This window comes from Mycobacterium arosiense ATCC BAA-1401 = DSM 45069 (assembly GCF_002086125.1).
Taxonomy (GTDB): Bacteria; Actinomycetota; Actinomycetes; order Mycobacteriales; family Mycobacteriaceae; genus Mycobacterium; species Mycobacterium arosiense.
On record NZ_MVHG01000036.1, the window covers coordinates 1 to 43,939 of the forward strand.

44 protein-coding genes and 4 pseudogenes are annotated in these 43,939 nt (G+C 66.7%); 23 read left to right on the forward strand and 25 right to left on the reverse strand.

The window, feature by feature from the left end:
- Nucleotides 1-194 precede the first annotated feature (194 nt).
- Nucleotides 195-1,127 carry an SAM-dependent methyltransferase gene (locus BST14_RS15245; RefSeq protein ID WP_083065187.1) on the forward strand — a complete coding sequence of 311 codons (933 nt, stop codon included), beginning with the start codon at nt 195-197 and terminating at the stop codon, nt 1,125-1,127.
- Complete coding sequence (locus BST14_RS15250) at nt 1,124-1,762, forward strand: class I SAM-dependent methyltransferase (RefSeq protein WP_083065188.1); 639 nt, start codon at nt 1,124-1,126, stop codon at nt 1,760-1,762. The genes BST14_RS15245 and BST14_RS15250 overlap by 4 nt, the downstream gene beginning before the upstream one ends.
- 88 nt (nt 1,763-1,850) lie before the next feature.
- Here BST14_RS15250 and BST14_RS30375 read toward each other — a convergent pair whose 3' ends face one another.
- Nucleotides 1,851-2,567 carry a chitin-binding protein gene (locus BST14_RS30375; RefSeq protein WP_083065189.1) on the reverse strand — a complete coding sequence of 239 codons (717 nt, stop codon included), beginning with the start codon at nt 2,565-2,567 and terminating at the stop codon, nt 1,851-1,853.
- A gap of 311 nt (nt 2,568-2,878) precedes the next feature.
- Between BST14_RS30375 and BST14_RS15260 the strand changes: the two genes are divergently transcribed.
- The 3 genes from BST14_RS15260 to BST14_RS15270 all read left to right on the forward strand — a co-directional run bounded on the left by BST14_RS15260 (nt 2,879) and on the right by BST14_RS15270 (nt 6,097).
- Nucleotides 2,879-3,592: a VIT1/CCC1 transporter family protein gene (locus tag BST14_RS15260; RefSeq protein ID WP_083065224.1), complete on the forward strand. Its 714-nt coding sequence runs from the start codon at nt 2,879-2,881 to the stop codon at nt 3,590-3,592.
- A gap of 111 nt (nt 3,593-3,703) precedes the next feature.
- Entirely contained in the window at nt 3,704-4,546 is an 843-nt protein-coding gene (locus BST14_RS15265; RefSeq protein ID WP_083065190.1) for a thioesterase family protein, read from the forward strand.
- A gap of 18 nt (nt 4,547-4,564) precedes the next feature.
- Complete coding sequence (locus tag BST14_RS15270; RefSeq protein ID WP_083065191.1) at nt 4,565-6,097, forward strand: class I adenylate-forming enzyme family protein; 1,533 nt, start codon at nt 4,565-4,567, stop codon at nt 6,095-6,097.
- 9 nt (nt 6,098-6,106) lie between these two features.
- Here BST14_RS15270 and BST14_RS15275 read toward each other — a convergent pair whose 3' ends face one another.
- Nucleotides 6,107-6,727, reverse strand: coding sequence for a TIGR03085 family metal-binding protein (locus BST14_RS15275; RefSeq protein ID WP_083065192.1), 621 nt, complete (start codon nt 6,725-6,727; stop codon nt 6,107-6,109).
- A 116-nt stretch (nt 6,728-6,843) separates the two neighbouring features.
- Here BST14_RS15275 and htpG point away from each other — a divergent pair, with 116 nt between their 5' ends.
- Together htpG and BST14_RS15285 are read left to right on the forward strand one after the other, a co-directional pair.
- Complete coding sequence (htpG, locus tag BST14_RS15280) at nt 6,844-8,769, forward strand: molecular chaperone HtpG (protein ID WP_083065193.1); 1,926 nt, start codon at nt 6,844-6,846, stop codon at nt 8,767-8,769.
- Nucleotides 8,770-8,850: 81 nt separating this feature from the next.
- The gene (locus tag BST14_RS15285; protein WP_083065194.1) at nt 8,851-9,066 is read left to right on the forward strand and encodes a hypothetical protein; all 216 of its coding nucleotides are present in this window, start codon (nt 8,851-8,853) and stop codon (nt 9,064-9,066) included.
- An 8-nt stretch (nt 9,067-9,074) separates the two neighbouring features.
- Here BST14_RS15285 and BST14_RS15290 read toward each other — a convergent pair whose 3' ends face one another.
- Nucleotides 9,075-10,145, reverse strand: coding sequence for a phosphonate dehydrogenase (locus tag BST14_RS15290; RefSeq protein WP_083065195.1), 1,071 nt, complete (start codon nt 10,143-10,145; stop codon nt 9,075-9,077).
- A 383-nt stretch (nt 10,146-10,528) separates the two neighbouring features.
- Between BST14_RS15290 and BST14_RS15295 the strand changes: the two genes are divergently transcribed.
- Nucleotides 10,529-11,551, forward strand: a complete 1,023-nt coding sequence (locus BST14_RS15295) for a TIGR03617 family F420-dependent LLM class oxidoreductase (RefSeq protein WP_083065196.1) — start codon at nt 10,529-10,531, stop codon at nt 11,549-11,551.
- Nucleotides 11,552-11,684: 133 nt separating this feature from the next.
- Here BST14_RS15295 and BST14_RS15300 read toward each other — a convergent pair whose 3' ends face one another.
- Nucleotides 11,685-12,437, reverse strand: coding sequence for a sensor domain-containing protein (locus BST14_RS15300; RefSeq protein WP_083065225.1), 753 nt, complete (start codon nt 12,435-12,437; stop codon nt 11,685-11,687).
- 50 nt (nt 12,438-12,487) lie between these two features.
- Between BST14_RS15300 and BST14_RS15305 the strand changes: the two are divergent.
- Nucleotides 12,488-12,847: pseudogene (locus tag BST14_RS15305) on the forward strand (DUF8817 family protein); the annotation flags it as partial.
- 203 nt (nt 12,848-13,050) lie between these two features.
- Here BST14_RS15305 and BST14_RS15310 read toward each other — a convergent pair.
- Complete coding sequence (locus BST14_RS15310; RefSeq protein ID WP_083065197.1) at nt 13,051-13,443, reverse strand: DoxX family protein; 393 nt, start codon at nt 13,441-13,443, stop codon at nt 13,051-13,053.
- 248 nt (nt 13,444-13,691) lie between these two features.
- Here BST14_RS15310 and BST14_RS15315 point away from each other — a divergent pair, with 248 nt between their 5' ends.
- Nucleotides 13,692-14,867 (forward strand): thiolase family protein, encoded by a 1,176-nt coding sequence (locus tag BST14_RS15315; protein WP_083065198.1) that lies wholly within the window; start codon nt 13,692-13,694, stop codon nt 14,865-14,867.
- A gap of 18 nt (nt 14,868-14,885) precedes the next feature.
- Here the strand turns inward: BST14_RS15315 and BST14_RS15320 are convergent, their stop codons facing one another.
- Nucleotides 14,886-15,452 (reverse strand): hypothetical protein, encoded by a 567-nt coding sequence (locus tag BST14_RS15320; protein WP_083065226.1) that lies wholly within the window; start codon nt 15,450-15,452, stop codon nt 14,886-14,888.
- Nucleotides 15,453-15,624: 172 nt separating this feature from the next.
- On the opposite strand from BST14_RS15320, the gene BST14_RS15325 reads away from it, so the two are divergent.
- Nucleotides 15,625-16,353, forward strand: a complete 729-nt coding sequence (locus tag BST14_RS15325; RefSeq protein WP_083065227.1) for a 3'(2'),5'-bisphosphate nucleotidase CysQ — start codon at nt 15,625-15,627, stop codon at nt 16,351-16,353.
- 33 nt (nt 16,354-16,386) lie between these two features.
- Here the strand turns inward: BST14_RS15325 and BST14_RS15330 are convergent, their stop codons facing one another.
- A complete protein-coding gene (locus BST14_RS15330; protein ID WP_083065199.1) occupies nt 16,387-17,358 on the reverse strand; it encodes a GlxA family transcriptional regulator in 972 nt (323 codons plus the stop codon).
- A 98-nt stretch (nt 17,359-17,456) separates the two neighbouring features.
- Between BST14_RS15330 and BST14_RS15335 the strand changes: the two genes are divergently transcribed.
- Nucleotides 17,457-18,389 carry an NAD-dependent epimerase/dehydratase family protein gene (locus tag BST14_RS15335; RefSeq protein ID WP_245845412.1) on the forward strand — a complete coding sequence of 311 codons (933 nt, stop codon included), beginning with the start codon at nt 17,457-17,459 and terminating at the stop codon, nt 18,387-18,389.
- A 40-nt stretch (nt 18,390-18,429) separates the two neighbouring features.
- Here the strand turns inward: BST14_RS15335 and BST14_RS30995 are convergent, their stop codons facing one another.
- The 5 genes and pseudogenes from BST14_RS30995 to BST14_RS15355 all read right to left on the reverse strand — a co-directional run bounded on the left by BST14_RS30995 (nt 18,430) and on the right by BST14_RS15355 (nt 21,477).
- The gene (locus BST14_RS30995) at nt 18,430-18,636 is read right to left on the reverse strand and encodes a cupredoxin domain-containing protein (protein WP_245845413.1); all 207 of its coding nucleotides are present in this window, start codon (nt 18,634-18,636) and stop codon (nt 18,430-18,432) included.
- Nucleotides 18,633-19,100, reverse strand: a pseudogene (locus BST14_RS31000) (multicopper oxidase domain-containing protein); the annotation flags it as partial. The pseudogene BST14_RS31000 and the gene BST14_RS30995, both read right to left, overlap by 4 nt.
- A gap of 45 nt (nt 19,101-19,145) precedes the next feature.
- The gene (locus tag BST14_RS15345; protein WP_083065201.1) at nt 19,146-19,514 is read right to left on the reverse strand and encodes a DoxX family protein; all 369 of its coding nucleotides are present in this window, start codon (nt 19,512-19,514) and stop codon (nt 19,146-19,148) included.
- Between the two features lie 337 nt (nt 19,515-19,851).
- A complete protein-coding gene (locus BST14_RS15350) occupies nt 19,852-20,325 on the reverse strand; it encodes a MarR family winged helix-turn-helix transcriptional regulator (protein ID WP_083065202.1) in 474 nt (157 codons plus the stop codon).
- Nucleotides 20,326-20,571: 246 nt separating this feature from the next.
- Nucleotides 20,572-21,477 carry a haloalkane dehalogenase gene (locus BST14_RS15355; RefSeq protein WP_083065203.1) on the reverse strand — a complete coding sequence of 302 codons (906 nt, stop codon included), beginning with the start codon at nt 21,475-21,477 and terminating at the stop codon, nt 20,572-20,574.
- Between the two features lie 112 nt (nt 21,478-21,589).
- Here BST14_RS15355 and BST14_RS15360 point away from each other — a divergent pair, with 112 nt between their 5' ends.
- Entirely contained in the window at nt 21,590-22,306 is a 717-nt protein-coding gene (locus tag BST14_RS15360; RefSeq protein ID WP_083065204.1) for a DUF2652 domain-containing protein, read from the forward strand.
- Between the two features lie 30 nt (nt 22,307-22,336).
- Here the strand turns inward: BST14_RS15360 and BST14_RS15365 are convergent, their stop codons facing one another.
- Together BST14_RS15365 and BST14_RS15370 are read right to left on the reverse strand one after the other, a co-directional pair.
- A complete protein-coding gene (locus tag BST14_RS15365; RefSeq protein ID WP_083065228.1) occupies nt 22,337-23,485 on the reverse strand; it encodes a MalY/PatB family protein in 1,149 nt (382 codons plus the stop codon).
- A gap of 77 nt (nt 23,486-23,562) precedes the next feature.
- Nucleotides 23,563-24,203 (reverse strand): annotated as a pseudogene (locus BST14_RS15370) (dihydrodipicolinate reductase); the annotation flags it as partial.
- A 429-nt stretch (nt 24,204-24,632) separates the two neighbouring features.
- Here BST14_RS15370 and BST14_RS15375 point away from each other — a divergent pair.
- Nucleotides 24,633-25,607, forward strand: a complete 975-nt coding sequence (locus BST14_RS15375; RefSeq protein ID WP_083065205.1) for an LLM class flavin-dependent oxidoreductase — start codon at nt 24,633-24,635, stop codon at nt 25,605-25,607.
- Between the two features lie 10 nt (nt 25,608-25,617).
- Here BST14_RS15375 and BST14_RS15380 read toward each other — a convergent pair whose 3' ends face one another.
- Nucleotides 25,618-26,403: a spirocyclase AveC family protein gene (locus tag BST14_RS15380; protein WP_083065206.1), complete on the reverse strand. Its 786-nt coding sequence runs from the start codon at nt 26,401-26,403 to the stop codon at nt 25,618-25,620.
- 190 nt (nt 26,404-26,593) lie between these two features.
- Here BST14_RS15380 and BST14_RS15385 point away from each other — a divergent pair, with 190 nt between their 5' ends.
- A complete protein-coding gene (locus tag BST14_RS15385) occupies nt 26,594-27,244 on the forward strand; it encodes a TetR/AcrR family transcriptional regulator (protein WP_083065207.1) in 651 nt (216 codons plus the stop codon).
- Nucleotides 27,245-27,259: 15 nt separating this feature from the next.
- Nucleotides 27,260-28,462: a cytochrome P450 gene (locus BST14_RS15390; RefSeq protein ID WP_083065208.1), complete on the forward strand. Its 1,203-nt coding sequence runs from the start codon at nt 27,260-27,262 to the stop codon at nt 28,460-28,462.
- Nucleotides 28,463-28,549: 87 nt separating this feature from the next.
- On the opposite strand, the gene BST14_RS15395 is transcribed toward BST14_RS15390, so the two are convergent.
- On the reverse strand, nt 28,550-29,539 hold the full coding sequence (locus BST14_RS15395) for an alpha/beta fold hydrolase (protein ID WP_083065209.1): 990 nt from the start codon (nt 29,537-29,539) through the stop codon (nt 28,550-28,552).
- Nucleotides 29,540-29,582: 43 nt separating this feature from the next.
- A complete protein-coding gene (locus tag BST14_RS15400; RefSeq protein WP_083065210.1) occupies nt 29,583-30,125 on the reverse strand; it encodes a lipoprotein LpqH in 543 nt (180 codons plus the stop codon).
- Nucleotides 30,126-30,252: 127 nt separating this feature from the next.
- Between BST14_RS15400 and BST14_RS15405 the strand changes: the two genes are divergently transcribed.
- From BST14_RS15405 to BST14_RS15415, 3 genes and pseudogenes are all read left to right on the forward strand, one after another.
- Nucleotides 30,253-30,612, forward strand: a complete 360-nt coding sequence (locus BST14_RS15405; protein ID WP_083065211.1) for an ArsR/SmtB family transcription factor — start codon at nt 30,253-30,255, stop codon at nt 30,610-30,612.
- A pseudogene (gene arsB, locus BST14_RS15410) lies at nt 30,600-31,664 on the forward strand (ACR3 family arsenite efflux transporter); the annotation flags it as partial. The gene BST14_RS15405 and the pseudogene arsB, both read left to right, overlap by 13 nt.
- 40 nt (nt 31,665-31,704) lie before the next feature.
- Nucleotides 31,705-32,118: an ArsI/CadI family heavy metal resistance metalloenzyme gene (locus tag BST14_RS15415; RefSeq protein ID WP_083065213.1), complete on the forward strand. Its 414-nt coding sequence runs from the start codon at nt 31,705-31,707 to the stop codon at nt 32,116-32,118.
- 208 nt (nt 32,119-32,326) lie between these two features.
- On the opposite strand, the gene BST14_RS15420 is transcribed toward BST14_RS15415, so the two are convergent.
- The 4 genes from BST14_RS15420 to BST14_RS15435 form a co-directional block, all read right to left on the reverse strand.
- Nucleotides 32,327-33,055, reverse strand: coding sequence for a sulfite exporter TauE/SafE family protein (locus tag BST14_RS15420; RefSeq protein WP_083065214.1), 729 nt, complete (start codon nt 33,053-33,055; stop codon nt 32,327-32,329).
- Between the two features lie 213 nt (nt 33,056-33,268).
- Nucleotides 33,269-34,123 (reverse strand): sulfurtransferase, encoded by an 855-nt coding sequence (locus BST14_RS15425; RefSeq protein ID WP_083065229.1) that lies wholly within the window; start codon nt 34,121-34,123, stop codon nt 33,269-33,271.
- 84 nt (nt 34,124-34,207) lie between these two features.
- The gene (locus tag BST14_RS15430) at nt 34,208-35,353 is read right to left on the reverse strand and encodes a glycosyltransferase (protein WP_083065215.1); all 1,146 of its coding nucleotides are present in this window, start codon (nt 35,351-35,353) and stop codon (nt 34,208-34,210) included.
- A 238-nt stretch (nt 35,354-35,591) separates the two neighbouring features.
- A complete protein-coding gene (locus BST14_RS15435; protein WP_083065216.1) occupies nt 35,592-37,199 on the reverse strand; it encodes a Na+/H+ antiporter in 1,608 nt (535 codons plus the stop codon).
- A 99-nt stretch (nt 37,200-37,298) separates the two neighbouring features.
- Between BST14_RS15435 and BST14_RS15440 the strand changes: the two genes are divergently transcribed.
- Both BST14_RS15440 and BST14_RS15445 read left to right on the forward strand, forming a co-directional pair.
- On the forward strand, nt 37,299-37,733 hold the full coding sequence (locus BST14_RS15440) for a protease inhibitor I42 family protein (RefSeq protein WP_083065217.1): 435 nt from the start codon (nt 37,299-37,301) through the stop codon (nt 37,731-37,733).
- Between the two features lie 38 nt (nt 37,734-37,771).
- Nucleotides 37,772-38,251 carry a hypothetical protein gene (locus BST14_RS15445; protein ID WP_083065218.1) on the forward strand — a complete coding sequence of 160 codons (480 nt, stop codon included), beginning with the start codon at nt 37,772-37,774 and terminating at the stop codon, nt 38,249-38,251.
- 3 nt (nt 38,252-38,254) lie between these two features.
- On the opposite strand, the gene BST14_RS15450 is transcribed toward BST14_RS15445, so the two are convergent.
- Both BST14_RS15450 and fdxA read right to left on the reverse strand, forming a co-directional pair.
- Complete coding sequence (locus tag BST14_RS15450) at nt 38,255-39,547, reverse strand: alpha/beta hydrolase (RefSeq protein WP_083065219.1); 1,293 nt, start codon at nt 39,545-39,547, stop codon at nt 38,255-38,257.
- Between the two features lie 79 nt (nt 39,548-39,626).
- Nucleotides 39,627-39,953 (reverse strand): ferredoxin, encoded by a 327-nt coding sequence (fdxA, locus tag BST14_RS15455; protein ID WP_083065220.1) that lies wholly within the window; start codon nt 39,951-39,953, stop codon nt 39,627-39,629.
- 279 nt (nt 39,954-40,232) lie between these two features.
- Here fdxA and BST14_RS15460 point away from each other — a divergent pair, with 279 nt between their 5' ends.
- Nucleotides 40,233-41,216 carry a LysR family transcriptional regulator gene (locus BST14_RS15460; protein ID WP_083065221.1) on the forward strand — a complete coding sequence of 328 codons (984 nt, stop codon included), beginning with the start codon at nt 40,233-40,235 and terminating at the stop codon, nt 41,214-41,216.
- Here the strand turns inward: BST14_RS15460 and BST14_RS15465 are convergent.
- Nucleotides 41,180-41,896, reverse strand: a complete 717-nt coding sequence (locus tag BST14_RS15465) for a sirohydrochlorin chelatase (RefSeq protein WP_083065222.1) — start codon at nt 41,894-41,896, stop codon at nt 41,180-41,182. The genes BST14_RS15460 and BST14_RS15465 overlap by 37 nt on opposite strands.
- On the reverse strand, nt 41,893-43,560 hold the full coding sequence (locus tag BST14_RS15470; RefSeq protein ID WP_083065223.1) for a nitrite/sulfite reductase: 1,668 nt from the start codon (nt 43,558-43,560) through the stop codon (nt 41,893-41,895). The genes BST14_RS15465 and BST14_RS15470 overlap by 4 nt, the downstream gene beginning before the upstream one ends.
- Nucleotides 43,561-43,847: 287 nt before the next feature.
- On the opposite strand from BST14_RS15470, the gene BST14_RS30380 reads away from it, so the two are divergent.
- Nucleotides 43,848-43,939 (forward strand): FAD-dependent oxidoreductase (locus tag BST14_RS30380; protein ID WP_142279417.1); only part of this gene is annotated, 92 nt, incomplete at its 3' end.

Sequence of the window (43,939 nt, forward strand, 5' to 3'; positions counted from 1 at the left end):
CGGGGGGCCCGGGCGGGCCTGGGGGACCCGGCGGACCGGGGCGCCCCGGACCACACTAGAGATCCCGCTACCTGCGGCGACGCGACGCTCGGTCGGGAAGAATTCGCCGGGGGCGGCGGGCGTGGGAACTCCCTGCCACCCTCGGTCGTTATACCGGCTAAGTAACCTGTGATTCCGAGGGGGACAGTAGCCGCATGCCACGCACAGACAACGACACCTGGGATTTGGCGACCAGTGTTGGCGCGACCGCCACGATGGTCGCGGCCGCGCGAGCGATCGCGACCAATGCCGACAACCCGTTGATCGAGGACCGCTTCGCCGAGCCGCTGGTTCGTGCCGTCGGAGTCGACTTCTTCACGCGATGGATCTCCAGCGACCTGGTGGCCGCCGACGTCGACGACCAAGAATCCGGCTGGAAGCTCGAACACATGCCCGCCGCGATGGCCGCCCGCACCCGATTCTTCGACTCCTTCTTCCGCGACGCGACGCAGGCCGGGATTCGGCAAGCCGTCATTTTGGCTTCCGGCCTCGACGCCCGCGCCTACCGGTTGCCATGGCCGGCTGATATGACCGTGTTCGAGATCGACCAACCGCAGGTGATCGAATTCAAGGCTGCCACACTGGCCACGCTAGGTGCCGCCCCGACGGCCCAGTTGCGTACGGTCGCCGTCGACCTGCGCAACGACTGGCCAAAGGCGTTGGTAGACGCTGGTTTTGACAAGAGCCGACCCACCGCGTGGATCGCGGAGGGACTCCTCGGGTACCTGCCGCCGGAGGCGCAAGACCGCCTGCTGGACAACATCACCGCGCTCAGCGCTGACGGCAGCCGGCTGGCGTGCGAAGCTATTCCGGACATATCGGAGGAGGACACCGAGAAAGCCCAGGAGATGATGCAAAAGGCCGCCGCGAAATGGCGCGAGCACGGCTTCGAGCTGGATTTCGGCGAGCTCGGCTACCACGGTGAGCGCAATGACGTCGCCGTCTACCTGGACGATCTCGGATGGCGTTCGGAGGGCGTCCGGATGACTCAGCTGCTGGCCGACTCCGGTCTGGATGCAATTCCGCAGACCAACGATTCCGTCTCGGTGGCCGACACCATCTACTACAGCTCGGAGCTTTGTAAATGACCGCACCGCAGCGACGAGGGCTCAACGACGCCGTCACGCGGCTATGGAGCTTCCTCGCGCCGGTCTACGATCTGCCGTTCTTGCAGCAATGGGTGTACCGGCCTCCGCACGACGAGGTGATCGCCCAGCTGCGCAACCATGGCGCCTGCAAGATCGCTGATATCGCTTGCGGCACAGGCATTTTGAGCGATCGTATCCAGCGTGAACTGCAGCCCGACGAGATTTATGGCGTGGACATGTCCGACGGCATGCTCAGCCAGGCTCGTGCCAGGTCGGAGCGGGTGCAATGGATGCGCGCGCCGGCCGAGCAACTTCCCTTCGCCGACGGCGCCCTCGACGCCGTGGTGACAACCTCGGCCTTCCACTTCTTCGATCAGCCGGCGGCATTGCGTGAATTTCGTCGCGTGCTGGCGCCCGGCGGCCTGGTTGCCGTCTCGGCGCTGAGCACGCGGCAACCGCGGTTGCAGTCATCCGCGAACTCCCGGTGGAAGCCCCAACACAACGCGTCCGCACCCGAGATGCGGACGTTGTTCGAAAACGCCGGGTTCTCGATCAGCGACCAGCACCGGATCCCGCGACCGGTATGGACGGCGCTGGTGCCCGACCTGTTGACTGTCGGCATCAAAAGCCAGTAACCACGCCGGGCGTGAAAACCGCTCGGCGCCAACGTGATAAGACGCCCGCTCCGCCAATCGGCGAAGCGGGCGTCTTATCAGCTATCGATCACAGCGGGATCCACACCCCGAAGAGCCAGAACCCCCACTGGTTGAAACCGGGATCCCAGATGGGCGTTTCCTGGTAGCCCCAGTAGTTGATCGGGCCGTAGTCCCAGTGCCCACCGGGCGGAGGGAGCGGTCGATCCCAAGCCGGCCGCGGTGGCGCGCCGGGTCCCCAGGGGCCAGGCCCGTCGCCCCACGGCGCCCCGTGGAAGTAGCCGCGCTGAGCGTCTCCATGCCATGGGCCGCCAGGGTGCGGATCGGGTCCACCGAATCCGCCGGGAGCACCGGGGTGATTGCCGGGGCCGCCCGGTCCGCCAGGGCCGCCGGGGTGGTCACCGGGGCCACCGGGCCCACCAGGGCCGCCGGGGTGATCGGGGCCGGGACCACCCGGACCACCGGGACCGCCGGGGCCGCCCGGGTGACCACCGGGACCGCCCGGACCACCGGGACCGCCCGTGTGATCACCAGGCGGCGGTCCGCCGGGACCACCGGGACCACCGGGATGGCCACCGGGTCCGCCGGGGCCGCCCGGCCCCCCGGGGCCGCCCGGATCGTTGGGACCGGTGGGAGCGTGGCCGCCACCGGGCGCCGCCCCGCCGTGATTTCCCGGAGGCTGTGGCGCCCCGGGCGCAGCATCGGCCAACCCGGCACCGATTCCCAGGGTCGCGGCGCTGAGCGCGCTGGCGATGGTCACCCCTCCGACAAGTTGCTTCAACTTCATGATGCTTCACCTATCCATTAGGGATTTCTTGCAAGGAAGTTCGTTAGAACACCCCCCGTTACGTCCCCGACGCTAGATAGCTTTCCTATGGACTGGCTGTGACGCGGCCTTGCAGAACGTTTGGTCGCGGTCGCCGCCAAGTCGCGCTCACCGCCGCCACCCACCCGAGCGCAGCCGGGCGCAAACGCCTGCCAAGCCCGATCACCAGGCTCTTTGCCCGTCAATCGACGCCGACCAAGTCGGCGTCTGGGCCGGTTTGGGAAGGCTACATTGGCTAGTCGGCAAGGATTTTCATCTATATGGTTGCGGCCGTGTCGAGTGCGTCACATGCGCACGAACCCCACGTCGGTTCGGTGTCATCGAAATTGAATTGGCTGCGTGCCGGCGTTCTGGGTGCCAATGATGGAATCGTCTCCACCGCCGGCATCGTCGTGGGAGTCGCGGCCGCCACCGCGGACCGCGCGCCGATCCTGACCGCAGGCAGCGCCGGACTGGTCGCCGGGGCGGTGTCGATGGCGCTGGGCGAATACGTCTCCGTCAGCACCCAGCGCGACACCGAGAAGGCGTTGCTGCGCCAGGAGCGTCGCGAACTGCGCGAAGACCCGGCCGCCGAGCTGGACGAGCTCGCCGCACTGTATGAAGCGAAGGGCCTGACGCCGGCGACCGCTCGCACCGTGGCGGAGGAGCTAACCGACCACAATCCGCTGCTCGCCCACGCCGAAGTCGAACTGGGCATCAACCCCGACGAGCTGACGAACCCGTGGCAGGCGGCGTCGTCGTCGGCGCTCTCGTTTGCGATCGGCGCGCTCTTGCCATTGATCGCGATCCTGGTCCCCCCGACCACGTGGCGCGTCCCCGTCACCGTCGTTGCCGTGCTCGTCGCGCTGGTGATCACCGGTGCGGTGTCGGCCGGCTTGGGCGGAGCCCGCAAGGGCCGAGCCGTGCTGCGCAACGCCACAGGCGGCGGTCTCGCGCTTGCCGTCACCTACGTGATCGGTCATCTTGTAAGCGCCGCAATCGGGTGACGGGTGAGTGTCGCGGCGCGGTGGATATCCGGCGACCGGAAGCGCAACTGTAACATCCACAGTTGCGGTGCTCAGCTGAGCCCGCAATCCCCTCACCCGAAGGGTCATGCAGTGGCCGATCCCAAAGTCGTGCCGGAAGAAGCTCCCTGGGCGGAACCGGTGCCATACTTCGTCCGCGATGAAAACTACTTCGTCCCAACTACAATCGCGCGCGGCGGATGGGGCCCATCCCTGAGCGGACATGTCGTCGGCGGACTCTTGGCGTGGGCGGTCGAGGATGCGGCCCGGGATGCGGAACTGCAGCCGGCGCGATTGACCGTCGATCTGCCCCGGCCGACGGCCCTGGCGCCGCTCGAGGTGCACACGAAGGTACAACACGACCGACGCCGATTGCGGTTAATCGAGGCCGCGATCACCCAGGACGGCGCGCCGGTGGCACAGGCGAGCGCGCTGTTTCTGCGGCGCGGCGCGCAGCCCGACGGGCAGGTCTGGTCACCACCGGTGCAGATGCCACCGATCCCGCTGGGCGAGGCCTACTCGACGTTGTTCATGCGAACCTACGGCTGGGGCGCCGACGTACAGAACCCCGATCCGGATTGGCCCGAAGGCGACGGTCCGAAATACACGTGGATCCACGAGACGCGGCCGTTGATTGACGACGAACCGCTCACCGCCTTTACGCGCGTGGCGATGGCCGGTGACATCACGGCGTCGATTGCCAACTGGGGGACCAACTCCCTGCAGTTCATCAACGTCGACTACACCCTGACGCTCAGCCGACTGCCCGAGGGCGCCCATATCGGGCTCGCCTCCCTGACGCATCACAGCCACGACGGGGTGGCTAGCGGCTCGGCGGTCCTGGTGGACGCCAACGGCCCGATCGGCACCGGGGTATCAGTCGCGATCGCGCATTCGGGATTCCGCCCGCCCTCCACCGATCCGTCGTCCAGGTGAGCCGAAAGGATTGGCACGGTGACGTTCTGGACCTTGATCGCCGATGCGGCACAGCGAGGATCACCCCAACCGCTTCTCGCCGATGAATACGGTCGCAGCCTGACAGCGCGTCAACTGCACGACGCCGCGTGCGCAACCGCCGCCGCCCTGGCCGAACATGGGGTCCGCCCGGGAACCGTCGTCTCCTGGCAGCTGCCCACCACGCTGGAAACCATGGTGGTGATGGCCGCACTCGCCCGACTCGGTGCGGTACAGAACCCGATCATCCCGATACTGCGGGAAAGCGAGGTTGGCTTCATCACCGGCCAGCTGGACACCGAGTTCTTTGTGGCCCCGCAGCTTTGGCGCGGCTTCGCATACGGTGAGCTGGCCCGGGCATTGTCGCGGGACAGTGGCTTCGAGGTCGTCACACTCGACCTGGCCACACCCCCGCCCGCCGGCGGCCTGCGGCTGCCCGGCGCCGACACCGGAGCGCTCCCGCCGCCGCCGAGATCCGCCGACGACGCTCGCTGGATCTACTACTCGTCGGGAACCACCGCGGCCCCCAAGGGGATCCGTCATACCGACAGGTCGGTCATCGCCGGCTCGGCGGGAGTGGTGGGCATGGTGGGCGTCAACAGTAGCGACGTGGATCCGATCGCCTTCCCGATCGCACATATCGGCGGGGCGGCGATGCTGGCCACCGCATTGCTGACCGGCATGCGGTTGGCCCTGTTCGAGACGTTCGACCCGGCCACCACGCCGTGGGCCATCGCCGCGCACCATCCGACATTCCTGGGTACTGCGACCCCATTCTTCGTCGCATTCCTCGAAGCCCAACGGGCCCAAGGCGATCGGCCGCTGTATCCCTGCGTGCGGGGCTGCCTGGCCGGGGGAGCGCCCGTCACCGCCGAACTGAGTCGCCAGGTCCGCGACACCTTCGGCCTGGCCGGCATCGCCAATGCCTGGGGAATGACGGAGTTTCCCTGCGCGACCTCACCCTCGTTGACCGCGGCGCCCGAGGTGCTCGACCACACCGTCGGGCCGCCGGTGCCCGGGGTCGAAGTCCGCGCGGTCGATAGCCGCGGCGTCGAATTGGCCGCCGGAGGAGAAGGCGAGCTGCGGCTCAAGGGACCGCAGTGCTTCCTCGGCTACGCCGACCCGGCACTTGACGCCGATGCATTCGACAGCGAGGGCTGGTTGCGCACAGGCGATCTCGGCCTGATCGATGCGGACGGCAACGTCCGCGTCACGGGCCGCACCAAGGACGCGATCATCAGAAACGCGGAGAACATCTCGGCGCTCGAAATCGAGAATGCGCTCGCCAACCATCCCGCCGTCGCCGATGTCGCCGTGATCGGTATCCCCGACCCCCGTACCGGCGAACGCGTCTGTGCCGTCGTGGTGCCCGCGACAGCCGACGGTGTGTCATTGGATTCCCTTGTGCGACATTGCCAATCACGCGGCCTCAGCCGGTACAAGCATCCCGAGCACCTGGTGGTCGTCGAGACGCTGCCGCGCAATCAATTCGGCAAGGTGATCAAGAAGGAGTTGCGCGCGGCCTTCGGGTGACGCCGGCGCCTACAGCCCCTTGGGCGCATCGCGGACGGCTTGCACCGCCGCGGCGTCGCCGTCGAAGTCGACCTTGGCCTGGCGCCCCACGCTGAACAGCAGAAGCTCCTCGGGCGCCCCGGTCACGGTCACTGCCGGCCCCCGACCGGCGGTGAGCACCGTCTTGCCGTCCGAGGAGCGCAGTGCCACCCGGCCGGGCACCTTGGCGAGGGTGAGCCGGGCCATCAACGGCAGGGTGCGCCGCAGCATGTTGCTCAGGGCCGGCTCCAGCGAGCGCGGCTGCCAGCCCGGCTGCGCGCGGCGCACATCCTCGTGGTGGATGAACATCTCGGCGACATTGGCCACCGGGTCGAGCAGTTTGAGCGGCGAGTAGAGCGGCGGGCCGGCGGCGACCTTGCCGACCAGCTCATCCCACTCGTTGCGCTCGGCCACCTGGTTCTGCACCTTCTCGGTGTGGGAGGCGAAGAAGGGAATCAGGATGCCCGGCGCGGCGTCAGGGCGGTACTCACGGATCACCAGGTGTGCGGCGAGGTCCCGCGTCTTCCATCCCTCGCACAGCGTGGGCGCGTCCGGCCCGACGCCGCGCATGGTCTCCACGAGGGCGGCACGTTCGCGTTGAGCAACAGACATGCAATCAGCCTAGAGGCGGCCGTCGCATATGAGGACGGTCCTGCGAACACTGGTGGCGGGCGGCTCGGTAAATTTGAGAGGTCACTGTCCTCTGGAAAGGAGCGGTAGGAGAAGTCATGAACGCGCGCGTCGAGCAGTTGGAGTTTCAGGCAGAGGCTCGGCAACTGCTGGATCTGATGGTCCATTCCGTCTACTCCAACAAGGACTCGTTCCTGCGGGAGTTGATTTCCAATGCCTCCGACGCGCTGGACAAGCTGCGGCTCGAAGCGTTCCGGAACAAGGACCTCGACGTCGACACCTCCGACCTGCACATCGAGGTCGACGTGGACAAGGATGCGCGCATCCTGACCGTCCGTGACAACGGCATCGGGATGACCCGCGCCGAAGTGGTGGATCTGATCGGCACGCTGGCCAAGTCCGGCACCGCCGAGCTGCGCAAGCAACTGCGCGAGGCCAAGAACGCCGCGGCGTCAGAGGAACTGATCGGCCAGTTCGGTATAGGTTTCTATTCCAGTTTCATGGTCGCCGACAAGGTAGAACTGCTCACCCGCAAGGCCGGCGAGAGCGAGGCCACCAAATGGGAATCGAGCGGCGAGGGTACCTACACCATCGAATCGGTCGACAACGCTCCGCAGGGAACGTCGGTCATCTTGCACCTCAAGCCCGAGGACGCCGAGGACGGGCTGCACGACTACACCGCGGAGTTCAAGATCAGGAGCCTGGTCAAGAAATACTCCGACTTCATCGCCTGGCCCATCCGGATGCAGGTCGAGCGACGAGAACCTGCGAGCGAGGAGGGCGGCGAGGAGACCGTCACCATCGAGACCGAGACCCTCAACTCGATGAAGGCCCTGTGGGCCAGGCCCAAAGAAGAGGTGTCCGAAGAGGAGTACAAGGAGTTCTACAAGCACGTCGCGCACGCCTGGGACGACCCGCTCGAGGTCATCGCGATGCGGGCGGAAGGGACCTTCGAGTACCAGGCGCTGCTGTTCATCCCCTCGCACGCCCCGTTCGACCTGTTCAACCGGGACGCCCACACCGGAATTCAGCTGTACGTCAAGCGGGTGTTCATCATGGGCGACTGCGACGAGCTCATGCCCGAATACCTGCGCTTCGTCAAGGGTGTCGTTGACGCGCAAGACATGTCGCTGAACGTGTCCCGCGAAATCCTGCAACAGGATCGGCAGATCAAGGCCATCCGGCGTCGACTGACCAAGAAAGTCCTCTCCACGATCAAGGATCTGCAGTCCGAGCGCCCCGAGGACTACCGCACCTTCTGGACCCAATTCGGCAGGGTCGTCAAGGAGGGCCTGCTGTCGGACTTCGACAACCAGGAGACGCTGCTGCAGGTCTCCTCCTTCGCCTCAACGCACAGCGAAGAGGAAGCCACCACGCTCGCCGAGTACGTGGAGCGCATGAAGGACGGCCAGACGCAGATCTTCTACGCCACGGGGGAGTCGCGCCAGCAGATCCTGAAGTCGCCGCACCTCGAGGCGTTCAAGGCCAAGGGCTACGAGGTGCTCCTGCTCACCGACCCGGTCGACGAGGTCTGGGTGGGAACCGTCACCGAATTCGACGGCAAGCCGCTGCAGTCGATCGCCAAGGGCGAGGTGGACCTCAGCTCCGACGGCGATCAGAGCGAGGCCGAGCGTGAAGAGCAGCAAAAGGAGTTCGCCGACCTGCTCACCTGGCTCAAGGACACCCTGACCGACCACGTCAAGGAAGTTCGGCTGTCCAACCGGCTGACGGACTCGCCGGCCTGCCTCATTACCGACGCCTTCGGCATCACACCGGCGCTCGCGCGCATCTACCGCGCCTCCGGGCAGAACATTCCGGTGGGCAAGCGGATCCTCGAACTCAATCCCAACCACCCGCTCGTCACCGGCCTGCGCCAGGCGCACCAGGACCGCAGCGACGACCCCTCGGTCGCGGAGACCGCGGAATTGCTTTACGGCACAGCGCTTCTCGCCGAGGGTGGCGCGCTCGACGATCCGGCCAGGTTTGCCGAGATACTCGCCGATCGGCTGGCCCGCACGCTGTAGCCCGGGCCGGCCGGGTCGGCGCGTCCACCGAATGGGCGATTTTTGGGATTGAAGACCGCCTGGTTGGGATAATTAGATCTCATGGCTGAGTTTCGCGTTATCGACCCACATGGCCGGGTCGTGGCGACGAAAAGTTTTGCCAATGCGGAGGCCGCATACGTCTGGTTCGTCACCTCGGTTGGCGGCAACACCGAGCTGGGCTGGCGCATGGAGGTCAACGACGACGGTCGGTGGGCGTTCTTCGATGACACCGAGGGCTTCACCGCCCCGGTGAGCCGGCGGCCAACGAAACGTTGAGAGCCGCATTAGAAGCTGTCGTCAACGTGCTCGGATCGGTCGGCTCGGCGGCCGTGGTCCGCAGTGCCCGACCGGGTGATGACGTTGGCCGCAATGGCGGGGGGCTTGCCGTCACGCACATCGAGAACGCTGCCCGCCGCCGCGAGTTCGATCTGGCGGCGCACCTCGCGGACCGCGGAACCCAGGTGGGGGGTGAACACGGTGCGCCGATGTGCGAGAAGTTCGGCGGGAATGTCGCGGGGCCGACCTCGATCTGACCAGTCCTCGAACGCGAAGACGTCGGCCGCATAGCCGCCCAGGTGATCCGCCATCAACGAACGCGCGACGGCACGTTCGTCGACTACCGACCCGCGGCCCACGTTGACCAGCAGTGATCCACGCGGAAGTTGTGCCAGTGCGGCCTGGCCGATGAGGTGGCGGGTGCGGTCGGTGAGCGGCGCCGTAACCACCACGGCGGTGCTGTCCGCCAGCAACTTCTCCAGTGGCACTGCTCGGGCGCCGAGCTTTCGCTCCTCCGAGAATGGGAGCGGCTTGGGGTCGGAATACATCAGTTGCGCGTCGAATGCGCGCAGTCGATGCACGACCGCATGGCCGACCGCCCCCATGCCCACGATCCCAACCTGCCTGCCGGCCAGACCGCCACCATAAAGTTCGGGTCGCCAGCCGCGATGTTGCCCCGACCGGACGATGCTGTCGCCCGCGAGAAGCTGGCGGTCCAGCGCGATCAGCAGGCCGACAGCGAGGTCGGCGGTCGCGGCGGTGAGCAGGTCTTCGACGTAGCTCACCCAGACGCCGCGCGCCGTGCACGCGTCGACGTCGATGTTGTCGTAGCCCTTGAGGGCGCCGGCCACAATCCGCAGCCGAGGACTGTGGCGAAGCAACTCCTCGTCGATGTGATCGGGCATGAACACCACCAGCGCGTCGGCATTGCGGCATCTGCTGATCAATTCGTCTCGGGTGAGACTGTTCGGTGTCTGATTCGCCACCACCTCGCACGATTGGCCCAATAGGTCAAGCACGTCGGAGTGGACGCGGTGGGTGATGACGACCCGAAATGGTTGTGGGGGAGTCGGATTCATGCGAATCGGCTTCGTAACCAGCCGCTGAGGCTATCCACGATGGTGACTGTCGCCAAAATGACCAAACGCGACCGTGGCCTGATAACGCACACTCACGTCGTATAGCTGGATCACAGCCCTCCAAGATCCCAATCGAGCGCGCCGATATTGACGCCGAACCCCGGCGACGTGCTTACGCTAATCGACAATCGAGGCTCGAAACACACTCTTGTCAAAAGGTTTTCGACCTACCGGAAAGTCGCATCTGTATGCCTGGTGCCTCAACGTCGTTCATACGGTGATCGTCGGAGTGTCGGCTGGCGTACACCTCCGCACGGTACACTGCGGCGCCCTGGTGCGGGCTGCCACGCAGTGGACGCGGCGCTCCGACGTACGCTCCCACCATGCATGTCGACGCGATGACGACTCCCCAGCCGCTCGGCCAAATCGGTGAGCTGGCCCGGCGGACCCAATCCGCCGGGTTCTCCGGTCTGTTGTTCACCGAAACGGGCCGCACCGCATACCTGAACGCCGCGGTGGCGTCGCAGGCCGCGCCCGACCTCGAATTGTCGACGGGCGTCGCGGTGGCCTTCCCGCGCAGTCCCTTCGTGACCGCGGCCGCGGCCTGGGAACTGCAGGAAGCCACCAAGGGGAAGTTTCGGTTGGGGTTGGGTACCCAGGTGCGCACTCACGTGGTGCGGCGTTACGGGACGGCGTTCGAGCGGCCCGGGCCCCGGCTGCGCGACTACCTGCTCGCCGTGAAGGCGTGCTTCGCGGCGTTTCGTTCCGGGACGCTCGACCACCACGGCGACTTCTACGATCTCGACTTCATCACCCCGCAGTGGAGCCCGGGCCCCATCGACGCTCCCGACCCCAAAGTCGATATCGCAGCGGTCAATCCGTGGATGCTGCGGATGGCGGGTGAAGTGGCCGACGGGGTGCACGTCCACCCGATCGGCGAACCGGGTTACCTTGCCCGCCACGTCCTGCCGACGGTCGCTGAAGGCGCGCAGAAAGCGGGTCGTTCACCGTCGGACATCGCGATCGTCGTGCCCGTCATGACGATCGCCGGCGACACCGACGAAGAGCGTGACAAGCTGCGCGAAATCGTGCGCGCCAGCATGGCCTTTTACGGGAGCACGCCCGACTACGCGTTCATCTGGGACGAGGCCGGTTTCGAGGGCACGACCGCCCGGATCCGGGAAAAGCAGAAGGCCGGCGACCTCGCCGGCATGGCGGCCCAGGTCAGCGACGACCACATCGCGGTCTTCGCCACCGAGTCGACCTGGGATGGGCTGGCCGACGCGCTGACCGACAAATACGCCGGGACCGCAACGCGGTTGGTCATGTACAACGCGATTGCCGATCAGGACCGCTTCGAGCGGTACGGCGAGGTGGCCCGCCGCATACAAGCGCTCAGCGGCTGAGCTGGACGGCTTTGACCACCAGCAGCGACGCGCCGACGACCAGCGGCGGCATGCGCCAGGCGATGCGGTCTACGCCGCGGGCTACCACCGCCAATAGGCAAACAGCCGAGGGCGATTCGGATTCCGCGGGCGGCTATTGTTTGTCCACTTTTCCCGCGATCTGATTGGCGATGCCCACGCCGAGGTCACCGATGTCCTTGCGGCACGCGTCGACATCGATGACGACGTTGCTGCGAGCGGTCAGCGCCCGCTGGCAGGGCATGGTCACGCTGTTGCCGTTCGAGGTGATGGTGATGGTCACCGGAGCGCTCAGAATTCCGTTGGCGTTGAACACCTGGCCGACCTTCCACTGAAGTTCCGGCTTACCGTCCGCGGCGGGAACGGTGTCCTGGCGGTTGGCGCAGGCGGGCCAGCGCTGGGTCGACGCCGTAAAGAACGCGCTCGCCTGGTCGGGGGACGGGAACAGAACCACAAATTGGTATACGTCAGGGCTTTCCAGCTGATCGGCCCCCGCGGGCGCCGGCGCCTGGTCGTGGTAGCCATACACCGCGGTGCTTCCGCTGTCGGCGTAGACCGACGCCAACGCAACGTGAGTGCTGTATCTGCATTCGGCGGGAAACGTGTAGTCCTCGCGTTTGACCGGGTCTTCCACCAGCTTGGTAAGCGGTGGGTCGCTCGTCGTCCCGGTGACACCCAACGCGGTGTCGATATCGGTCGGCGAAAGCATCAGGTCGGGCAGTGCGGCCTGCGCCAGCGGAGTCTTCGGCGAGGCGATCGTGGTGGTGGTCGACGACAAAGCGGCGCCGCCCGCATTGTCGCCGCCGCAGCCAGCGCTCAGTATTCCGGCGGCGGCAATGGCAACTGTTGCGCTCAGCTGGCTGCTCATGCGCATGGAGCCTACGGCAGCAGGGCGGAGTCAAAGGATATATTCCCTGTGTGTCCGCGGTCGACTTCACCTCGGTATCACCAATCGTCCCCGTCCGAGAGCTGGACGCCGCACTCGACCGGTACCGCCGGCTCAACTTCGACGTCCACGCATAAGAGGGTCCGGATCGGTACGGATTCGTCGACCGCGGGTCGGTGTCGGTCCACCTCACCGAGTGGGCCGAGCACGACCCCTTGCGCACCGCCGCCAGCGTGTACTTCTACGTCAGTGACGCAGATGCCCTCTACGCGCAGTGGGCGGCGCTGGAAAACCTCGGCGGTCGCTTGATCGCGCCTCAGGACACACCATACGGTCTGCGCGAATTCGCCTACGTCGATCTCGACGGCACCGCACACCGGGTCGGTTCCCCCTGGACCGATCTCAGGCTGATTCTATTGTGCGAGAGGGTGTTTCGTCGGCCGACGGGGCGTAGCTGGCCAAGCCGTGCGCCAGCACCGCCGTCGCGGCCCCCATCAGCGCGACCGATAAACCCAAGGCCACCCGGCCAATGTCGTTGGTCTGCAGCGTCTCACAATCGATTCGCGTGCGCTGCTGCGCCGAACCTAGCGGTGCGTCAGCTGTTGCGCCGAATCTTGAGCGCGGTGGTGATCATTGGAAGCTGCATGGGCAACCGGGCCAGGGCGACCAGGCGCATGGGCCACGGCTTGCCCCACCACAGCCGGCACATGTTGAGGTTGCCGGGAAAGACCCCGACGAACAGCGCCGCGGCGGCCAGCGCCGCGGACCGCCTGGTCCTCCGCGGCACCAGCAGAGCCCCGATCGCCAACTCGGCGACGCCCGACCCGTAGGTGTAGAGCCGCGGGCTACCCGGCAGCTCGACCGGAACGATGGAGTCGAAGGGTTTGGGAGCGACGAAGTGCAGGGTGCCGATGCCGAGCAGCATCGCCGCGACCCGATAGGCGAGTTGCTGGGTGGTGTCCCGGCCGGCGACCGGTCTGGTTGTCATGAAGCCATTGTGCCCATAGCGGTCAGCGCTGACGTGCGGTCGGCGTCGGTGAAACGGATGACGCCGCGGATGTTGCAACCAGCGCACCCTTGGTCTTCAACGGGTTGGCCTCCGTGTTTACCCGAACCGCTTAATTGTTAGCGCCGTCACACGAGCCCGGCCCCCTGAACGTAGGCCATTACTATTGTCTATACGGTATTTAATACGATTCGCGGCGGCTGGCCGCCCACAACAACGAGGTTGAGAACATGGGAACACCCGTCATCGTCGGAGCCGTCCGGACCGCTATCGGCCGATCGTTCAAGGGGACGCTGGTCAACACCCCGCCCGAGACCCTGATCACCGCCGTGCTGCCCGAGGTGGTCCGCAGGTCGGGCGTCGATCCGGCGGACATCGACGACATCATCTTCGCCGAATCCCATTACGGCGGTGGTGATCTCGCTCGTTACGCGGCGACCGCGACGGGCCTCGAGCACGTTCCCGGACAGTCGGTCAACCGGCACTGCGCGGGCAGCCTCACCGCCATCGGCAACGCCGCGGCGCAGATCGGCTCCGGGATGGAGCGCGTGCTCATCGCCGGCGGCGTGCAGTCGCTGTCGATGACGCCGCTGACCAACTGGCGGATCCCCGGTCCCGAGCTGAAGTTCGAGGAGCGGTGGATGCCACCCACGCACGTGGAGACGCCCGACGCGCCCGCTAAGGACATGTCCATCACGGTCGGCTGGAACACCGCGCAGTCGGTCGGCATCACGCGCGAGGAGATGGACGCCTGGGCGGCCCGCTCGCATCAGCGCGCCGTTGCCGCCCAGGACGCCGGAAAGTTCGCCGAGGAGATCCTGCCGCTGAAGATCACCCAGTTCGACGGCTCGGTCACCGAATTCGCCGTCGACGAGCACCCCCGGCGCGACACCACCATCGAGAAGCTGGCCGGCCTCAAGGTGCTGCACCCCGAGATCGAGGGTTTCTCGATCACGGCCGGCAACAGCAGCGGCACCAACGATGCCGCGGCCGCGGTCGCGCTGGTCGACGGCGACTACGCGCAGGCCGAGAAGCTCAACGTGATGGGCACGGTCCGGGCTTGGGCCGCCGCCGGTGTACCGGCCCGGGACTGCGGCCTGGGTGCGGTCAAGGTCATCGGGAAGGTGTTGGAGCGGGCCGGCCTGTCGCCCAGCGATGTCGCCCTGTGGGAGATCAACGAGGCGTTCGCTTCCGTGCCGATCGCGGCGTGCCGCGAATACGGCCTCGACGAAGAGAAGGTGAACTTCTCCGGTAGCGGCTGCAGCCTCGGCCACCCGATCGCGGCCTCGGGTGCGCGCATGGTCACCACGTTGGCTTACGAGCTGGCCCGCCGCGGCGGCGGCATCGGCGTCGCGGCGATGTGCGCCGGCGGCGGCCAGGGCGGCGCGGTCGTCATCGAGGTCTGAACCGACCGGCTTTCGCGGCTAATTGCAGAACGTGTAGCCGATGAATTGGGTGCCGCGCGTGTCGCCGCTCGAGTAGTTGGCGAAGTGCACGGCCGGCTCGCCGTTGTACTGGGTGTTCATTTTCTGCACGCTCGGCGGTGGAACGTCCTTGGGGAAGGCCAGGATCATATCGGCGTAGATCTTCAAGCCGGACTGGCAGATGGCTTCGCGGCGCGGCGGCTGCGGGTTCCATGCGTGTACGACGACCGGTTCGGTCAGCTGAGATCCCGTCGCGCAATTCGGGTCGCAGAGCTTGAACACCGCCGTGCCGGTGCCGTCGGCGCCCTGCGGTCCCCAGGAAGTCCACGACATGTTTTGCAGCGCAACGGCCACACTGGCGCAGCCCAGGACGTTGAGCTTCTTCGGACGCGCGACTGGTGGAACGGACGGGTTATAGCAGCCCGGGATGGCGAAGCTCTCCGGCGCGGACTGCGACGGCTGGCTGCTGGGCGCCATCGCGCTCTGATGGCCCTGGCTCAGGTGCACGCCCACCACGGCGAGGACCCCGGCCAGCGCCGCGGCCGCGACAATCCCGGCCCCGATCAATCGCCCCCGCGAGGTGTGCCGCAACCGCCTTGATAATGGGACGTTGGCGTTGCCGCTCACGCTCACTAGATTACGGGTCAAACTTTTTGCCGGCGGGCTGCTGTCCGTCTCCGCGCATGACAGGGTAAAGTTGGTCATCGCTACCAAGATTTGAAGGGTTCCGCGGATGCCGATGAATGACCATGATCTGGCCGCACGGTTGGCCGCCGAGGCCGGTCGGTTGTTACTCGGCGTTCGAGAGGAGTTCGCGCAAGCGGAAGCCGCTGAACGGAAAGCCGCGGGCGACAAGCGGTCCCACGATTTTCTGATGGATGCGTTGGCCGCCGAGCGGCCCGATGACGCGGTGCTGTCCGAAGAGGGCGCCGATGACCCCGTGCGACTGCGCTCGGACCGCGTCTGGATCGTCGATCCGCTGGATGGCACCCGGGAGTTCTCCGAGCTGGGACGCGATGACTGGGCCGTGCACGTCGCGCTCTGGGAGGCGGGTGAATTGGTCGCCGGCGCCGTGGCGCTACCGGCACAAGGCATTACCTTGGCGACTCCCGACGTTGCCTCGCCTCCTGCCGTCCCGGGCAAGCCGCGCATCGTGGTATCGCGCACCCGCCCGCCCGCCATCGCCCTGAATGTGAAGGATGCGCTGGACGGCGTCCTGGTGGAAATGGGCTCCGCGGGAGCCAAAGTCGCCTCGATCGTCCAGGGGTTGTCGGACGTGTACGTGCACGCCGGCGGCCAGTTCGAATGGGACTCCGCCGCGCCGGTGGCGGTGGCACGGGCCGCCGGATTGCACACCTCTCGCATCGACGGGTCCGCCCTGGCCTACAACCAACCCGATCCAAAGCTGCCGGATCTGGTGGTCTGCCGGCCCGAACTGGCGGACGCCGTACTCGCAGCCACGCGCTGAGGTCATCGCCCGGCGACGTCCACCGGGAGCGGCTCACTTCCGCGCCGTGACGTTCTCTGTTTGCTTGGGGGAGTGCGTAAATGCGGCGCGATAGGCGCTCGGCGTCAGGCCGGTCTTGTGGATGAAATGGTCGCGCAGCGAGTCGACGGAGCCCAGCCCGCTACGGTCGGCGATGACGCCGACCGGCAGGTCGGTGGTCTCCAACAGTTCACGCGCGCGGTCTATTCGCAGTTGCAGCAGCCATTGCAGTGGGCTGAGTCCGGTCTCAGCCCGGAAGCGCCGATTCAGCGTGCGGATGCTGACGTTGGCATGTCCAGCCAGGTCGGCGAGCGTGAGCTTGTCCTGAATCCTTGCCAGGGCCCAAGCGCGCGTTTGACCCAAGCTGGTGGGCGCCCCCGCGGGGACTGCCGCGCTGACGAACTGTGCTTGTCCGCCCGGCCGCACCGGGGCGACGACGGCCAAACGGGCGACGGTATTGGCCACTGCCGCACCGTGATCCGTACGAATGAGGTGCAGACACAGATCGATTCCGGCGGCAAGTCCCGCCGAGGTGACGATCGAACCATCCTCGACGAACAGCACTTCGGGCCGCACCTGCACGCGAGGATAGCGTTGCGCGAGCTCCGCGGCGTAGCGCCAATTGGTCGTCGCGCATCGCCCGTCTAGCAAGCCTGCCTCCGCCAGTACGAATGCGCCGGTGCAGATCGACGCGATCCGCGCACCGCGACGTGCGGCACCCCGCAACGCGGACACCAGTTCGGGCGCGACGTCGCGGGCGCCCGTTCCGGTCACCAGAACGGTGTCGGCCAGGCCGATCATCTCCAAAGAGCCTGGGACGATTACGTCGAACCCGCCTCGCGTGGCCACCCGCCCGGGCGCCGGGGTGCAGGTGCGGACGGCGTAGGCCGGCCGCCCGCCGATCTCCACGCCGCCGAAGAGCAGGTCGGGGATGGAGAGTTCGAACGCTCCGACTGGCGGAACGGCGATTACCGCAACCTGGCGCATGGCCAGAACCTCCCTAACTATGGCATTTATGCCACTAGCGCAGTGTAGCCGCTTCCACCAATAGTGGGGTTCTGGCGATCCGAAGGAGATACATGTCCGTGAAAGTTGTTGTCGGAGCGGGCGGTGCGGGCGTAGCGACCGCCGAGATCCTGGCAGACGCCGGTCATGAGGTGCGGCTGGTCACTCGCCGCGGTTGCGGTCCGAGTCATCCGCGGATCCGGCGGGTCGCGGTTGACGCCGCGAAGGCCGACGACCTCGTGGGTGTGCTCGCCGGTGCCGCCACCCTGTACAACTGTGCGGTGCCGCCGTATCACTTGTGGCGCACGCAGTTGCCCGCCCTCGCGTCGGGCATGCTCAACGCCGCGATCGCGGCGGGGACCGACTACGTCATGTTGGGCAACCTGTACGGTTATGGCCCCGTCGCGGGGCCGATCACCGAGGACCTACCACTGGCCCCGAATACCATCAAAGGCGAACTGCGCGAGAAGGTCTGGATGCAGGCGAAAGCCGCCCATGATGCGGGTCGGGTTCGGGTAACCGAGGTTCGCGCCAGCGATTTCATCGGCCGCGGCGCCATGTCGGTGTTCACGATCATGGTCGCGCCCAAGGTCCTTGCCGGCAAGACGGCGCTGTTTCCCGCCGACCTCGATGCGCCCCACAGCTGGACCGGCACTGTCGATGCGGCGCGCGCCCTGATCGCCATCGGCGCCGAGGAGCATAGCTGGGGACGGGCGTGGCACGTCCCGACCAATGCCGCGGTGTCGCCGCGTCAGTTGGCGACGGTACTGGCCGGCTGCGCGCGAGTAGGGGCCCCCAAACTGCGCCGCATGCCGGGCTGGTTGCTGGCTTCGGCGGCCTTGGGCTCCAAGGTAATCCGGGAGTTGCCCGAGATGCAGTACCAGCTGCAAAAGCCGTTCATGATGGACTCCTCGGAGACCGAGCGTACATTCGGCCTGGCACCGACCCCGCTCGGCGAGATCCTGCATGACGGGCTTTCCCGCGGTCCTACCGCGTTCGCGACGGCCTGCTGAGCATGTTCATGACCGGACTGCTGGCGCGATCTCGATCGCGTCATGGGTGAGCGGGCGGCCAGAAGGCTACCGTTACTGCCGATTTGGGTGAGTGGTGATGAGCGGGCGGCGGCGGATCAAGCTGCAGTCGGTAGCGGCGGGCGTTGGAGGCGTCGAGCACCCGGAAGCGATACCACACGGGATCGGTGTCCAGCAATGGCCATGGCGCGCCGTTGACCAGCACGACGTCCCCGAGCACACCGTTCATGTAGGGGGCGGCGACGTCACCATCGTCGGTGAGCGGGTAGTGAAACGAGCCGTCGGCCGCAAACGATCGATCGGTGATATCAGCGGAATGTCGCGATGGCCTCTCGGCAGCGGGAGGTGCTGCTCTTCATCGTCGTGGACGATGTGAAACCCGGCGAGCCCTCGCCAGACGGCTTGGCCGGTGTAGCCCATCCGATGGTCGTGATACCACAGCGTCGCCGCGCGTTGCTGCATGGGAAAGACGTATTCGCGTTGTCCGACAACGGAGTTGCGTGGCATGCCCGAGTGCATGCCGCCGTTGCCGGCGACGGCGTGGGCGGTATGCGGCTCGATGAGGTCGAGCGGGTAGCCGTCACTGTCGGGCGGGGTGTGACCGCCGTGCAGGTGCACCGCAACGGGAACCGGTAAGGCGTTGTGGTGGCGGACCACTGCGCGCCGACCCGACCGGGAGACGATGGTCGGCCCGGGAGACGTTCCTCACCACCTTGAACTCGTGGTACGCGCGCGCGTTCACAGCACTGCCGGGTGAGCGGCAATCGCCACACCGAGGGCGGCACAGTTCAGAGCCAGCAGGAATCCGCCGAACATCATCTGACCGCTGATGTCGTGGGCAAGCGCGTGCGTGTAGACGGCGCACACGAAGAAGACGACCAGTCCCGCAGCGGCGGCGATGCCGATCGCGGGAATCCACAGGCCGACAATGAGTCCCACGGTTCCCAGTGTTTTCAGGGTGCCGATGGGAAATGTCAGCCACGACACCGGCACCCCCGCGCTCTGCATCCCGGGCAGGATCGGCGCGAAGTGGACCAGCGCCGCGATGCCCGAGAATCCATCGAAGGCGATCGCAACGAACGTCACGACCAAATATGCGGTATGCATCGTGTTTTCCTCAGCGTAGGCGGCTCATCCGAGTGGCCCGGGTATCGGTACCGAGCCAGAGTCTTTGGCGGGCAGGGCCTCTTGGCGCACCATCTGCCACAGGGTGGGGGTGCGCTCGGTCGTGGAAACGATCACCTCACGCCCGATGCATTCCATCGCTTACTCCAAATCAATCACTGGTAGTGATGATCATAATAAATGATTATCACGCGTCTCGCCAGATCGATACGCCCGCGGCAGCATGCACCGCTGCGTCACACCCAGATACGGCAAAAAGGAAGCGGGCGCGACGAGTGCTCCGCCTCGTCACGCCCGCCGCTTGGTCAGCGCGTGGCGATCACGCCAATTGCGGGTGCACTCCCGGGATCAGGCCCGCGCCCGCGGCGACGCGCTGGAGAAGGCGCCGCAGTGCGGCGCGTTCCTTCGACGACAGCGGCTCGGTTATCTCGTCTTCGAGCACACGGGCCTGGTCGCTTAGCGCCGGCAGTAGGCGGCGGGCCTTGGCAGTCAGGGTGACGGCGACCGCGCGCCGATCCTCGGGGTGCGGTAACCGCTTTGCGAGCCCGCGCTGCTCAAGGTGGTCGATGACTGAAACCATGGCATTCCGGTGGATCCCGAGACGCTCGGAAAGCTGACGCTGGGATTGGCCGTCGGTGCTGGCCAGTGCCAGCAGAACCGCATATGTGCGAGGGTCGGCCCCTATCGGGGCAAGTCGGCGCTGGAAGTCGGTGCTGATGTGAGCGCCCAGTTGCGCGAGCAGAAACGGGATTCGTTCGTCGAGTTCGGCGATGCCGGAGTGGTGTTCACTCATGAGCTTGCAAACCCCACGACGATAGCTCCTTGATTGCCTAAATATATGCGCCGCAGGGCATTACGCGCCCACCGTGATTAGCGCCAAACCGTCATCCTACAAGATAATCATCGGCTGGCACAGTTCTTCCGGGTTGTTGGTCCAGTTCGACAATGAACCGGTTCACCTTGATCGCCCTACAGGCGACGAAGTCCGCGCTCGACCTCGATGTCGTCTTGCGGGGCGGTGTCAGCACCACCCGCGCTCTCAGAGCCAGGCCTGCTGCCAGGACTGGATGCGTTCGGCCAGTTCGGGTCCGCGGTCCTCCTGGATGAAATGGCTGGCGTTGATGCGGGCGTGTGGCTGGCCCGCGGCCCCGGGGATGTGCTTGATCAGGGCGCTGTCCGCCTGCCCCAGGATGGGATCGCGGGCCCCGAAGATCGCGAGGAAGGGCTTTTCCCACCGGCCGAGCGCATCCCACGCTTTCCTGTTGGCCGGGATGGCCGGATCGGTGGGTGAAGTGGGCACCAACCGGGGGAACGCGCGGGCCCCGGCCTGATAGGTCTTGTCGGGGAAGGGCGCGTCGTAGCCGGCCCGGACTTTCGACGGCACCCGGCGAACGGTCCCGGCGCTGACGATGCGGCCCGCGGGCAGCACGGGGGAGTAGCGCGCGAAGGCACGCCAGGCGTAGAAGGCCGGCGGGGTGCGCCGTTGCGCCGTGGGGAGGAAGCCGTTGGCCACCACCAGCCGCCCGACGCGGTCGGACTGCTCGGCGGCGATGCGCAGCCCGATCAGCGATCCCCAGTCCTGCACGAACAGCGTGACGTCCCTGAGGTTGAGGTGCTCGAACCACGAGATGACCCATTCGACGTGGCGCTGGTAGGTGTAGTCCTCGACCCGGCTGGGCTTGTCCGAACGGCCGAAACCGATCAGATCGGGCGCCAACACCCGGTTACCGGCGTCGGTCAGCGGCGGGATCATCGTGCGGTAGAGGTAGCTCCACGTGGGCTCGCCGTGCAACAGCACGATTGGCGGTCCCTCGATGGCGCCCTCGTCAAGGTAATGCATGCGAAGCGGGCGGGTGTCGCTTGCGGTTACGTCAAGATAGTGCCCAACGAACGGGTAGCCCTCCAGGTTTTCGAATCGGGAGTCCGGGGTTCGCAGCACATGCATATTCAGCTCCTCCGGTGAACCGGCACCTCTGCTAGCCTCTCTCGCCGGCGCGAGTTCGTCTAGTGGCAGATTCATTGAGCTGGGCCCAAAGGGCTATTAAAATGGCTTATTCATGGCAATTCGGCGCGCGGTTCTGCTCATCGCCGACATCGGCGGGTACACGCATTACATGCAGTGGAACCGGACGCACCTTGCCCATGCCCAGCTGACGGTTGCGGGCCTGTTGGAGTCGGTCATCAACGCGGGCAAGGGTTTGAAGCTGGCCAAACTCGAGGGTGACGCCGCGTTTTTCTGGGCACCGGACAGCCACGCCAAAGTGGTCGTGTGCGACCGGCTGTCACGGATGCGTGCGGCGTTCCTGCAGCGGCGCGAGCGGATGAAAAACGACATCGCCTGCCAGTGCGCGAGTTGTGAACAGCTTGAGAATTTATCGCTCAAGTTCGTCGTGCACGTGGGCGAGGTGGCCGACCAGAAGGTGAAGCGCCACACCGAGTTGGCCGGCTTCGACGTCATCCTGGTGCACCGGATGCTCAAAAACATGGTGCCGGTTCCCGAATACGTGCTCATGACCGATCCCGTCGCCGCATGCCTGGACGAGCAGATGCGTGGATTGTGCCTACCGTTGGTGCACGTCTTCGACGACATCGGCGAAACGTCGACGCACTACATCGACCTCGCGTCGTTGCAGGTTCCCGCCGCGGCGCCCCGGCGCAGCTTCCTTCGCCGACTCGGTGTGACGACGAAGTTCGAGATCGACACCCTGCCGTTCACGCTCGGCATGAAGGAGCCCGCCCAAGGATTCCGCAACCTGGGCCGGGGTGCCGCCTAGCCCAAACCGCTTGTGACCCGGTATGATCCACTATCGTGCGTCGGCTAAGGCGCGGCCCATTCGCGACAGGGCCTCGCTGAGAATGGCTCGCGAGGTGGCGAAGTTCAATCGCACGTGTCCGGTTCCGCCGGTTCCGAACACGTGGCCGGAACTGAGCGCCACCCGCGCGTGATCGAGGAACCAGCGGGCGGGCCCGGACAAATCGGCAACCACCGCCAGGCCGTCGGCGGCCTCTTCTTCGAAACCGAGTTCCCGGCAATCCAGCCACGCGAGGTAGGTACCTTGCGGCCATTGGTATTTCACTCCCGGAAGGTATTCGGCGACCAGCTCGCCCAGCAATGTCCGGTTCTCGTCCAGGCCCCGCAGGGTCGCGTCGAGCCAGTCATCGCCGCTGCGAAATGCCTCGGCGTGGGCGATGACGCCGAGATGGCTGGGACCATGACTGACCTCCTCGGGCATCCGGTTCAGGTCGGCGACCGCCTCCGGTCCGGCGATGGCCAGGGCCGCTTTCAAACCGGACAGATTCCAGGCCTTTGACGCCGAGGTCAGGGCGAAGGCGTTCTCGGCGCCGGGAACGGTGAGGAAGGGGGTGAAGCGCGATCCCGGCAGGATGACGGGCGCGTGAATCTCGTCGGACACCACTCGCACCCCGAACCGCCGGGCGAGCTCGGCGACTTTGCGCAGTTCGTCGGAGGTATGCACCGATCCGGTCGGGTTGTGGGGATTGCACAACAGGTAGGCGACCTTTGCGTCCTTGGGAGCCCCCGCACGGGCCCGGGCGAAGGCATTCTCCAAGGCGCCCAGATCGATTCGCCCATCGCGCAGCGGCGCCTCGACCACCCGACGGCCGTCGTGGGCAACGAAAGCGTAGAACGGCGCATAGACCGGTGGATTGACGACGACAGCGTCGCCGCGATCGGTCAGCAGGCGCAACACCTCGACGACACCGAGCATGACGTCGGGAACCAGCGCCGTGCGGCTCACGTCGAGGTCATGCCACTGCCAATGCCGCGCCGCGAACTGGCTGACCGCTTCGGCCAGCGCGGTGCCGCAGGGATACCCGGTGTCGCCGTCGTCGATGGCCTTCCGCAGCGCCTGCGCCACCGTCGGCGCCAGGTTGGCGTCCATCTCGGCGACCCACAGGGGCAGGACGTCGGCGGGATGCGCGCGCCATTTCATGCTGGTGCGAAGCCGCAGCTGGGCCAGCGTGAGCTCCTCGAGCGGATTGTTCACGCCCGCAGAGTAACCGGCGGGACCTACCCGCCGACAAACGCCTTTTGCGGGATCGTCAACCGAAGGTCCACCGAACTCAGCAATCCCGGCTGCGCGGCAACGACATACGGCACAGCGTTGACGACGCGCATCGCGGTGGCGACCATGGCGCCCGCCCCGGAGGTCATCGCGCCGATGCCGGCCTTCGCAAGATCCTTCAGCGTCGCCGCCACGGTGCAGTCGATGTCCGGAGCGCCGGAAATCATCACGCGGTAGGACAGATCGCCGATGCCGGTCGGCCAGTCGGGGGCAACGTCGTGCGTGAGTCGGGTCACGTGCTCGACGATGGCTTCCCGACCGTCGACCACGCCGATCGCCTGCATCCGCAGCGCGCCGCAGGTTCCGACCTCGACGGTCACAGCACCAGCGGCAGATAGTCGGCGGCGAAGCCCGGCTCGATTCCTGACGCATACAGCGACGCCTGGCCCTGCTGCGCTCCGGCGACCAGCTGGTCGCGCCATTCGGCAAGCTAGTAGGCGTGCGGGTTGACCAACCGCGTGGTGCTGGTGGTCACGACGTTGATCCCGGCTTCGAGCAGCTTGACGTGGGGAATGGCCAGTGCGTCGCGTCCCGGACCGCTGGCCGCATAGATGACGCAGTCGGGTTTGGCCGCGATCAGCGCGTCTTGTCCCTCCTTGGGTGCGTGCGCCGCGCGGACACGATGAAAGCCTCGGCGCCCGTTGCCTTTACGCCAACCGCAAGCACCGGTGTCCACCCAGCGTCGAGTTGGAAACTACAACCGTGAATCCCCGCGGTCAAGGGTTTAAAAAGCGAACACTATCTTCGCGAACAAATTTTAGGTTAATCTGGCGCCGTGAGGGTCGACCGGTGTTTTGCCCGCCTTCGAGCGACAATTCGGGGCGGCGTTGACCCCGCGGGCACCAGCGACCCCCGCCCGTGTCGCTCAGAGGCGGGCATTTCATCGGATGGGCGGCGATTGCTGATGTTCACCCTTCGGTTCGACATCCGCGCCCCGCACTGGGGCGCACCGCTTTACGCCTTCGACTGAAGGTGTAACGTGCACCAGCAAGATTAGGCCACCTAGGAGTTTGCCGTGTACACACTGCGCTTCGACATGCGCGACCCCGAATGGGCCGCGCCCCCAGCCGATCTGTACGCCGCGGCGCCCGAAATGTCCGCGTGGGCCGAGGAGCACGGCGGCCTGGCGGCCGTGCTGTGTGAGCACCACGGGTCCGAGGACGGCTACCTGCCGTCACCGTTCCTGCTGGCCTCGGCGGTAGCGGCGCGAACCCAGCGCCTGGCGCTCAGCCTCATCCTGATCCTGCCGTTCTACGAAACGGTGCGCCTCGCCGAGGACATGGCGGTCCTCGACATCATCAGCAACGGGCGGGCGTCGTACATCTTGGCCCTGGGCTACCGGCCCGAGGAGTTCGAGCACTTCGGCGTGCCGATCAAGAAGCGTGGTCGCCTCTGCGACGAGAAACTCGCGCTGCTGCGGCGACTGCTCGCCGGTGAGACCGTCGTCGAGGACGGTCGGCGCGTCACCGTGACGCCCCGCCCGCTGACTCCCGGCGGGCCGGGACTGATGTGGGGCGGCGGAACGGTCGCGGCGGCCCGTCGGGCCGGCAGGTACGGACTGGGCATGCTGGGCAACGCGAACGCGCCGGGCATGCAGGAGGCCTACGAGGAGGCCTGCCGCGAGCACGGTCACCAGCCCGGGCCGACGATGTTTCCCGACCGCAACACGCCCTCGGTGGTGTTCGTCGCCGACGACGTCGACCAGGCGTGGAAAGAGATCGGCGAGCATCTGCTGCACGACGTGCGCACCTACGCCGCGTGGAATCCCGGGGACGAGACGACGGCCGGGTTCTCGCACGTCAACACCATCGACGAGCTCCGCGAGACCGGCACGTCGCACGTGATCATCTCTGTGCCAGAAGCGATTTCGCGCGTCAAAGCCGGTCAGGTGCTCAACCTGTCACCGCTGTGCGGCGGGCTGCCGCCGGACAGCGCGTGGCCGTACCTCAAGCGGGTGGGCGAAGTGGTGCTACCGCAGGCGCTCGGCTGACGGCTACTTTTCACTCGGGTTGGTTCGGTACGCCCGGGTACAGCTGCTCAGTCGGCCCCGCGGTGACGTAGCCGCCCAGCTTCGTAACCAGGTGCGGCGCAAACACCGCGCCGTAGACCACGTGTGCGACGACGATGGCGGCCACGATCGACAGCACCGCGGACTGGCCCCGGGTCTTCGACCTCTTGTCCGCCCAGATATCGATGACGTTTCGCCCTTCGGCATCGGTGCGGCCGAGCAGATACGTGAACAGCATCATCTGGATGCCCATGGCCAGCGAGTCGTACAGCGGGTACTGGTGCTTGGTCCCCTCGAAGATCGCGAGGCCGGGAATCACGTAGCCGTAATAGAAGTTGCCGAGCTGGGCGCCGGTGAACGCGTTGAAAAACAATGCCCAGCAGACACCGACGACGAGGCCGACCGCGAGCAGGGTAATCGGCCTGCGCCAGTTGAACTTTGCGCTCAGCCAGCGTCCGAGGGCGGCCCCCGTCGCGGCAGGAATGATGAAGTACGAGACGTAACCGATCGGCACCGCCACCGGCAACCCGCCCCACGTCACGTTCAACGGCCACCAGGACGGCATGCGCGGCAGCGCGGGCGGGAACTGCGCGTACATCGCCCAGTCGTACGGTGACTCGATCCAGGAGAACGAGATCGCCGAGATGCCGAGTAGCAACAGAGGGTGGATGCGGCGGCGCCGGTAACTCAGGTAAATCCCAATCACCAAGAACGTGATGCTCGCGACGTAGGAAAAGTATTGGGCCCCGGCCATCGCCGGTGTCATCTGGGTGGTCACTGGTGTCCCTCGTCGCCCGGCGCGCGCCGGGCCTCGGGATCGAATCGAATCACCAGCCCGAAGATCAGCACGATCAGCTCGAACAACGTGCCAAGCATGATGACAGCGCCCATGGTGTCACCCTTTCGATGGTTTCCCCTTAAGGTAGTGGATACTATCCCAAACACGGTTTCGATAGGAGTGGAGATCGGTGCCCCAGCGAGCAACGAAGCAGCCGATACCGGCGACGGTCACGCGCCGGCCCCGCGGCGAGCCGCGCCGACTGCTGCTCGACGCCGCCCGAGAGCTTTTCGCCCGGCAGGACTATCGCAGCACGACCACACGCGAAATCGCTCAGGCGGCCGACGTCACCGAACACCTGTTGTTCCGCAACTTCGGTTCGAAGGCCGCACTGTTCCGCGAGGCCCTCGTCGTGCCCTTCGTGAGCTTCGTCGACGAATTCGGCCAGACCTGGCAGTCGGTGGTCCCCGAGGAGACCGACGAGCGGGAGCTGACCCGGCTGTTCGTCTCGAAGCTCTACGACATGTTCGTCGAACATCAGGGTCTGCTGTTGACCCTGATGGCCGCCGAGAGTCTCAGCGACGACGAGAAGGTGGACGCCGGTATCGCCGAGATCCGCCGGGCCGTCACGGTGCTGGGCCAAATCAGCGTCGAAGGCATGCAATTGCGGGGGTTGCGGTCCGATCATCCTGACCTGCCGGCGCATTCGACCGTGTCGATGATCGCCGGCATGGCCGCGCTGCGTTCGACCTACTTTGGAAACACCCCACCGCCGCGGGAGGTGATCGTTGAGGAACTCGTCCAAGCACTCTTGCATGGCTTCTTGCACCGCAACGACTGAGATAGGGATCCGACGATGACAAGCCCCAGCGCCGTCGAGTTGTACTACGACCCGTTCGATGTCGAGATCGACGACAACCCATACCCAGTGTGGAAGCGAATGCGCGAAGAGGCGCCGCTGTACTACAACGAGAAGTACAACTTCTATGCGCTGAGCCGCTACGACGACGTGGTGCGCGAACTGCCGAACTGGGAGACCTACCGGTCGGGGCGCGGCACCACCGCCGACATTCTGTTCGCGAACATCGAAGTGCCGCCCGGCATTCTGCTGTTCGAGGATCCGCCGCTGCACGATTTGCACCGCAAACTGCTGTCCCGGGTTTTCACGCCGCGGCGCATGCTGGCCGTCGAGGACCTGGTGCGGGGGTTCTGTGTCCGCGAGCTGGATCCGCTGGTAGGACAGGGTGGGTTCGATTTCATCGCCGACCTCGGCGCGATGATGCCGATGCGGACCATCGGATACCTTTTGGGCATTCCCGAGGCCGATCAGGAAAAGATCCGCGACCGCAGCGTCGCCAACATCGCACTGTCCAGCGACAGCGACCCCGCCGCGGTCGACGCCAATGTGTTCGCGAATTCCATTGCCCTGTTTGCCGAGTACATCGAATGGCGAGCGGATCATCCCTCCGACGACCTGATGACCGAGTTGCTGCGGGCCGAGATCGACGAGCCGGACGGCACGCGTCGGCCCCTGTCGCGGACCGAGGTGCTGTCCTACACCGCGATGATCGCCGGTGCCGGCAATGAAACCACCGCCCGGCTAATCGGTTTCATGGGCCAATTGTTGTCCGATCACCCGGATCAACGCCGCGAACTCGTTGCGGACCCGTCGCTGATCCCCGGGGCGATCGAGGAGACGCTGCGGTACGAGCCGCCGTCACCGGTGCAGGCCCGCTACGTGGCACGCGATGCCGAGCACTATGGGCGCGTGGTTTCCGAGGGGTCGTTCATGCTGCTGCTGAACGCGTCGGCCAACCGCGACGAGAGCCATTTCCCGGATGCGGATCGCTACGACATCCACCGCCGCGGAAGCCATCTCAGCTTCGGGCAGGGTCTGCATTTCTGCCTGGGTTCGGCGCTGGCCCGCCTCGAAGCGCGGGTGGCCTTCGAGGAAGTGCTGAAGCGTTGGCCGGACTGGGAAGTCGACTACGCGAACGCCCAGCGGGCGCACACCGCGAGCGTGCGGGGGTGGGCGCGGCTGCCCGTCGTCACACCGTAGGTCGGCGCACTTCCGCCGAGCGTGAAGTTAGTTTGACGCTCGACGCCGAATGTGAAGTTACTTTGACGCTCGACGAGGGATGCGCGGCTAAACGCCGCTTTGGTCCACCAACACCGCGCCGTCGGGCTGATTCCCCAAGGTCTGCAACGGAATACCGTCGCCCCGCGCGGTGAGGCGCACGATCTGGGCCAGTTGCCCCGGGGCGTCGCACTGCAGATAGTGGTCGGCGCCGGGAATCACCCAGTAGCGGTTGCGGCCCGGCTTGTTCCTCAGATACGTCTGCCACACATGATTGGGCACCCGCAGCGGTGCGACGCTGTCGTGGACTCCCCACACCACCGTCGTGTTGACATCGCTGGTGGAAAGCGCTTCCAGCCAACGGATTTCGTCGGCCGCGCGCTCGTGCAGGTATTGAATGGTGTCGGGCAGCACCCGGACTCCGTCATTGTGCGCAAAGCATTTCGCCAGGGCGGCGATCTCCGGGTCTTTTAGTGTGCGTCGCGGCATGAACGTGCTCGCGCCTATGCCGGCCGCCAGCATCTCGGGCGTCGTCACCGCCGCGGTGGCGCGCGCGGTCGCGGGGTCGAGCAGCGCGGTCTGGAATGCGGTGAGGTTGGACAGCGGTAGGTAGATGTTGGCGTTGGTCAGGATCAGGTCGACGGGTGCGGCCGGCGGATCCTGGGCGGCCAAGATGCCCGCCGCGATCATGCCGACGCTGCTGCCGCGGTCATGGGTGAGCATGCGGTATTCGGTGAGTCCCCACACCTGCCTGATCGCATGGACGAGCAGGCGCGCGTCGTCGTACAGCGAGTACACGTAGGGCTCGGGTGGTTTGTCCGAGAGTCCGTAGCCGGGAAAGTCCAGCAGGTAGATGTCGAACTCCGCGTTCAGTTCACCCGCCAACGCGAAAAAGTCGATGCTGCTGGTCGGAAAGCCGTGCACCAACACCAATGCGGGCGCGCCGGGAGTACCGCAGCGGAGGGTGAACACCGCGACCTCTGCACCGTCGTTGGCCGCGGTCGTCGAGCGCCATCGCAGCTCGGCGCCGCTGCCTCGCCACTGCGCGAAGATGTCCAAGTTGTCAGCATCGCAGAGGCGGTGACGGCAGACAACTACCTGCCTACGGACACGTCACGTGAATGCCGAACGTGACGTCCCGCAAACTACTGTGGCCGGGCGTGGTCGCCTGGCCCGTCCCGGTCACCGTATAACTCTTGCCGTCCTTGGTCGCTTGGACCTGAGTCGGCGATTTGGTTCCCTGATAAGGCAATTGGTACTGCCCGTTGGCCAGCTTGAGCGAAATGGCAAAGCCGTCGACGTTGGGCGGTTGCTCGTCGGAGACGGCCAGCGACACCGACGCGGCATCGTCGTGCACGCTGATCCGGGTGGTGAGGTCGCCCGATTCCGGGGGAGACGCATTCGGTTGGGCCGCCGATCGCGTGCAGTCCACGGCGGCGATCATCGTGTGCTTGTTTCCGTCGATCATGACGGTGGTACTCGCCAGGGCCGGGCCCGAGCTCGGGGCGGCGGCCTGGTGCTTGGACGAACACGCCGGCAGCCCGGCTCCCAACGCTACCAGGCCGGCTCCCAACGCCACCAGGCCGAGCGCGGAAGCCGCGTGCGCTAACCACCGCCGGCCGCGGTGATTGCCGGATTTGGTCATGGCACCCCCCTTGGCTAGGTCGTCACGAGGACTATAGGTCTCGGTAGTTTCCCCTGCCTGACTAAAGCCGGAGCACGGGAAAAATTCCACCCTGGCGCGCTGATTCGGTATGTGCTTATATAGATGCATGTCGAATCAGTCGCCCACGGAATGTTGCCCGGCCCTAGGGACGGCCGCGTTGGCCGAGCCGCAAGCCGCTGAGCTGGCGGCGATGTTCAAGGCGCTCAGCGATCCGGTGCGGCTGCGATTGTTGAGCCTGATCGCCAGCCATCCCGGCGGCCAGGCCTGCGTCTGCGAGATCTCCCAGACTTTCGACGTGTCACAGCCGACGATCTCCCACCATTTGAAGACGTTGCGGTCGGCGGGACTGTTGGACTGCGAACGGCGTGGCACATGGGTGTACTACTGGGTGGTTCCCCATGCCTTGCAACAACTTTCGTCGGTGCTGAGTGTCGACGCGCGCCTGGCTGCGGAATGCGGGTCATGAGCCAGGCCTGGACAGAGTCGGCGGTGGGCCCCCGGCTTTCGACGCTGGAGAGGTTCTTGCCGGGATGGATCGCGAGCGCCATGGTGGCGGGCCTGCTGCTCGGCCGCTCGGTGCCGGGCCTTGGGCGGGCGGTGAGCGCCGTTGAGGTCGGCGGCATCTCGTTGCCGATCGCGATCGGCCTGCTGGTGATGATGTACCCGGTGCTGGCCAAGGTGCGCTACGACCAGCTCGGCGGCGTCACCGGTGACCGCAGGCTGATGGTGGCGTCGGTGGTGCTGAACTGGTTGATCGGGCCCGCGGTGATGTTCGCCCTGGCGTGGCTGATGCTGCCGGATCTGCCGGAATACCGCACCGGGCTGATCATCGTGGGTTTGGCGCGCTGCATCGCCATGGTCATCATCTGGAATGACCTCGCGTGCGGGGAGCGCGAGGCCGCCGCGGTTCTGGTTGCGCTGAATTCGATCTTCCAGGTTGTCATGTTCGCCGCTCTGGGCTGGTTCTACCTGTCGGTGCTGCCCGGGTGGCTGGGGCTGAGCACCACCGGCATCGACGTATCCGCTTGGCGGATCGCGAAATCAGTGCTCATCTTCTTGGGCATCCCGCTGCTCTCCGGATACTTGTCGCGGCGCCTCGGTGAGCGCGCCAGGGGCCGCGGCTGGTATGAGGGTCGCTTCCTGCCCCGCATCGGCCCGTGGGCGCTGTACGGTTTGCTCTTTACCATCGTCATCCTTTTCGCGCTGCAAGGTCGCCAGATCACCTCCCGGCCATGGGATGTGGCTCGTATCGCCCTGCCGTTACTGGTGTATTTCGCGGTCATGTGGGCCGGTGGATACGGGTTGGGAATCCTCCTGCGACTCGGATACGCCCGCACCACCACCCTGGCATTCACCGCTGCCGGCAACAACTTTGAACTCGCGATCGCGGTGGCCATCGCCACCTACGGCACAGCGTCCGGCCAGGCCCTGGCCGGTGTGGTCGGACCGCTTATCGAAGTCCCGATCCTGGTCGCGTTGGTCTACGTATCGCTGGCCCTGCGGCCACGGCTCTTTGGAACGATGACGGTCGAAATGCCCACGGGGAAAGGAAGGTAACATGTCCCGTGTTCAACTCGCCCTCAACGTCGACAATCTCGACGAGGCAATCGCGTTCTATACCAGACTTTTCGACGTTGAGCCCGCCAAGGTCAAACCCGGCTACGCCAACTTCGCCGTCGACGAGCCGCCGCTGAAATTGGTGTTGCTGGAAAACCCCGGCCACGGCGGCAGCCTCAACCACCTCGGCGTCGAGGTCACCTCCAGTGACGCCGTGCACACCCAGAGCAGGCGACTCGCCCTGGCCGGCCTGCTGACCGACGAAGAAATCGACACCACGTGTTGCTTCGCAACTCAAGACAAAGTGTGGGTGAGCGGTCCGGCCGGCGAACGTTGGGAGATCTATACGGTGAAGGCCGATTCCGAGACGTTCGGACCCGCCGACCAATCGGGCCACACCTGCTGTTCCTCATAACCGGTGGCGGCCTTAGGGCCAGGCGTCCCAGCTGCATGCTGCGCAGCGGCCCGGCGAACACGGGCCGCACCGCCGTTGAACGCCAACGCTCTTCGACGATCGGGGCCAACGCATCCGTGCCTCCGGCGGGTGGTGCGTTGCAACCAGTTGTGCCACTGCTCGATGTCGATGGCCCCGGGGATGATGCAATTGCACGCGCCAACGTCTTTCAGCACCCTGCCGTCGCGATGAACATGCCGAGGGCGGCGACGACGAGCACCAGGTCGATCAGCATCGCGTAGTGACGGGAATGGGCTCGGCGCACGATGAAACGCGTGACGAAGGGGCCGATCATCAAGGCAACGCCGATGACCAGTCCACGGGCTACGACGGCGAGGTTGAGCGCACCCAACTGACCGAAGGTGCCGATCTTGCCGGCGTAGAGCACCAGGGCGCTGGCAGCCTCGGACCCGAGAAAGGCACCGCCGGTGAGTCCGTAGCCCGCGAAGATGGGAACGCTCAGCGGCCCAGTGGACAGGACCAACCCGGTGAGGAAGCCGACGACGGCGCCGGCGATAGCCAGGTGGCGGAGCCGCACGCGCCATTGCCGAGCCGCCGCGACCCTGCGTACCGGAATCATCGCGAGGAAAAACACGCCGAGTAGCCCGTCCACCACCTCTTGCGGGATGCTCAACAACGTGTTGGCGCCGAGCACGGCAGCGGGAGTTCCGGGCAGCGCATAGGCGAGCACGGGTCGCCAACGAATCTGCTGCCACCACGCGGCAACTCGGGCGACATTGGCCATGACGGCCGCAATGCCCATGACGGGAACGGCGATTCGCGGCCCGTACATCATGACCAGTGCGGGCAGCAGCACCAGCGACGATCCGGTGCCTACCAGTCCGCCGAGCGCGCCGGCGGCCAGGGCGATGAGAAAGAGAACGAAAAGAGCCAGCATGAAAGGACCTTCTCGGCGGCGCGCGGCGCACCGGCCGGGGTCCTCCAGGCTTTTATCCGTTCAGATGACCGCGTCCCGTCGGGAGGCGCGGTGGCGCCGCTCGGACCAGGCACTTAAAAAGTCGGAACCCTAGGCGCTATCCACCACAGGCTACCAAAGATCCACGCTCGCACGGTCCGTCGGACGTAAGGTCTCTCGGGTGCACGAGCGCGGCTACGCGCCGCCGCGCTCCACCGGATGGTCCGGATCCGAGCTCCACTCCGACCACGACCCCGGATACAACGCGGCCTCCCGGCCCGTCGCGGCCAGCGCGGCTATGGTGACCGTGGCGGTGACGCCCGAGCCGCAGTAGGCGGCGACCGCATCATGACGTTCGATCGCCTGCTCGGACAACAGTTGTGCCAGTGCATCGGCACTCAGGAAGGTGCCGTCGGCCGCGAGGACCGAACCGCTGGGCAGATTCTTTGCCCCCGGGATGTGGCCCGCGACGGGATCGAGGGGTTCCACGTCGCCGCGGTAGCGCTCCGGTGCCCGCGCATCAAGCAGCGTCACGGTGCCTTCGGCGACCCGCTCGGCCGTCAGTGTGGGGCGGCTTCCGGCATACAGATCATCCTGCGGCACAGTCACATTCCCGGGCGCCGGATCGACCGGACCGGTCTCGAGCCCGTGTCCGGCCGAGCGCCACGCGGCCAGGCCGCCGTCCAGAATGCGCACGTTGCCGATGCCGGCGGCGGACAGCACCCACCATGCCCGTGCGGAGCCGGCGCGATTCCAGTCGTCGTACACCACCACCAAACCGTCCTGGCGGATTCCCCACCGGCGCGCGGCGGCCTCCAGCCCGCGTCCCGACGGCAACGGGTGACGGCCGCGGCCGGACACCGCGTGGTCGCTGAGGTCATCGTCGAGCGAGACATACACCGCGCCGGGAATGTGCCCGTCCAGGTGGGCCGCGCGCCCGTCGGGATCGTCGACCCGCCAGCGCACGTCCAGAATGGTCACCGGATCGCCGGCCGAGATGATGTCCGCCAACTCGGCGGCGGAGATCAAAACCTGATTGCGTGCTCCCACCGGAACCTCCTCGTCGGTCTCCAGCAGCCTAGCCAGCACCGCGGGCAAACCGGGGGAGGTGGGTGGCCCCGGACTCCTGAAACGCTACGCGGTCTGTTCGGACCGATCGGGCGGGTCGTCGAACGCCGGCGCCCCGAGCGAGGCCAGCATGCCGGCCGCGGCGCGGTGCCAGGTGAAGTCCTCGGCGCGGCGTCGCGCGGAGATGCGTCGCTGCCGTTCGGGCCGACTGACGATGGCGCGCACCGCTTTTGCGATGGCGGCCGGATCATTGTCGGCCGATGCCCCGCTGTCCGGCGTGATGATCTCGGTGAGCGCCGACGTGCGCGACACCACGGCGGGTGTGCCACACGCCAGCGACTCGAGCGCGGCCAGCCCGAACGTCTCGTGCGGTCCCGGCGCCAGCGTGACATCGGCCGACGCCAGCAGCTGCGCCACGGTGCCGCGATCGGAGATGAAACCGGTGAAGTCGACCGGTAGCCGCGTGGCCTGGCGCTCCAACCTGGCCCGCAGCGGGCCCTCGCCCACCACCACCAGCCGCGCATCCACACCGGCATGGCACAGTGCGCCCAGCGCGTCGATGCTGCGGTCCACACGCTTTTCCACCGACAGCCGCCCGCAATGGACCAGCAGCATCTGCGTCGGCGCGGCCCATCGCTCGCGCACCAGCTGGGAGTGACGGCTGGGATGAAACGTCTGCAGGTCCACGCCGAGCGGCACAGTGACGGTGTTGGCCGCACCGATGCGGTCGAATTCCTCGCGGGCGAACCCGGTGGTGCACACCACGGTGTCGTAATTCGCGGCGGTGCGCGCGTTGGCCAGGTCGGCGAGTCTTCGCGCCGTGCGGCGCGGAAGGATCTGTCCCACAAGACGATCCAGGCGTTCGTGGGAGATCATCACCGTGGTGGCGCCGTAGTCACGGCCCCAACGACCCAGCGATCGCAGGGTGAGCCGGTCCGAGACCTCCACCGCGTCGGGCCGCAGCGATTCCAGGAGCGCCTTGACCGGGCCCGGCAGCACCGCCCGGTAACCGCCGGTGAACGGAATCAGGCGGGCGGGCAACGTGATTCGCACGACGCCGGTGTACAGCTGCGCGCGCCCGGCGCGCTGGCCGGGGACGATCAAAAAGACCTGGTGCCCGCTGGCGCAATATTCCGCACCCAGCCGATCGATCGCGGTGCGAAGGCCGCCGGAGCGAGGGCCGTAGAAGTTGGCGACCTGTACAACGCGCATGACGTGAGGACACGCGGTGCGCGTGTGCACTCAACAATGCTGGCCCGACGCGTGCCTGAACACTGCGTGAACTTCGCTCGCGGGCGGCGTGAGTGTGCGTCGGGGCGTCGAGTGTGCGCTCAAGGCTTTGAGTGTGAAGCCACGGCGGCGACACGCCCCGGGCGTCGAAGCCAAGGTTTCACACTCGAAGCCCAGGTTTGAGCATGCGGTCGACTGTACGGTCGCCCACCGACGGCCCCTATCCCTCCTCGTCGCCGTCGTCGATCGCGGCGGCGAGAAGCTGGACCTCTTCGAGATCCATCTCGTTCTGCAACTCACGCAGCACGATGTCGTCGATCAGGTTCTGGTTGCGCAGCGCGGTGATCTCCCGGCGCTTGTGTTCGAGTACGCCCAGACGCACCCGCCGGACCTTCTCGCGGCCCCTAACGATGTGGTTGTCGGTCGAACCGTCCTCGGTGGCCAGCACCAGCGCCGCCTTTTCCTCGTATTCCTTCTGCAGCCGCCGCCTGAGCTCGTCGCTGATTCCGACCTCGTCGGCGACCGCGGGCAGGGCGGCGAGGGCGGCCTGGGATCCGCGGCAGCGAGCCAGTTGCAGTTCCTGGGCATGGGTCGCGTCTTCGGGCATCTTCGCCCACCGGACCACGGCTGGCAGGGTGCTGCCCTGCACGAGGACGGTGACCAGGATGACGACGGTGACGATGAAGATCAGCAGGCTGCGGTCGGGGAACGGGGCGCCGCTCAGCGTCGTCACGGGCACGGCCACCGCGGCGGCCAGCGAGACGGCGCCGCGAAATCCGGCCCAGACGGTGACGAAGCGCTGGCGCCAGTCGACGCGACGTTCGCGTTGCACCTCGCGGCGGTCGATGAGGCGGATCAGCAGCGTGGTGATCTCTCCCCAGAAGATGCGCGACACGATCACCACGCCGGTCACCACGAGCGCGACGAATAGGGCGTGGCGAATGCCGCCGTCGACGCCGGCGATCCCGCGCAGCGCGGTTGGGATCTGGACGCCGACGAACACCCACAGCGAGCCGTTGAGCAGGAACGTCGCGGTGTCCCAGAACGCCGAGGACTGCAGCCGGGAGCGGGCCCGGATCACCACGGGACCGGCGTAGGCCAGCACCAGGGCCGACACCATCACCGCGACCACTCCGCTGCAGTCCATCGATTGAGCCAGCAGGAAGGCGGCGAACGGGGTCACCAGGCTCAAGGCCGCTTCCTCCTGGGGTGCGTCGATTCGCTTGCGCAGCAGCGTCACCGCGCCACCCACCAGCAGCCCGGCGACGATGCCGCCCAGGTAGGAGCCGACGAACCGGGCGGTCACCTCGGGCGGGCTGATCGCCGCCCCACCGATCGCGACGTGGACGCTGACCGCGAACAACACCAGGGCGGTCCCGTCGTTGATGAGACTCTCTGCCTTGAGCACCGTCAGCGACCGGCGCGGCAGCTTCTTGGCCAGACCGGCCACCGCGGCCGCGTCGGTGGGCGACAACACCGCGCCCAGGACGCCGGCCGCGTGCGGGTTCATGCCGAGCGCCCGCGCCGTCCACGACACGGCCACCGCGGTGGCGATCACCAGGACGACGCTGAGAAAGACGATGATGCGCGCGTTGGCCCGAATCTCGCGGAAGCTGGTGTTCAGGCCTTCCCAGTAGAGGATCGCGGGGAGGAACAGCAACAACACCACCTCACCGTTGACGTGTATCTGGCCGAAGTGGGGAACCAGGCCCAGCAGCACGCCCAGCAGGATGAGCAGCACCGGGGGGCCGACGCGGTAGCGCCGGCCGATGACCGTCCCCACGATGACGGTGGACACCAGAGCAACGATCAGTACGAGGCCAAACACCAGCCCATCCTGCCGGACGCCACGCGCGGCGTCTCGTCGCCTATCTTCGGTCTGGGTCCGACCTATTAGGCTCCGGAGCGACACCGAAGGGGGATCTGGGTGAAGGTCAGGCTGCTGGTAACAGTCGCCGTGCTCATGTTGTCGACGGTGGTGGGTTGCCACTTCGCGTCCAGGAACCCGCCGTCGACCAAAACGCTCAAGGTCCCCATGGCCGATGTGCTGACGCAGAGCGAGATCAGCCAGACCGTCACCCTCGCCGTAGGCAACACCCTGGTCGTGCAGCTGGGCTCGAACTACACCACGCCGTACCGGTGGAACCCGGATACCAAAATCGGCGACTCGTCGGTCATCAAGCAGCTCAGTCACGAGTTCGTGCAGCCGGCCTCGGACGCCCTGGGCGCGCCGGGCACCGAGGAGTGGACGTTCACCGCGCTGAAGCCGGGGACCACCACGGTGAGCACGGAATACACCAGCTTCGTGGGCAAGGACGCCAAACCGGCGTGCACCTACGCGCTGACCGTCACCGTGCAATGAGGGCTGCGCGCTCATCGGTCTCGGGCTACGGTCTGGTCGTGTTCGGATTTCTTCGCAACCTGACCCGGATCGGCCAGCTGCCCGCGGGGCTGCGCGAGGAACTCGAAGCCGAGGGGATCATCTTCAGCGCGGGACGGGTCGGCGTGGTGCGGCACTTCAGCGGCCATGTGCCCGGCGTGTATTCGGCTTCCGGCGTCTCCCGTTATGCGGGCGGATTCGCGTTCAGCGCCGCGCGGCTCGTCGCGACCTTTCCTGCGCGCGGCGACGCCGACCTGCGTTCCCTCGACTGCCCCTGGGACACCGATAAGGGTCCGGCACGCGCCAGCATCACCAACAAGGGCCTCGGGATCGAGATCGATCTGCACGGAGTCGACCGGGCGTTCAGCGGCTCGATGAGGCTCAACTACAAGAAGAAGATCCCCGACGAGGTGCTCGAAGCCCTGCCCCGGACGGCGCTGCGGGTGCCGGTGGACCCGGTGTTCGTGTGCCGGGCGGCCGGGGTGCGCGCCACGGCCTAGCTTTTACGAAACCTCCGGCGCCGCAAGCACATCGGCCCGCAGGTGCGCCGCGTAGATCTCGGCCAGGAATTGCTCGACGGCCACCGCGGTGTGGGCGGCGCGGACCGAACCGAAGATGTCGAAAGCGTGTTGGGTGAACGGTAATTCGGCGTAGACCACCGGCTGGTTGCTGGTTTCCCGAAGCCGCTCGACGAACGCGCGGGCCTGCTCGACGTAGGCCAGCGAGTCGTTGCGGCCGTGCAGGACGAAGAACGGCGGAGCGTCGGGGTTGACGTGGCTGACCGGTGATGCGGCCTCGAACGTCTGCAGGTGCGTCGCGGGCTTTTGTTTGATGATCGACTTGATCAAAAGCCCCGGCATCATCGGATGCAGCGTCCGGTCGAATCGGGTGAAGTCGTAGATGCCGTAGAACGGCACCGCTGCCTGCACCCGCGTGTCGGCGTGTTCGAACCCCGGTTGGAACCGCGGGTCGTTCGGCGTCAGCGCGGCCAGCGACGACAGGTGACCGCCGGCCGAACCCCCGGTGATGACGACGAAGTCGGGGTCGCCGCCGTATTCGGCGATGTGCTCTTTGACCCAGGCGAGGGCGCGCTTGACGTCGACGATGTGGTCGGGCCAGGTGTTGCGTGGGCTGTGCCGGTAGTTGACCGCCACGCAGACCCAGCCCAGCTCGGCGAGGTGGCTCATCAACGGATGGGCTTGTCCCCGTTTGTTTCCCGTCGTCCAGGCGCCGCCGGGGATCTGGAAGAGCACCGGCGCCTTGCCGGCCGGGTCCAGGTCGGGACGTCGCCAGATGTCGAGGTGGTTGGCGCTGCCGTACTCGCCGTAGCTGATGTCGGAGTCGTGGGCATAGTCGCGGTAGATCCGCAGCATCCGCACGAGGCCGGGGGTTTTGGCGGTGCCGCCACCGGCCGGCCGGCGCCACAGCCCCCTCGACTCGGTGAGCCGATCGGGCCCCAGCCCGCTGTCCAGCGCCTCGGTCAGCGGGACGTTGGCCCGGTGGCCCGCGCGGCTGAGGTTCAGCAGGCCAAGCGCCGAGAGGCCGGCGACGACCCACGCGATGATGCGTAACGGCGGGTTGAGACGACGGCCGGTCAGCGCCAGTCCGGCGAGCTGGCTCAGCAGCGTTTGCAGCGGTAATTCGGTCACGACGAGCCCGAACATCCACGAGTACAGCGACGGGAATCCGCCGCGCGCCAAGGGCCGGTAGGCGTTGACGGTGGACGCCGCGGTCACTGTGGTGACCACGGCCGACCCAATTTGCCGGGCGAGATAAATGATTCGGGCTCTCCGCATTGCCTCACCTTACGAAACGGGTCGCCGGCTGTCGGATCCGCTAGCGCCCGTGCTACCAACCCGGCGCGGCCCGCGGAGGCTAGGACGCTTCCGCTCTGCTTTCCAGCTCCTTGACCGGGGCGGGGTCGTTCTCGGTCAGCCCGACCTTCGCCGCGCCGCCGGGGGAGCCGAGCTCGGTGAAGAAATCGGCGTTGATCTGCAGGTAGTGGCTGTGCTCGTCGGGCAGGTCATCCTCGTAAAAGATCGACTCGACCGGACACACCGGCTCGCAGGCACCGCAGTCGACGCACTCGTCGGGGTGGATGTAGAGCATCCGCGCGCCCTCGTAGATGCAGTCGACGGGGCATTCCTCGATGCACGCCTTGTCTTTGATGTCCACACAGGGTTCGGCGATCACGTAGGCCACGGGTGTCGTCCTTCCTTCTGGCTAGCGGGGTCAGCCGGGTGCGAGCCGTCAAACACGGTCAGGCTGGCTAATTTAGCGCGATGGCGCCGGCGCGGGCTAACGGCCTCTCGGGTGACGCGATCGGCGGCCCGCAAAAGAGCGGGACCCAGGCTGCGGGGTCTGGGCGGCACGGCTCATGCGTCCCATCGTTCCGGCTCGCGCCGGGCGTGAGTAGAGGTGTGGCGTTGTGGTGTCACAAGCTATAGTTGTGTCACACGATTTGATTGTGAGCCGCCGCCCATGCCCCTCAGCCCCCGGCTGCCCGAACTGGCCTCGTTCGAGGCGTTTCTGGCGATCGCCGAGACCGGCAGCCTCGGGCGGGCCGCTCGCCAATTGGGGCTGACCCAGCAAGCCATCTCTCGCCGGCTGGCCACCATGGAGGCCCAGATCGGCGTCACGCTGGCCGTGCGCACGACGCGCGGTTCGCAACTGACGCCCGCGGGCGTGATCGTCGCGGACTGGGCGAGCCGGCTGCTCGAAGTCGCCAACGAGGTCGACGCGGGCCTGGGTTCGCTGCGCAAGGAGGGCCGCGAACGCATCCGGGTGGCGGCCAGCCAGACGATTTCCGAACAACTCATGCCGCATTGGTTGCTGTCGCTGCAGGCCGAGGCGGCGCGGCGCGGCGACACCGCGCCTCAGGTGATCCTGACCGCCACCAACAGCGACCATGCCATCGCCGCGGTCCGCGAGGGCAGCGCCGACCTCGGGTTCGTCGAAAACCCCGGCACGCCAAAGGGTTTGGGTAACTGTGTGGTGGGGGGCGACGAGCTGGTGATCGTGGTTGCCCCCGACCACAAGTGGGCGCGACGGTCGCGGGTGGTGACCGCGCGCGAGCTCGCACAGACGCCGTTGGTGGCCCGCGAACCCCATTCGGGCATTCGCGATTCGCTGGCGGCGGCGCTGCGCAAAGTGCTCGGCGAGGACATGCAGCAGGCCACGCCCGTGCTGGAACTGACCTCCGCGGCGGCCATGCGCGCCGCCGTGCTCGCCGGCGCGGGCCCGGCCACCATGAGCCGGCTGGCGGTGGCCGACGACCTGGCGGACGCTCGGCTGTACGCGGTCAACATCCCGAAGTTGGATCTGCGGCGCAAGTTTCGGGCGATCTGGGTTGGCGGACGCACCCCGCCGCCCGGAGCGATCCGCGACATGCTCAGCCACATCATCAGCCGCACTGCGGTTTCGAAAGGTCAGGCCGCTGCGTCGTCGGCCAGCGCCCCGTCGTAGCGGTCCAGCACCGTCTCGGCCACCAGCCGGTGTGACCCCAACGGGGCCGCCATCGCAATGTCGTGGTCGCGGGCGAACTTGGACACCCCGTCGGTGATGAAGCCCGGCGCCAAGAACCACGGGGCGATGACCAGCCGGCGTGCGCCGCGGCCGCGCAGCTGCTCGGCGGCGCGGTCCACCGATGCCTCGGGACGGGTGGCGAAAGCCGTTGTGGCCGCGGCCCATTGGGTGCCGGCTGCCAGCCTGGCCGCCACCTTCGCGGTGCGCGCGTTGGCCGCCAGGTTCGAGGAGCCGATCGCCACCACCATCACCCCGAGATCGTCGTCATGCGCCGAGACCCCGACCTCGGCCAGGCGTTCGCGCAGCACCGAGACCAGCCGATCGTCCTCGCCGAGCACGTCGGCCTGCCGGATGCCGTGCGCTCCGGCGTCGGCGATCTGCCGGGGAATGTCCAATCGCGCGTGATAAGCGCTGGCCAGCAGGAAGGGGGCGACCACCGCGCGGCGGCTGTCGGGCAACCCGGCCAGCGCGTCGACGAAGTTCGGGGTGTTCAACTCGAGGAACGCCAACCGCACGTCGAGGTCCGGCCGCAGCTGCGACAGCCGGTCGGCCACGGCTGCGGCGTTGGCGGCCGACCGTGGGTCGCGGCTGCCGTGCGCGGTCAAGACGAGGGTGCTCACCGCAGGTCGTCCTCCTCGGCGCGCAGCGCCCAGGACGCGAACGTTTCACCGTCTTGGCGGCCGTCGAGATACTTGCGGGTTACCCGGTCGATGTAGTCGCCCAGTTCGGCGCTGGTGACCTTGTGCTGGCGCAGTTTTCGGCCGAAGCCGCTCTGTTCGCCCAGGCGGCCGCCGAGGTGCACCTGGAAACCCTCGACCGAATTACCGTCGCCGTCGTCGATCCACTGACCCTTGAACCCGATGTCGGCCACCTGAATTCGGGCGCACGAATTGGGGCAGCCGTTGAGATGCACGCTGATCGGCAGGTTGAGCCTGGAATCGACGTCGGCCAGGCGCTGCTCCAATTCGGGCACCAAAGTCTGTGCCCGCACCCGTGTTTCGGCGAAGGACAGCTTGCAGTATTCGATTCCGGTGCACGCCATGGTGTTCTTCCGCCACGACGACGGCCGTGACGGCAGGCCCAGCGCGTCGAGGCCCGCGACCAGGTCGTCGACCTTGTCGTCGGGAACGTCGAGGATGACCAGCTTCTGGAAGGGGGTCCACCGCGCCCGGTCAGAGCCGGCCTTCTCCATCAGATCGGCCACCGCCGACAGGGTGCTGCCCGTCACCCGCCCGACGATGGGCGCGACGCCGACGGCGTTGCGGCCGTTCTTGATTCGCTGCACCCCGACGTGGTCGATGGTGTGCTTGACCGACGTGGGCGCCGGTCCATCGATCAGCCGGCGGTTCAAGTATTCGGTCTCCAGCACGTCGCGGAACTTCTCCACGCCCCAGTCCTTGACCAGGAATTTCAGCCGGGCCTTGGCGCGCAGCCGACGGTAGCCGTAGTCGCGGAACAGCTGGGTCACGCCCTCCCACACGTCGGCGACCTCGTCCAGCGGCACCCACACGCCGAGGCGCTGGGCCAGCATCGGGTTGGTCGACAGGCCGCCGCCCACCCACAGGTCCAGGCCGGGTCCGTGTTCGGGGTGGTTGACGCCGACGAACGCGATGTCGTGGGTTTCGTGGGAGACGTCCTGCAGGCCGGAGACCGCGGTCTTGTACTTGCGCGGCAGGTTGGCGTACTCGGGGTTGTTCAGCGAGCGCCGGACGATTTCGTCGATCGCGGGCGTGGCGTCGAGGATCTCGTCGAGCGAGTCGCCGGCCAGCGGCGACCCATGGATGCCGCGCGGGCAGTCCCCGCAGGCCTCGGTGGTCTGCAGTCCCACCGACTCAAGCCGTCGCCAGATCTCGGGGACGTCCTCGATGCGAACCCAGTGCAGTTGCAGGTTCTCCCGGTCGCTGATGTCGGCGGTGTTCCGGGCGAATTCGGTGGAGATCTGCCCCAGGGTGCGCATCGTGTGCGCGGTCATCGCCTTGCCGTCGGAGCGGACCCGCATCATGAAGTACTTGGCTTCGATCTTGTCGGTGTTCTCGTCGCCGGTCCAGCTGCCGTCGTAGCCCTGCGCGCGCTGGGTGTAGAGGCCCATCCAGCGGAACCGCCCGCGCAGGTCGTCCTTGGCGATGCTGTCAAAGCCCTCTTTGGCGTAGATGTTGATGATGCGGTCGCGCACGTTCAGCGGCGCGTCGTCGCTTTTGAACTGCTCGGCGTGGTTGAGCGGTTCGCGGTCGCCCAGCGCCCACTGACCGTCGTTGCGTGTCTTGACGGGACGTGCGGTGGTCATGTGGCGTTCTCATTCCTCGCGGCGGCGCATCGAGGGTGGTTAATGCAGCCTTGGAAGTGGGCTGTCGGGCCGCGGCATCGCGATGATGTTGGGTATGTAGGCACCCGCAAGTTCGTCGTCGGACACACGGGTTGCGATTTCCATGGTGCACCAGTTACGGCGGCGTCAGTAGAGGTCATGTGTTGTGAAGGCACAACGGCGCGTTGTGTGCGCTGCTTCACGTGTTGGCCGTGGCGGCCAGCGGGATTGGGCCGGCGCCCGTCGGATTCGCAGTAATGTGGCCGCTTATGAGCACCTCCGACGTCCGTGACGTGATCGTTATTGGTTCGGGTCCTGCGGGGTATACCGCGGCGTTGTATGCGGCGCGGGCGCAGTTGGC

Coding starts and splice junctions, on each gene's coding strand:
- BST14_RS15300 (WP_083065225.1), bottom strand. CDS start 12,437: ATGAGCAGCCAGCTGAGCGCAACAGTTGCCATTGCCGCCGCCGGAATA.
- htpG (WP_083065193.1), top strand. CDS start 6,844: ATGAACGCGCGCGTCGAGCAGTTGGAGTTTCAGGCAGAGGCTCGGCAA.
- BST14_RS15390 (WP_083065208.1), top strand. CDS start 27,260: ATGACAAGCCCCAGCGCCGTCGAGTTGTACTACGACCCGTTCGATGTC.
- BST14_RS15290 (WP_083065195.1), bottom strand. CDS start 10,145: ATGAATCCGACTCCCCCACAACCATTTCGGGTCGTCATCACCCACCGC.
- BST14_RS15310 (WP_083065197.1), bottom strand. CDS start 13,443: ATGACAACCAGACCGGTCGCCGGCCGGGACACCACCCAGCAACTCGCC.
- BST14_RS30995 (WP_245845413.1), bottom strand. CDS start 18,636: ATGAACGGTGTGCTCGGGGACGTCGTGCTGGTCAACGGCGCGCCATGG.
- BST14_RS15415 (WP_083065213.1), top strand. CDS start 31,705: ATGTCCCGTGTTCAACTCGCCCTCAACGTCGACAATCTCGACGAGGCA.
- BST14_RS15355 (WP_083065203.1), bottom strand. CDS start 21,477: ATGCATGTGCTGCGAACCCCGGACTCCCGATTCGAAAACCTGGAGGGC.
- BST14_RS15450 (WP_083065219.1), bottom strand. CDS start 39,547: ATGCGGAGAGCCCGAATCATTTATCTCGCCCGGCAAATTGGGTCGGCC.
- BST14_RS15330 (WP_083065199.1), bottom strand. CDS start 17,358: ATGCGCCAGGTTGCGGTAATCGCCGTTCCGCCAGTCGGAGCGTTCGAA.
- BST14_RS15295 (WP_083065196.1), top strand. CDS start 10,529: ATGCATGTCGACGCGATGACGACTCCCCAGCCGCTCGGCCAAATCGGT.
- BST14_RS15285 (WP_083065194.1), top strand. CDS start 8,851: ATGGCTGAGTTTCGCGTTATCGACCCACATGGCCGGGTCGTGGCGACG.
- BST14_RS15250 (WP_083065188.1), top strand. CDS start 1,124: ATGACCGCACCGCAGCGACGAGGGCTCAACGACGCCGTCACGCGGCTA.
- BST14_RS15400 (WP_083065210.1), bottom strand. CDS start 30,125: ATGACCAAATCCGGCAATCACCGCGGCCGGCGGTGGTTAGCGCACGCG.
- BST14_RS15345 (WP_083065201.1), bottom strand. CDS start 19,514: ATGCATACCGCATATTTGGTCGTGACGTTCGTTGCGATCGCCTTCGAT.
- BST14_RS15245 (WP_083065187.1), top strand. CDS start 195: ATGCCACGCACAGACAACGACACCTGGGATTTGGCGACCAGTGTTGGC.
- BST14_RS15420 (WP_083065214.1), bottom strand. CDS start 33,055: ATGCTGGCTCTTTTCGTTCTCTTTCTCATCGCCCTGGCCGCCGGCGCG.
- BST14_RS15275 (WP_083065192.1), bottom strand. CDS start 6,727: ATGTCTGTTGCTCAACGCGAACGTGCCGCCCTCGTGGAGACCATGCGC.
- BST14_RS15350 (WP_083065202.1), bottom strand. CDS start 20,325: ATGAGTGAACACCACTCCGGCATCGCCGAACTCGACGAACGAATCCCG.
- BST14_RS15460 (WP_083065221.1), top strand. CDS start 40,233: ATGCCCCTCAGCCCCCGGCTGCCCGAACTGGCCTCGTTCGAGGCGTTT.
- BST14_RS15325 (WP_083065227.1), top strand. CDS start 15,625: ATGAATGACCATGATCTGGCCGCACGGTTGGCCGCCGAGGCCGGTCGG.
- BST14_RS15470 (WP_083065223.1), bottom strand. CDS start 43,560: ATGACCACCGCACGTCCCGTCAAGACACGCAACGACGGTCAGTGGGCG.
- BST14_RS15365 (WP_083065228.1), bottom strand. CDS start 23,485: ATGAAATGGCGCGCGCATCCCGCCGACGTCCTGCCCCTGTGGGTCGCC.
- BST14_RS30375 (WP_083065189.1), bottom strand. CDS start 2,567: ATGAAGTTGAAGCAACTTGTCGGAGGGGTGACCATCGCCAGCGCGCTC.
- BST14_RS15315 (WP_083065198.1), top strand. CDS start 13,692: ATGGGAACACCCGTCATCGTCGGAGCCGTCCGGACCGCTATCGGCCGA.
- BST14_RS15430 (WP_083065215.1), bottom strand. CDS start 35,353: ATGCGCGTTGTACAGGTCGCCAACTTCTACGGCCCTCGCTCCGGCGGC.
- BST14_RS15405 (WP_083065211.1), top strand. CDS start 30,253: ATGTCGAATCAGTCGCCCACGGAATGTTGCCCGGCCCTAGGGACGGCC.
- BST14_RS15360 (WP_083065204.1), top strand. CDS start 21,590: ATGGCAATTCGGCGCGCGGTTCTGCTCATCGCCGACATCGGCGGGTAC.